The sequence below is a fragment of the Rhizobium sp. USDA 3886 genome (assembly GCF_056279785.1).
On sequence record NZ_JBWCDC010000003.1, the window covers coordinates 1,077,368 to 1,131,934 of the forward strand.

At 58.6% G+C, this 54,567-nt stretch carries 56 protein-coding genes and 7 pseudogenes (1 of these 63 running past the window's edge); 36 read left to right on the top strand and 27 right to left on the bottom strand.

The genetic code is table 11. From position 1 onward, the window contains the following. From ACZ9BX_RS27980 to ACZ9BX_RS27995, 4 genes and pseudogenes are all read left to right on the top strand, one after another. Positions 1–77, top strand: partial view of a transposase gene (locus ACZ9BX_RS27980; protein ID WP_280173993.1) — the 3' end only. 274 nt of this gene lie to the left of the window's left edge; 77 of the gene's 351 nt are visible here — the last part of the coding sequence; its start codon lies off the left edge, out of view; the stop codon is at positions 75–77. After that, positions 74–418, top strand: a complete 345-nt coding sequence (tnpB, locus tag ACZ9BX_RS27985; RefSeq protein ID WP_018329060.1) for an IS66 family insertion sequence element accessory protein TnpB — start codon at positions 74–76, stop codon at positions 416–418. Before ACZ9BX_RS27980 ends, tnpB begins: the two co-directional genes overlap by 4 nt. 73 nt (positions 419–491) lie before the next feature. Beyond that, the gene (gene tnpC / locus ACZ9BX_RS27990; protein WP_476221429.1) at positions 492–2,084 is read left to right on the top strand and encodes an IS66 family transposase; all 1,593 of its coding nucleotides are present in this window, start codon (positions 492–494) and stop codon (positions 2,082–2,084) included. Between the two features lie 83 nt (positions 2,085–2,167). After that, positions 2,168–2,572 (top strand): annotated as a pseudogene (locus ACZ9BX_RS27995) (type IV secretory system conjugative DNA transfer family protein); the annotation flags it as partial. A 233-nt stretch (positions 2,573–2,805) separates the two neighbouring features. Here the strand turns inward: ACZ9BX_RS27995 and ACZ9BX_RS28000 are convergent. Both ACZ9BX_RS28000 and pobA read right to left on the bottom strand, forming a co-directional pair. Continuing rightward, positions 2,806–3,249, bottom strand: coding sequence for a GNAT family N-acetyltransferase (locus tag ACZ9BX_RS28000; RefSeq protein WP_476221430.1), 444 nt, complete (start codon positions 3,247–3,249; stop codon positions 2,806–2,808). A gap of 50 nt (positions 3,250–3,299) precedes the next feature. Next, positions 3,300–4,472: a 4-hydroxybenzoate 3-monooxygenase gene (pobA, locus tag ACZ9BX_RS28005; protein ID WP_476221432.1), complete on the bottom strand. Its 1,173-nt coding sequence runs from the start codon at positions 4,470–4,472 to the stop codon at positions 3,300–3,302. Between the two features lie 111 nt (positions 4,473–4,583). Here pobA and ACZ9BX_RS28010 point away from each other — a divergent pair, with 111 nt between their 5' ends. After that, entirely contained in the window at positions 4,584–5,465 is an 882-nt protein-coding gene (locus ACZ9BX_RS28010) for a helix-turn-helix domain-containing protein (RefSeq protein ID WP_476221433.1), read from the top strand. 37 nt (positions 5,466–5,502) lie between these two features. Here ACZ9BX_RS28010 and ACZ9BX_RS28015 read toward each other — a convergent pair whose 3' ends face one another. Beyond that, positions 5,503–6,258, bottom strand: coding sequence for an IclR family transcriptional regulator (locus tag ACZ9BX_RS28015; protein WP_476221434.1), 756 nt, complete (start codon positions 6,256–6,258; stop codon positions 5,503–5,505). Between the two features lie 154 nt (positions 6,259–6,412). On the opposite strand from ACZ9BX_RS28015, the gene ACZ9BX_RS28020 reads away from it, so the two are divergent. The 6 genes from ACZ9BX_RS28020 to ACZ9BX_RS28045 all read left to right on the top strand — a co-directional run bounded on the left by ACZ9BX_RS28020 (position 6,413) and on the right by ACZ9BX_RS28045 (position 13,251). After that, on the top strand, positions 6,413–7,120 hold the full coding sequence (locus ACZ9BX_RS28020) for a 3-oxoacid CoA-transferase subunit A (RefSeq protein WP_027511187.1): 708 nt from the start codon (positions 6,413–6,415) through the stop codon (positions 7,118–7,120). Then, complete coding sequence (locus tag ACZ9BX_RS28025; RefSeq protein WP_476221436.1) at positions 7,117–7,821, top strand: 3-oxoacid CoA-transferase subunit B; 705 nt, start codon at positions 7,117–7,119, stop codon at positions 7,819–7,821. The genes ACZ9BX_RS28020 and ACZ9BX_RS28025 overlap by 4 nt, the downstream gene beginning before the upstream one ends. A 10-nt stretch (positions 7,822–7,831) precedes the next feature. Next, positions 7,832–9,037 carry a 3-oxoadipyl-CoA thiolase gene (pcaF, locus tag ACZ9BX_RS28030; RefSeq protein WP_476221438.1) on the top strand — a complete coding sequence of 402 codons (1,206 nt, stop codon included), beginning with the start codon at positions 7,832–7,834 and terminating at the stop codon, positions 9,035–9,037. A gap of 122 nt (positions 9,038–9,159) precedes the next feature. Continuing rightward, positions 9,160–9,954 (top strand): SDR family NAD(P)-dependent oxidoreductase, encoded by a 795-nt coding sequence (locus tag ACZ9BX_RS28035; protein WP_027511190.1) that lies wholly within the window; start codon positions 9,160–9,162, stop codon positions 9,952–9,954. Between the two features lie 77 nt (positions 9,955–10,031). After that, a complete protein-coding gene (glgX, locus tag ACZ9BX_RS28040; protein WP_476221441.1) occupies positions 10,032–12,185 on the top strand; it encodes a glycogen debranching protein GlgX in 2,154 nt (717 codons plus the stop codon). Positions 12,186–12,201: 16 nt separating this feature from the next. After that, the gene (locus ACZ9BX_RS28045; protein WP_476221443.1) at positions 12,202–13,251 is read left to right on the top strand and encodes a DNA topoisomerase IB; all 1,050 of its coding nucleotides are present in this window, start codon (positions 12,202–12,204) and stop codon (positions 13,249–13,251) included. A 49-nt stretch (positions 13,252–13,300) separates the two neighbouring features. Here the strand turns inward: ACZ9BX_RS28045 and ACZ9BX_RS28050 are convergent, their stop codons facing one another. Then, complete coding sequence (locus tag ACZ9BX_RS28050; RefSeq protein WP_476223067.1) at positions 13,301–13,861, bottom strand: DJ-1/PfpI/YhbO family deglycase/protease; 561 nt, start codon at positions 13,859–13,861, stop codon at positions 13,301–13,303. Positions 13,862–13,997: 136 nt separating this feature from the next. Here ACZ9BX_RS28050 and ACZ9BX_RS28055 point away from each other — a divergent pair, with 136 nt between their 5' ends. Then, positions 13,998–14,489: a cupin gene (locus ACZ9BX_RS28055; protein ID WP_476221444.1), complete on the top strand. Its 492-nt coding sequence runs from the start codon at positions 13,998–14,000 to the stop codon at positions 14,487–14,489. A gap of 97 nt (positions 14,490–14,586) precedes the next feature. On the opposite strand, the gene ACZ9BX_RS28060 is transcribed toward ACZ9BX_RS28055, so the two are convergent. Beyond that, on the bottom strand, positions 14,587–14,727 hold the full coding sequence (locus tag ACZ9BX_RS28060; protein WP_476221445.1) for a hypothetical protein: 141 nt from the start codon (positions 14,725–14,727) through the stop codon (positions 14,587–14,589). A 356-nt stretch (positions 14,728–15,083) separates the two neighbouring features. Further along, on the bottom strand, positions 15,084–16,163 hold the full coding sequence (locus tag ACZ9BX_RS28065) for a nucleotidyltransferase family protein (protein ID WP_476223068.1): 1,080 nt from the start codon (positions 16,161–16,163) through the stop codon (positions 15,084–15,086). A 394-nt stretch (positions 16,164–16,557) separates the two neighbouring features. Between ACZ9BX_RS28065 and ACZ9BX_RS28070 the strand changes: the two genes are divergently transcribed. Further along, positions 16,558–16,974, top strand: coding sequence for a UPF0158 family protein (locus ACZ9BX_RS28070; protein WP_476221446.1), 417 nt, complete (start codon positions 16,558–16,560; stop codon positions 16,972–16,974). Between the two features lie 91 nt (positions 16,975–17,065). Here ACZ9BX_RS28070 and ACZ9BX_RS28075 read toward each other — a convergent pair whose 3' ends face one another. From ACZ9BX_RS28075 to ACZ9BX_RS28090, 4 genes are all read right to left on the bottom strand, one after another. Next, positions 17,066–17,647, bottom strand: a complete 582-nt coding sequence (locus ACZ9BX_RS28075) for an SDR family NAD(P)-dependent oxidoreductase (RefSeq protein ID WP_476221447.1) — start codon at positions 17,645–17,647, stop codon at positions 17,066–17,068. A gap of 170 nt (positions 17,648–17,817) precedes the next feature. Next, a complete protein-coding gene (locus ACZ9BX_RS28080; RefSeq protein ID WP_476221448.1) occupies positions 17,818–18,108 on the bottom strand; it encodes a DUF1236 domain-containing protein in 291 nt (96 codons plus the stop codon). 474 nt (positions 18,109–18,582) lie between these two features. Further along, entirely contained in the window at positions 18,583–18,762 is a 180-nt protein-coding gene (locus tag ACZ9BX_RS28085; RefSeq protein ID WP_476221450.1) for a hypothetical protein, read from the bottom strand. Positions 18,763–18,911: 149 nt separating this feature from the next. Beyond that, positions 18,912–19,355, bottom strand: coding sequence for a hypothetical protein (locus tag ACZ9BX_RS28090; RefSeq protein ID WP_476221452.1), 444 nt, complete (start codon positions 19,353–19,355; stop codon positions 18,912–18,914). Between the two features lie 271 nt (positions 19,356–19,626). Between ACZ9BX_RS28090 and ACZ9BX_RS28095 the strand changes: the two are divergent. The 3 genes and pseudogenes from ACZ9BX_RS28095 to ligD all read left to right on the top strand — a co-directional run. Further along, positions 19,627–20,445 (top strand): annotated as a pseudogene (locus tag ACZ9BX_RS28095) (hypothetical protein); the annotation flags it as partial. An 89-nt stretch (positions 20,446–20,534) separates the two neighbouring features. Further along, a complete protein-coding gene (locus tag ACZ9BX_RS28100) occupies positions 20,535–20,846 on the top strand; it encodes a DUF982 domain-containing protein (RefSeq protein ID WP_476221453.1) in 312 nt (103 codons plus the stop codon). Between the two features lie 146 nt (positions 20,847–20,992). Further along, positions 20,993–23,635, top strand: a complete 2,643-nt coding sequence (ligD, locus tag ACZ9BX_RS28105; RefSeq protein ID WP_476221454.1) for a DNA ligase D — start codon at positions 20,993–20,995, stop codon at positions 23,633–23,635. A gap of 348 nt (positions 23,636–23,983) precedes the next feature. Here the strand turns inward: ligD and ACZ9BX_RS28110 are convergent, their stop codons facing one another. The 3 genes from ACZ9BX_RS28110 to ACZ9BX_RS28120 all read right to left on the bottom strand — a co-directional run bounded on the left by ACZ9BX_RS28110 (position 23,984) and on the right by ACZ9BX_RS28120 (position 25,373). Beyond that, a complete protein-coding gene (locus tag ACZ9BX_RS28110) occupies positions 23,984–24,205 on the bottom strand; it encodes a hypothetical protein (protein ID WP_027513926.1) in 222 nt (73 codons plus the stop codon). A gap of 92 nt (positions 24,206–24,297) precedes the next feature. Further along, a complete protein-coding gene (locus tag ACZ9BX_RS28115) occupies positions 24,298–24,807 on the bottom strand; it encodes an Hsp20/alpha crystallin family protein (RefSeq protein WP_476221456.1) in 510 nt (169 codons plus the stop codon). A gap of 83 nt (positions 24,808–24,890) precedes the next feature. Next, entirely contained in the window at positions 24,891–25,373 is a 483-nt protein-coding gene (locus tag ACZ9BX_RS28120) for an Hsp20 family protein (protein ID WP_476221457.1), read from the bottom strand. A 326-nt stretch (positions 25,374–25,699) separates the two neighbouring features. On the opposite strand from ACZ9BX_RS28120, the gene htpG reads away from it, so the two are divergent. Beyond that, positions 25,700–27,592, top strand: coding sequence for a molecular chaperone HtpG (htpG, locus tag ACZ9BX_RS28125; protein ID WP_476221458.1), 1,893 nt, complete (start codon positions 25,700–25,702; stop codon positions 27,590–27,592). 658 nt (positions 27,593–28,250) lie between these two features. Here htpG and ACZ9BX_RS28130 read toward each other — a convergent pair. Next, positions 28,251–28,484, bottom strand: coding sequence for a hypothetical protein (locus ACZ9BX_RS28130; RefSeq protein WP_476221459.1), 234 nt, complete (start codon positions 28,482–28,484; stop codon positions 28,251–28,253). A 332-nt stretch (positions 28,485–28,816) separates the two neighbouring features. Here ACZ9BX_RS28130 and ACZ9BX_RS28135 point away from each other — a divergent pair. From ACZ9BX_RS28135 to ACZ9BX_RS28145, 3 genes and pseudogenes are all read left to right on the top strand, one after another. Next, positions 28,817–29,014, top strand: a pseudogene (locus ACZ9BX_RS28135) (hypothetical protein); the annotation flags it as partial. A gap of 187 nt (positions 29,015–29,201) precedes the next feature. Then, on the top strand, positions 29,202–29,492 hold the full coding sequence (locus ACZ9BX_RS28140; RefSeq protein ID WP_476221460.1) for a type II toxin-antitoxin system TacA family antitoxin: 291 nt from the start codon (positions 29,202–29,204) through the stop codon (positions 29,490–29,492). Next, positions 29,489–29,981, top strand: a pseudogene (locus ACZ9BX_RS28145) (GNAT family N-acetyltransferase). Before ACZ9BX_RS28140 ends, ACZ9BX_RS28145 begins: the two are co-directional and overlap by 4 nt. Positions 29,982–30,622: 641 nt before the next feature. Here the strand turns inward: ACZ9BX_RS28145 and ACZ9BX_RS28150 are convergent. The 3 genes and pseudogenes from ACZ9BX_RS28150 to ACZ9BX_RS28160 all read right to left on the bottom strand — a co-directional run. Further along, positions 30,623–31,352: pseudogene (locus tag ACZ9BX_RS28150) on the bottom strand (c-type cytochrome); the annotation flags it as partial. A gap of 508 nt (positions 31,353–31,860) precedes the next feature. Further along, positions 31,861–32,103 (bottom strand): hypothetical protein, encoded by a 243-nt coding sequence (locus tag ACZ9BX_RS28155; RefSeq protein WP_476221462.1) that lies wholly within the window; start codon positions 32,101–32,103, stop codon positions 31,861–31,863. A gap of 305 nt (positions 32,104–32,408) precedes the next feature. Continuing rightward, complete coding sequence (locus ACZ9BX_RS28160; RefSeq protein ID WP_476221463.1) at positions 32,409–32,768, bottom strand: hypothetical protein; 360 nt, start codon at positions 32,766–32,768, stop codon at positions 32,409–32,411. Positions 32,769–33,171: 403 nt separating this feature from the next. Here ACZ9BX_RS28160 and ACZ9BX_RS28165 point away from each other — a divergent pair, with 403 nt between their 5' ends. The 6 genes from ACZ9BX_RS28165 (at position 33,172) to ACZ9BX_RS28190 (ending at position 38,341) form a co-directional block, all read left to right on the top strand. Further along, positions 33,172–33,402: a hypothetical protein gene (locus tag ACZ9BX_RS28165; protein ID WP_476221464.1), complete on the top strand. Its 231-nt coding sequence runs from the start codon at positions 33,172–33,174 to the stop codon at positions 33,400–33,402. Between the two features lie 145 nt (positions 33,403–33,547). After that, positions 33,548–33,700 carry a Thivi_2564 family membrane protein gene (locus tag ACZ9BX_RS28170; RefSeq protein ID WP_476221466.1) on the top strand — a complete coding sequence of 51 codons (153 nt, stop codon included), beginning with the start codon at positions 33,548–33,550 and terminating at the stop codon, positions 33,698–33,700. 241 nt (positions 33,701–33,941) lie between these two features. Next, a complete protein-coding gene (locus ACZ9BX_RS28175) occupies positions 33,942–34,373 on the top strand; it encodes a hypothetical protein (protein WP_476221468.1) in 432 nt (143 codons plus the stop codon). 606 nt (positions 34,374–34,979) lie between these two features. Beyond that, positions 34,980–35,420 carry an HD domain-containing protein gene (locus tag ACZ9BX_RS28180; RefSeq protein WP_476221470.1) on the top strand — a complete coding sequence of 147 codons (441 nt, stop codon included), beginning with the start codon at positions 34,980–34,982 and terminating at the stop codon, positions 35,418–35,420. 268 nt (positions 35,421–35,688) lie between these two features. Further along, positions 35,689–36,792, top strand: coding sequence for a flavodoxin family protein (locus ACZ9BX_RS28185; protein WP_476221471.1), 1,104 nt, complete (start codon positions 35,689–35,691; stop codon positions 36,790–36,792). Between the two features lie 1,291 nt (positions 36,793–38,083). Then, positions 38,084–38,341, top strand: coding sequence for a hypothetical protein (locus tag ACZ9BX_RS28190; protein WP_476221472.1), 258 nt, complete (start codon positions 38,084–38,086; stop codon positions 38,339–38,341). A gap of 116 nt (positions 38,342–38,457) precedes the next feature. Here ACZ9BX_RS28190 and ACZ9BX_RS28195 read toward each other — a convergent pair whose 3' ends face one another. After that, on the bottom strand, positions 38,458–38,751 hold the full coding sequence (locus tag ACZ9BX_RS28195; protein ID WP_087006277.1) for a hypothetical protein: 294 nt from the start codon (positions 38,749–38,751) through the stop codon (positions 38,458–38,460). A 199-nt stretch (positions 38,752–38,950) separates the two neighbouring features. Continuing rightward, positions 38,951–39,580, bottom strand: a complete 630-nt coding sequence (locus ACZ9BX_RS28200) for a hypothetical protein (protein WP_476221474.1) — start codon at positions 39,578–39,580, stop codon at positions 38,951–38,953. A gap of 616 nt (positions 39,581–40,196) precedes the next feature. Between ACZ9BX_RS28200 and ACZ9BX_RS28205 the strand changes: the two genes are divergently transcribed. Continuing rightward, on the top strand, positions 40,197–40,772 hold the full coding sequence (locus ACZ9BX_RS28205; protein ID WP_476221476.1) for a cysteine hydrolase family protein: 576 nt from the start codon (positions 40,197–40,199) through the stop codon (positions 40,770–40,772). Positions 40,773–41,044: 272 nt separating this feature from the next. Here ACZ9BX_RS28205 and ACZ9BX_RS28210 read toward each other — a convergent pair whose 3' ends face one another. Beyond that, a complete protein-coding gene (locus tag ACZ9BX_RS28210) occupies positions 41,045–41,416 on the bottom strand; it encodes a SpoIIAA family protein (protein ID WP_476221478.1) in 372 nt (123 codons plus the stop codon). 125 nt (positions 41,417–41,541) lie between these two features. Next, positions 41,542–42,396 carry a glucose 1-dehydrogenase gene (locus ACZ9BX_RS28215; RefSeq protein WP_476221480.1) on the bottom strand — a complete coding sequence of 285 codons (855 nt, stop codon included), beginning with the start codon at positions 42,394–42,396 and terminating at the stop codon, positions 41,542–41,544. Between the two features lie 304 nt (positions 42,397–42,700). On the opposite strand from ACZ9BX_RS28215, the pseudogene ACZ9BX_RS28220 reads away from it, so the two are divergent. From ACZ9BX_RS28220 to ACZ9BX_RS28230, 3 genes and pseudogenes are all read left to right on the top strand, one after another. Then, positions 42,701–42,937 (top strand): annotated as a pseudogene (locus ACZ9BX_RS28220) (alcohol dehydrogenase catalytic domain-containing protein); the annotation flags it as partial. A gap of 95 nt (positions 42,938–43,032) precedes the next feature. Then, positions 43,033–43,587: an NADP-dependent oxidoreductase gene (locus tag ACZ9BX_RS28225; RefSeq protein WP_476221482.1), complete on the top strand. Its 555-nt coding sequence runs from the start codon at positions 43,033–43,035 to the stop codon at positions 43,585–43,587. A 184-nt stretch (positions 43,588–43,771) separates the two neighbouring features. After that, on the top strand, positions 43,772–44,614 hold the full coding sequence (locus tag ACZ9BX_RS28230) for a cytochrome P450 family protein (RefSeq protein WP_476221484.1): 843 nt from the start codon (positions 43,772–43,774) through the stop codon (positions 44,612–44,614). A 303-nt stretch (positions 44,615–44,917) separates the two neighbouring features. On the opposite strand, the gene ACZ9BX_RS28235 is transcribed toward ACZ9BX_RS28230, so the two are convergent. Further along, the gene (locus tag ACZ9BX_RS28235; RefSeq protein WP_476221486.1) at positions 44,918–45,088 is read right to left on the bottom strand and encodes a hypothetical protein; all 171 of its coding nucleotides are present in this window, start codon (positions 45,086–45,088) and stop codon (positions 44,918–44,920) included. 34 nt (positions 45,089–45,122) lie between these two features. Between ACZ9BX_RS28235 and ACZ9BX_RS28240 the strand changes: the two genes are divergently transcribed. Both ACZ9BX_RS28240 and ACZ9BX_RS28245 read left to right on the top strand, forming a co-directional pair. Beyond that, positions 45,123–45,470, top strand: coding sequence for a hypothetical protein (locus ACZ9BX_RS28240; protein ID WP_476221487.1), 348 nt, complete (start codon positions 45,123–45,125; stop codon positions 45,468–45,470). A 385-nt stretch (positions 45,471–45,855) separates the two neighbouring features. Then, on the top strand, positions 45,856–46,599 hold the full coding sequence (locus tag ACZ9BX_RS28245) for a Crp/Fnr family transcriptional regulator (RefSeq protein WP_476221488.1): 744 nt from the start codon (positions 45,856–45,858) through the stop codon (positions 46,597–46,599). Here ACZ9BX_RS28245 and ACZ9BX_RS28250 read toward each other — a convergent pair. After that, positions 46,583–46,822: a DUF6894 family protein gene (locus ACZ9BX_RS28250; RefSeq protein WP_476221489.1), complete on the bottom strand. Its 240-nt coding sequence runs from the start codon at positions 46,820–46,822 to the stop codon at positions 46,583–46,585. The two genes, ACZ9BX_RS28245 and ACZ9BX_RS28250, sit on opposite strands and share 17 nt — an antisense overlap. Positions 46,823–47,223: 401 nt before the next feature. Between ACZ9BX_RS28250 and ACZ9BX_RS28255 the strand changes: the two genes are divergently transcribed. After that, positions 47,224–47,769 carry a sigma-70 family RNA polymerase sigma factor gene (locus tag ACZ9BX_RS28255; protein WP_476221490.1) on the top strand — a complete coding sequence of 182 codons (546 nt, stop codon included), beginning with the start codon at positions 47,224–47,226 and terminating at the stop codon, positions 47,767–47,769. 56 nt (positions 47,770–47,825) lie between these two features. Here the strand turns inward: ACZ9BX_RS28255 and ACZ9BX_RS28260 are convergent, their stop codons facing one another. The 4 genes and pseudogenes from ACZ9BX_RS28260 to ACZ9BX_RS28275 form a co-directional block, all read right to left on the bottom strand. Continuing rightward, the gene (locus tag ACZ9BX_RS28260) at positions 47,826–48,497 is read right to left on the bottom strand and encodes a dienelactone hydrolase family protein (RefSeq protein ID WP_476221491.1); all 672 of its coding nucleotides are present in this window, start codon (positions 48,495–48,497) and stop codon (positions 47,826–47,828) included. Between the two features lie 541 nt (positions 48,498–49,038). Beyond that, positions 49,039–49,761, bottom strand: a complete 723-nt coding sequence (locus ACZ9BX_RS28265; protein ID WP_476221493.1) for a metallophosphoesterase family protein — start codon at positions 49,759–49,761, stop codon at positions 49,039–49,041. Positions 49,762–49,774: 13 nt separating this feature from the next. Next, positions 49,775–50,581, bottom strand: coding sequence for a nucleotidyltransferase family protein (locus ACZ9BX_RS28270; RefSeq protein WP_476221494.1), 807 nt, complete (start codon positions 50,579–50,581; stop codon positions 49,775–49,777). Between the two features lie 186 nt (positions 50,582–50,767). Beyond that, positions 50,768–51,025 (bottom strand): annotated as a pseudogene (locus ACZ9BX_RS28275) (DUF1236 domain-containing protein); the annotation flags it as partial. Between the two features lie 134 nt (positions 51,026–51,159). Here ACZ9BX_RS28275 and ACZ9BX_RS28280 point away from each other — a divergent pair. From ACZ9BX_RS28280 to ACZ9BX_RS28290, 3 genes are all read left to right on the top strand, one after another. Continuing rightward, a complete protein-coding gene (locus ACZ9BX_RS28280; RefSeq protein WP_476221495.1) occupies positions 51,160–51,708 on the top strand; it encodes an SDR family oxidoreductase in 549 nt (182 codons plus the stop codon). Positions 51,709–51,846: 138 nt separating this feature from the next. Continuing rightward, on the top strand, positions 51,847–53,484 hold the full coding sequence (locus ACZ9BX_RS28285; RefSeq protein ID WP_476221497.1) for an alpha-amylase family protein: 1,638 nt from the start codon (positions 51,847–51,849) through the stop codon (positions 53,482–53,484). Beyond that, on the top strand, positions 53,484–54,446 hold the full coding sequence (locus ACZ9BX_RS28290) for a TIGR03885 family FMN-dependent LLM class oxidoreductase (protein WP_476223069.1): 963 nt from the start codon (positions 53,484–53,486) through the stop codon (positions 54,444–54,446). The genes ACZ9BX_RS28285 and ACZ9BX_RS28290 overlap by 1 nt, the downstream gene beginning before the upstream one ends. Positions 54,447–54,567 lie beyond the last annotated feature (121 nt).

Sequence of the window (54,567 nt, forward strand, 5' to 3'; positions counted from 1 at the left end):
ATATCGTTGTCCGAGCTGGCGCTGATATCGATGAAGCACACCTGCGGCGAGTGATCCGGGCGGTGCGATCGGCATGATCCCGTCGGGCGTGAAGGTCTTTCTTGCGAGCCATCCCATCGACTTCCGCAAGGGGCCGGACAGTTTGCTGTCGCTGGTGCGCGATGCCGGCAGTGACCCGTTCAACGGGGCGCTCTATGTCTTCCGGGCAAAGCGCGCGGACCGGATCAAGATCGTGTGGTGGGATGGTTCCGGGGTTTGCCTCTATGCCAAGCGGTTGGAGAAAGCGCAGTTCTGTTGGCCACGTATCGGCCACAGCCGGGTCCAACTCAACCATGCGCAGCTTCTGGCTTTGGTCGATGGAATGGACTGGAAGCGGGTTCGCTTCACGCCAGTCAAACCTCCCGAAATTGTTGGGTAAACCGCTGCGGCGAAGTAAATCAGGTGGCTGAAACCACGGGCGGATTGCAGCAAAATATGCTCTGATCAGACCCATGACGCCACCCGATCTTGAGCTTCCGGATGATGTAGAGGCACTGAAAGCCATGGTTCTTGCCATGGCCGCAAAGGCAGCCCGCGTCGAGGCTTTGGAGAAGCAGGTCGATGACCTCCAGGCCCGGAACGCTGACGCCGATGAGCGCATCGAGCGGCTGACGCAAATCTTGAAAGCATTCGATCGAGCTCGCTTTGGACGGCGTTCGGAAAAGCTTGCAGCATCCACGGTCGACGACGAGCAGCATGCCTTTGTCTTCGAAGAAATCGAGACTGGCATTGCGGCAATCAGGGCTCAGATCACAAAAGGCCGCGGGAATGCGGATGCCAAACGTGCTCCGCGGCCACGCAAGGGCTTCGCGCCGCATCTTGAGCGCGTCGAGGTCGTGATCGAGCCGGAAGAGTTGCCGGAACACGCGGGTAAGCAGAAGATCCTAATCGGAGAAGACGTCTCCGAACGGCTGGACGTCGTCGCAGCGAAGTTCCGGGTCATCGTCACCCGCCGGCCGAAATATGCCTTTAAGAACGAAGACGGCGTCATCCAGGCTGCGGCTCCGGCACACATCATCGAAGGCGGCATTCCAACAGAAGCGCTTCTGGCCCAGATCGCCGTCTCCAAATATGCCGACGGCCTGCCACTTTATCGCCAGGAAGCCATCTACGCCCGTGACAAGGTCGAACTTGACCGCAAGCTGATGGCCCAATGGATGGGCAAGCTGGGGTTCGAGCTCAACATCCTCGCGGACTACATCCTGAACGAGATCAAGAAGGCCGAACGAATTTTTGCCGATGAAACGACCTTGCCGACACTTGCGCCTGGTTCCGGATCAGCAAAGACGGCGTGGCTCTGGGCATATGCAAGGGATGACCGCCCCTTCGGAGGCAGTGGCCCGCCGATGGTGGCCTATCGCTTCGAGGACAGTCGCGCGACCGAGTGCGTTGCACGGCACCTGAGCGGCTATCGGGGGATTTTGCAAGTCGACGGATACGGTGCTTACAATAAGCTTGTCCGCAAGGATGGTGGCAATGACGGGGTCACCCTGGCTGGCTGCTGGTCGCACAGTCGGAGAAAGTTCTATGAGTTGCATGTCGCAAAAACCTCAAAGGTTGCCACAGAGACGGTCGAACGTATGGCGAAGCTCTGGGAGATTGAGGAAACCATCCGGGGTCAAAACCCTGAGGCTCGTGCTGCAGCACGTCAGGAAGTCTCTGCCGCGATCGTCAAAGACCTCTTCACCTTCTGGCAGGCGACCCTGCCACGGGTCTCCGGCAAATCCAAACTCGCGGAAGCCCTCCGCTATGCCATCTCGCGTCGCGACATCTTCGAACGCTTCCTAACCGACGGTCGCGTCGAGATCGACTCCAACATCGTCGAGCGGGCGATCAGACCTCAGGCGATCACAAGGAAGAATAGCCTATTCGCCGGAAGCGACGGTGGCGGCAAGACCTGGGCGACCATCGCAACGCTCCTGCAAACGGCAAAGATGAATGCCGTCGATCCGCTAGCCTGGCTTACCCAGGCACTTGAGCGCCTCGCAAATGGATGGCCCAGCAGCGAAATCGACGCCCTCATGCCGTGGAACTACACGGCCTGAACGGCCCCAGCTTGTCGCTTACGGCCAGCCTTGACCAATGCGGGGTCAATGTTTGGGAGAGCCAGTCGAGGGGATCGACGCCGTTCATGCTCGATGAGGTCGAGCTGCTCGGCTGCATGCGCATGCTGGAAGAGGCGCGCGGCCGCGGCCGCAAACACGGGATCACGCTGATGCTCATGTGCCAGTCGGTCGGACAGTTGGAACGGCATTTCGGCAAGGACGGAGCGACCTCATGGATCGACGGCCGCGCCTTTGCCTCCTATGCCGCAGTCAAGGCACTCGACACGGCTCGCAGTGTCTCGGCCCAATGCGGGGAAATGACCGTCGAGGTAAAGGGCAGGTCGCGCAATGTCGGCTGGAGCCGTTCTGCCATGGGGTCGCGCCAATCGGAGAGCGTGAATTTTCAGCGAAGGCCGCTGATCATGCCGCACGAGATCACGCAGTCGATGCGAAAGGATGAACAGATCGTTATCGGATATGGCGCGTCTATCTCCGCCGCGACTTGCCGAATATCGGCGTTTCCGGAGACTCTATCGCCGGATCCAGCCGCGTCATGTAGGCCGCAAACGGCTCCAGGACTGCCAGCCGTCCAGCCCAGGTGAAGGGGTGACTGGTGCGCGACCGGTCCTTTGCCGCTGACAATTAGCCTGGCTGCCTTGCGGCGCGCGTGCTCCTGTCTGCACGAAGATGATCAGGACACCCAAACACCGCTCGGGTCAATTCAAGCGAAGCGCTTCTTCAGGAAGTAGCGCGCAATCGCTCCCGGCCCGCTTTCCAGTTGCCCGAAGACTTCGTAACCGAGTTTCTCGTAGAACGGCCTTGCCTGAAATTCGAATGTATCGAGCCAGACGCCGATACATCCGCGCTCCCGGGCGATGGTTTCCGCCTCGACCATCAAGCGTGTGCCGATGCCTGTGCCGCGGTAGGCTGCAGGAATCGCGAGATACTTAATGAAAGCCCAGCCGTAGCCGTCGACCGCATAGAGCCCGCCGAGAACATCCCGGGTGTGCGGATCGCGATCGAGAATCGCAAAATCGGGCTTGTCCTGGATGTCCCCGACGTTGGCATCATTGTATTCACGCAGCGTCCTGGTGATGGCGGCGCAATGTTCACTGCTGGGATGATCGGTGATGATCTCGAGGATCGGAATATCGACAGGTTCCATGGGCGCGATGCTCGCACAACGGCCATTCGATTGAAAGCGAAACGGTTTGGCTAGTAGGGAAGCCCCACATAGTTCTCCGCAAGCCCAGTCGCAGCTGCCCGGGAATGCGTCAGATAGTCGAGTTCAGCCTCCTGGATCTTCTGGTCGAAATCGCTGGTATCGGGGAACCGGTGCATCATCATCGTCATCCACCAGGAGAAGCGGACGGCTTTCCAGACTCGTGAGAGCGCGCGGTCGGAATAGGCATCGATGCCATTGTTCGAGCGATCCTGATAGTGCTCGATAAGGCCGCTGAAAAGGTAGTGCACGTCGCTGGCGGCGAGGTTGAGGCCCTTGGCGCCCGTCGGGGGCACGATATGGGCGGCGTCGCCGACGAGGAAGAGACGGCCGAAACGCATAGGCTCGGCAACGAAGGAGCGGAGAGGCGCGATCGATTTCTCGAAAGACGGCGCGGTGATCATCTTTTCGGCATGATGAGCTGGGAGGCGGCGGCGCAGCTCGTCCCAGAAACGGTCATCGCTCCAGTCCTCGATCTTCTCGTCAAAGGGACACTGGATGTAATAGCGGCTGCGGGTCTGCGAGCGCATCGAACAGAGCGCGAAGCCGCGCGGATGGTTGGCATAGATCAGCTCATGGCTGACGGGTGCAACATCGGCAAGGATGCCGAGCCAACCGAAGGGATAAACCTTCTCGAAAGTGCGGATTGATCTTTCCGGCACCGCCTTGCGGCATGCACCGTGGAAGCCGTCACAGCCGGCGATGAAATCGCAATCGATGCGATGCGTGATGCCGCCCTTGTCATAGGTGACGTAAGGCAACTGGCCGTCGAATTCATGCGGCTGGACGTCGGCCGCATCGTAGATCGTCAAGGCGCCGCTTTTTTCGCGATGATCCATCAGGTCATGCGTGAGTTCCGTCTGGCCGTAGACCATGACACGCTTGCCTCCGGTAAGCCCAAAGAGATCGATGCGGTGATCGCGGCCGTCGAAAGCAAGCGAGAAGCCGTCATGCGGCAACCCCTCGGCATGCATTCGAGCGCCGGATTTCGCCTGGTCCATAAGGCCAACCGTGCCTTCCTCTAAGACGCCGGCCCGGACGCGTCCAAGAATGTACTCCTTCCCGACACGATCCAAGATGACGTTTTCAACGCCGGCCTCTGTCAAAAGCTGGCCGAGCAGGAGCCCGGCTGGCCCGGAACCGACGATCGCGACCTGCGTGCGCATGTTTCCTCCCCGCACTGTCTTTCGCCAAATTCTCCTCTTCGCGCGCGGCCGCGGCAATGGACATTTCACGCGAGAAATTGAACAAATCGAACATAGAGGGATTTGCGCGCGATGACGAAATTCGTTCCAACCTATGAGCTTTATGGCGAGAGTACCGGCAAAAAGCCGGATTTCTGGCTGCATTGCGAGACAATTCCATCGCGCAGTAGCCTCCATCACTGGGAAATCCGGCTACATCGGCATGAAAACTTCCTTCAGATCTTGTACATCGATGCCGGATCGGGAGATGCGATCTTCGGCCAGGAGCAGCATGCAATCCATCCGCGCACCGTGATCACCGTACCGCCGGGCCTGAAGCACGGCTTCCGCTTTTCGAAAGATATCGACGGCTTTGTTATCACGGTGCTCGCCTCTCATCTGAAAGCCACACCTGGCGATCGCAGTCGTCTCGGGGAATGGCTGGCCGAACCGCACCTGACTGAGCTCGATATGCAAAACGAGGATGCCGCTTACGTGGCGCAGACGCTGACGCGGTTGGGAGAAGAATTTTCATGCCGGCGAAGCGGCCGGAACGATCTGCTGGATGCCTATGTGACTTCGGCACTGCAACTGACGGCTCGGATTTCAGAAGGTGCCGAAAGTGAAGCGGCCGATGAGAATAGCCGGCGCATGGAGGTCCTAAGGGGCCTGATTCAGCAGCACCTAAGGGGACATAGGCCGGCCGCCTTCTACGCTCGCGAGCTCGGCATCTCGCCGACGCATCTGAACCGCATCGTCAAGGCTTCAACGGGACATAGCATGCACGAACTCATCGCCCGCAAGCTGACGGACGAGGCAAAGCGCGAACTGGTCTTCACGTGCGGCAGCGTACAGGAGATCGGCTACCGGTTGGGTTTTGGCGACCCAGCCTACTTCTCGCGCTTTTTTCTGAAGCAAACGGGCGAGACGCCGCGCGCATGGCGCATGGCCGAGCGAACAAGGCTCGGCGTATGATTCCGCTTGTGCTTGCGGGGGAGGGATCGCCGCACCGCTATCGCAAAACCAGCCGCAAGGCCCTTTGCGTCTCCCGCAAAAGCGGCAGATAGCACTCGGCCATTTCCGATGCAGGGGCGTGGGCTGCCGGCGCCCCGATGTTGATGGCTGCAACCGTCTGGCCTCGATCGTTTTCGACCGGAACGGCGATGGAGCAAAGGCCGATTTCAAGCTCCTGATCGATAATGGCATAGCCTTGCGAGCGGACGCGGCGGAATTCCGCAATCAGTTCTTCCGGTTCCGTCTTGGTGTTCGGCGTGTTCTGCCTCAACGCCGTCCGGCCAAGGATAGCACGGGCTTCGCTTTCCGGTAGCGCCGCGAGCAGCACGCGGCCCATCGAGGCGCAATAGGCGGGCAGGCGGCTGCCGGGCATCAGATTGATCGACATGACGCGGCGCTGCGAGGCGCGGGCGATATAGACGATCTCGGTGCCGTCGAGAACCGAGGCAGAGGCGCTCTGCCCGGCCTTGTCGGACAATTGGTCGAGATGCGGCTGGATCTGCACGGGCAGCGGTGTTGCCGAGAGATAGGCATGGCCGAGGCGCAGGATCTTCGGCGTCAATGTGAAGAACTTGCCGTCGTAATCCGCATAGCCGAGTTCTGCGAGCGTCAGCAGCGAGCGGCGGACAGTGGCGCGGTCAAGACCGGCGAGCTTTGAAACCTCTGCGATCGACAGGCGCTGGTGCATCTCGCCGAAGACCTCGATGACTTTCAAGCCGCGGGCAAAGCCGCTGACGAAATCCGTTTCCCGCATTCTGACCTCCAATCAAAGTGCCACACTGTGCGCTATACGAACAAATGTCAAATATCGCACAAAATGCCTTGCCGCCGATTTTGTCTCGCCCTATTCGTGTTCATGGAGGCGTGGAGGAACGTACCCCACCACATCCGGCAAGGAGAGATCCCGCATGGACAAGGCAATCAGGAACGCGGCGGAAGCTGTCTCCGAAATCAGTCACGGCGCCACCGTCATGATCGGCGGTTTCGGCGGATCAGGTGCGCCGATCGAGCTTATCCACGCCTTGATCGACAAGGGGCCGAAGGACCTTACCGTCATCAACAATAACGCCGGCAACGGCCGGATCGGCATCGCTGCGATGATCGACGCCGGCATGGTGCGGAAGATGATCTGCTCTTTTCCGCGTTCCTCGGATCCGCGCGCCTTCACGGAAAGATATCTTGCCGGGGAGATCGAGCTGGAACTCGTGCCGCAGGGAACACTTGCCGAACGCATCCGCGCTGGCGGCGCCGGTATTCCTGCTTTCTACACGCCGACGGGCTATGGCACCGAGCTTGGCGAAGGCAAGGTGATCGCCGAGTTCGATGGCAGGCACTATGTTCAGGAGCGCTGGCTGAAGGCCGATTTCGCGATCGTGAAGGCGCATGTCGGCGACGCGCACGGCAACCTCACCTATAACAAGGCCGGCCGCAACTTTAACCCGCTGATGTGCATGGCGGCTGCAAAGACGATCGTGCAGGTCTCGAAGATCGTGCCGGCGGGCGGCATCGATCCCGAACATGTCGTTACGCCTGGCATCTTCATCGACCGCGTCGTCGAAATATCCAATCCGCAGCAGGAAGAAGAGCTCGTTCGAGCCGGAGTGGCCTACGCATGACCATCGATACCCGCCCCCTCGACACGCGCGAAGATGTTAAGCTTTCCAATGCCCAGATCGCCTGGCGCGCGGCTCAGGACATCGCCGACGGCGCCTATGTGAACCTCGGCATCGGCTTTCCCGAAATGGTCGCCCGCTACCAGCCGCCGGGCCGGCAGGCGATCTTCCATACGGAAAACGGCATCCTGAACTTCGGCGAGGCGCCGCCGGCCGGCGAAGAGGACTGGGACCTGATCAACGCCGGCAAGAGGCCTGTGACGCTGAAGCCCGGCGCTTCCTTCTTCCACCACGCCGACAGTTTTGCCATGGTGCGCGGCGGCCATCTCGACGTCGCCATCCTCGGCGCTTACCAGGTTGCGCAGAACGGCGATCTGGCCAACTGGCGCGTGGGCAGCAAGGGTGTGCCGGCGGTCGGCGGCGCCATGGATCTCGTACACGGCGCCAAGCAGGTCTTTGTCATTACCGAACACGTCACCAAGAACGGTGAGCCGAAACTGGTCGAAAGATGCACTTTCCCGCTGACCGGCGTCGGTTGCATCACGCGCGTCTATACGAGCCATGCCGTCGTTGACATTGTGAAGAGCCGTTTCGTGCTGCGCGAGAAGCTGACGGCTATCTCAATGGCGGAACTGCAGGCCATGACCGGCGCGCCGCTCGATACGGACGGCCCTGTTGCCGACCTTCTCGTGCCGGAGCTTTGAGGAAGAGACCATGACCGAAGCCTATATCTGCGACTACATCCGCACACCGATCGGGCGCTTCGGCGGCTCGTTGTCGTCGGTGCGCGTGGACGATCTCGGAACGGTACCTCTGAAAGCACTGATGGAGCGCAACGCTTCGGTCGATTGGGAAGCCGTCGACGACGTCATCTTCGGCTGTGCCAACCAGGCGGGCGAGGACAACCGCAATGTGGCACGCATGTCGCTACTGCTTGCCGGTCTGCCGGTGTCAGTCCCGGGTACGACGATCAACCGGCTTTGCGGCTCAGGCATGGATGCGGTGATCACCGCCGCGCGCGCCATTCGCGCCGGCGAGGCGGAACTGATGATCGCCGGCGGCGTGGAGAGCATGTCGCGTGCGCCCTTCGTGATGCCGAAGGCGGACACAGCCTTTTCGCGCAATGCCGAAATCTACGATACGACGATCGGGTGGCGCTTCATCAATCCCGTGATGAAGAAGCAATACGGCGTCGACTCCATGCCGGAGACCGGCGAGAACGTTGCGGAAGATTACACGGTCAACCGCGAGGACCAGGATGCCTTCGCGCTGCGCTCGCAGGTGAGGGCCGCTGCCGCTCAGGCAAACGGCCGGCTGGCAAAGGAAATTATCCCAGTCGTGATCCCGCAGCGCAAGGGCGATCCCGTGGTGGTCGAGAAGGACGAGCATCCGCGCGCAACGACGATGGAAGCGCTGGCGAAGCTCGGAACGCCCTTCAAGAAGGAAGGCGGTACGGTCACAGCCGGCAATGCCTCAGGCGTCAACGATGGCGCTGCGGCACTGATCATTGCTTCGGAGGCGGCGGCGAGGAAATATAGTCTGAGGCCGATCGCCCGTATCCTGGGCGGTGCGGCCGCCGGCGTGCCGCCGCGCGTCATGGGTATCGGACCAGTTCCGGCGTCGCGCAAGCTGATGGCACGGCTCGGCATGACCAAGGATCAATTCGATGTCATCGAACTGAACGAAGCTTTCGCTTCGCAGGGGCTGGCAGTGCTGCGGGAACTCGCGATTGCTGATGACGATCCGCGCGTCAACCGCAATGGCGGCGCCATCGCGCTTGGCCATCCGCTTGGCATGTCGGGCGCGCGCATTACCGGAACGGCTGCGCTGGAACTTATCGAAACGGGCGGGCGCTATTCGCTCTCGATGATGTGCATCGGCGTCGGCCAGGGGGTTGCAATAGCCCTCGCAAGAGTCTGACGGCGCCAGGCACCCGCCGGCTCTCTCTTTCGTGCATTGTCCATTCTAGATTCCGCCTGATAAGACTCTCGTCAAATCCATTTCACTATCTATTTCATTGGTTTTCGGAGGCTGTTTTCGCCATGACGGATCTTGCTCAATCACTCGCGTCCATCAAAATACCTGACCTGAACGGCAAGGCGGTGCTGATTACCGGCGCATCGACCGGCATCGGTGCGGCTCTGGCGCGTGCATTCGCAGCGCAGGGCATGAAAGTTGGCGTCCACTATAATGCGAGCCGCGAGCCGGCCGAATTGCTCGCCGATGAGATCAAGGCGACCGGTGCCACCGTGCATCTGGTGCAGGGCGATGTCTCACGGGAAGGCGAGACTGAACGCGTTGTCGAGGAAACCGCTAAGACCTTCGGCCATCTCGACGGCCTGATCAACAATGCCGGCGGCATGCTTGGCCGCAGACCGACCGCTGAATATACTGACGAGCATTATGCCAAGGTTATGGACCTGAACGCGCGCTCAGTCCTCGCTGCAACACGTGCCGCGCATCCGTGGCTGAAGAAGCAGGGCGGCTTCATCATCAATACGACCTCGATCGCCGCGCGAAACGGCGGCGGCAACGGTGCGATCCTTTATGCCGCCTCCAAGGGCTTCGTCTCGACTATCACGCGGGGCCATGCCAAGGAGTTCGTGGCCGACCGTATCCGCGTCAATGCCGTGGCGCCGGGCGTCATCGCGACGCCGTTTCACGAGCGCTACACCAATGACGAACAGATGGAGATGCAGCGCAGGACCATTCCGATGGGTTTCGTCGGCACACCGGAAGACTGCGTCGGGGCCTATCTGTTCCTCGCTTCGCCGACGCTTTCAGGCTACATCACCGGCCAGATCATCGAGGTGAACGGCGGCCAGTTGATGCCGTAGCACCCTTAGAGCCGATCCAGGGAACTTTCGCACTGCGGTAACGTTTCCCGCTTGGCCATCCACCAAGCGGAGACACTATGAGTTTTTCCTTTTCCGAACTCGATTTCATGAAGCCGGAACTCGGCGCTGAATATACCGGGACTGGTACGCATTTCGCTGTCTATTCCGCTCACGCCGAGCAGGTCGACCTATGTCTCTTTTCCGACGACGGCAGGACGGAAATGGCACGCATGCCGTTGCCTAAGCGCGAGGGCGATATCTGGTCAGGCTATATTGGCGGGCTGAAGCCGGGCGCCGTCTACGGCTATCGCGCAAGCGGGCCCTATGATCCAAAAAACGGGCATCGTTTCAATCCCAACAAGCTTCTACTCGATCCCTATGCCAAGCAGGTTGTTGGCGATCTCAAATGGAACGATGCGCTCTACGGCTACACGATTGGCAAGGACGATCTCTCCTTCGACGAGCGTGACAGCGCGCCTTTCATGGTGAAAGGCATGGTGCAGGATCCGGATTTCGACTGGGACGGCGATGAGGCGATCCGCCGCCCGTGGACGGAAACGGTCATCTATGAGACGCATGTGCGCGGCATGACGATGACGCATCCGAAGGTGCCAAATAAATTACGCGGCACGTTTCTCGGCATGTGCAGCGATCCGATTATCGACCATCTGACGAAGCTTGGCATTTCGGCCGTCGAATTGCTGCCGATCCAGTATTTTCCGAACGACCGGTATCTGGAGGAAAAGCGCCTCACCAATTACTGGGGCTACCAGACGCTCGGCTTCTTCGCACCGCAATCGCGCTATATGTCGACCGACAAGATCACCGAATTCAAGACCATGGTGAAGAAGTTCCATGCCTCCGGCATCGAGGTGATCATGGATGTGGTCTATAACCACACGGCTGAAGGCAGCGAAAAGGGTCCGACGCTTTCCTTTCGTGGCCTCGACAATGCGAGCTACTACATCCTCTCGCCGGACGATCCTCGTCACACCTTCGACACGACAGGTACCGGCAACACGCTGAATGTCGCCAATCCAATGGTCATGCGTATGGTGCTGGACAGCCTGCGCTACTGGGTCGGCGCGATGCATATCGACGGCTTCCGCTTCGATCTCGCGAGCACGCTCGGCCGTCAGGATATGGAATTCGACCGCCAGGGTATCTTTTTCAGCGCGATCCGGCAGGATCCGATGCTTGCTGGTGTGAAACTGATCGCCGAGCCGTGGGATGTCGGCGAAGGCGGTTATCAAGTCGGCGGATTTCCGCACCCCTTTCGTGAATGGAACGACAAGTTCCGTGACGATGTTCGCCGCTTTTGGAAAGGCGATGGCGGACTGGTGTCGGAGATGGCGGAGCGCGTCACCGGCTCGGCGCGGCAGTTCAACCATTCTGACCGCGGCTCGACATCATCCATTAATCTTCTTGCGGCTCATGACGGCTTCACATTGATGGACACGGTCTCCTTTGACGGCAAGCACAATGAAGCGAACGGCGAGGACAATCGGGACGGCCACTCCGACAATCACTCGGACAATATGGGTGCGGAGGGCGCAACCGACGACGCCGGTATCAATGACGCGCGCCGTAGACGGCGGCGCAACATGATGGCCACGCTGCTGCTCAGCCAGGGCGTGCCTATGATCCTTGCAGGCGACGAGGTGGGCAACAGCCAGGGCGGCAACAACAATGCCTATTGCCAGGACAACGAGATTGGCTGGATCGACTGGAACGGGCTCGACGATCCGTTTCTAACCTTCTGCCAGACGATGATCGCTTTCCGCAAGGCGCAGCCGGAGCTTCGGCAGGAGCGCTTCCTGACAGGCGAAACCGCAGAGGACGGACGGATTGAAGTCGCCTGGTACAAGCCGGATGGCCATTTCATGGACGACGGCGCGTGGAATGACAACGAATTGCGGGTGCTCAGTGTTTACGTGTCCCGGAGTGTTCACACATCGGACGCGGAAAAGATGGACGGCCTCTTCATGGTGTTCAATGCTGGTGGGGATTGTGAGGTGACGCTTCCGGGGGTGAACGGCATCAAGTCCTGGCAACGGGTCGTCGAGACTGGAGCCGACGATCCCTTTACGGCATTCGATCCGGAAAACCCTGTGATGGTCTACCGCGAAAGTATTGCCGTTTTTGCGCCGAAAGGTGCCACAGAACCGCCAAAGAAGGCCACGAAGACCGAAGGTCCGCGATGGTTCCACTTCGGTCGCAAGAACAGATAACAATCGAAACAAAGCGATGAATGCGGAAGACCTACGTGAAGTTGGCCTGGTCTATGTAAGCGATACCGAACCCGGTATCCGCAGGCAGAAAAAGGGCAGGGGCTTCTGTTACCGGCTGCCAGACGGTTCGCTGGTCAGGGAGCCGCAGCAGAAGCACCGTATCGCCGCACTTGGATTGCCTCCCGCATACGAAAACGTCTGGATATGTCTGAACGAAAACGGCCACCTGCAGGCGACAGGTTTTGACGCGCGCGGACGAAAGCAATATCGCTATCACAATGATTGGCAGTCCTTTCGCAGCATCGCAAAATTCGATCAGCTGATCGGTTTCGCCCAGGCTTTGCCTAGGATACGGCGGCAGGTGCAGCGCGATCTTGAGACCGGCACGGAAGATGTCCGTGGCGTTCTTGCGGCTCTGACGACATTGCTCGACCAAGCACATCTTCGCGTCGGTAACCAAGCCTATCTTAAGGAAAATGGCACTTATGGCGCAACGACGCTTTTGAAGCGGCACATCACGCTAACGGAGGGCCGGATCGAGCTGAAGTTTCGTTCCAAGGGCGGAAAGCGTGTTCGGCGCTGCCTCCGGCATCCCCGGCTGCAAAAGATGCTGGAAGAGATCGCCGACCTCCCCGGCCGCCAGCTTTTCGTTTGGAAGGATGAGACCGGTACGTTGAAGCTGATCGAATCCGGACGATTGAACAGTTATCTGGCGGAAATTTCCGGTACTGCGATCACCGCGAAAACCTTTCGGACGTGGGCCGGTTCGCTCGCGGCCTTCGCCGTTGCGCGGAGCGCATTCGAAGGCGGAAAGCGCCCGACCGTGAAGGATATGGCGGAGGCGTCAGCCGCAGTGTTGCATAACACGCCCGCCATCTCGCGCTCAAGCTATATTCACCCCTCGATCATTGCTCTTGCCGACAAGGACCGTGTCTGTCCGGAAGGCGAGGGCACGTTCCCGCTGGTTGTGCCGCTGTGGGGGTTGCGGGCGGAAGAAAACCGGCTGCTTGATTTCCTTTCCCGCGATCGGCGGGCAGCAGAGGCGGCTGTACGTAAAGCCTCATAAAAAACGCCCGCACAGGGGGCGCGCGGGCTCAAGATAACAGGAGGTCCTATCAAGCGGCTCGCTTCTCGTGGCGGCCTTCCTCGATCTCTTCGACGACCTTCGTGACGAATGCGTCCAGATCGTCCGGCGAACGGGAGGTAATGATGCCCTGGTCGGTTACTACCTTTTCATCTTTCCAGGTGGCGCCGGCGTTCTTTACGTCAGTCTTGATTGAGTGGTACGAGGTTGCCTGTCGGCCGCGCAACGCATCGGCTTCGATAAGCAGCCATGGTGCATGGCATATGGCGGCCACAACCTTGCCGGATTTCACGAACTCGCGAACGACGCGCATGGCGTTCTCGTCGGCGCGCAGCTTGTCAGGATTGATCTGGCCGCCGGGCAGGACGATGGCATCGAAATCGTCGACCTTCACGTCCTTCGCCTGCAGGTCGACGCCGATGCTGTCGCCCCAATCGCCCTTGTGCCAGCTCTTAATGCTTCCCTCCTTGATGGAGGCAATCTTGACCGTGGCCCCGCGCTTTTTTAGCTCCTCGTGCGGTACCCGCAGCTCAGAGCGCTCGTAGCCGTCGGTCGCTAGGATAAGAATTTTCGCAGAGTTGATGGAAGGCATGGACATGTCCTTTCCTTCTTCTGTTGAACTCGGGATCCCTAGGCAGAACTACGCCAAGCGCCGTGGTTCCGAGATAGCAAGCGGAACCGCTAAAGGCCGAAGCGGTTATCGTTGTAGCGGATGAGGAGGCGAACAGATGGAACCCGAAGCAATCCGGCTTGAGCCTAGCGAATTCGTTCCGAACAATCCGGCGTTTCCGCTGTTGTTTTATCGAGGCGTGCTGAAGGATGGGAATCTCGCGGAGGGTTTTGAAGGCCTGTTCAGACGAAACGGCTGGGGCAATATGTGGCGGAACGGCGTCTATCCGTTTCATCACTATCATTCGAAAACCCATGAGGCCCTGGGTTTTGCCGCTGGCAGCGCGACGTTGATGCTTGGTGGACCGACAGGCCTTGAGATCGAAGTTCATGCTGGCGATGCTGCGATATTGCCCGCGGGAACCGGCCATTGTCGCCTTTCCGCAAGCAGCGATTTCCTGGTGATCGGCGCCTATCCGCCCGGGAGCGACTACGATCTCTGTCGTGAAGCGGCAACGCCGGAACAATTGAGGCGTATCCGAGACCTCTCCGCGCCACGAACCGATCCGGTTACCGGCGGAAATGGCGGACTTATTGCACTTTGGCGCTGAAATACTGGAACTTTTCAGGTCGGCCGCCGAGACTGTGATTAAAAGACCGAGGGTGATGCATATAAATTGCAAATAGGATCTGTGCTAAAGCTATGCGTCACCCAGCACGGGAAAGGTCCCGGAAGGGCTGTGGCAGCGCTTCATCGTGCGGAACCGATGGATTCTGGTTTACTCCCTCAGCCTCGTAGACTTCGGGCCGCTTGGTGACGGAAAGCTGGAACAGACGGCTCGTGGTCATGACCTGAGTGGCCCAGGACGGCGAACCGACAGGAGAAACTATCTACACGACCGAACCCCGATCCTTCGTTATTTGCGGCCGCCTTAACGAGTTCGAGACCGAACACGGCGGGAATGAGCGCAAATTCGGATGTTTGGAACGTTTTCGAAGGAAACTTGCTCCGACCGGGAGATCGTCACCTTTGATGACCTTTACGAGCGCGCGCGATTGATTGTCGAGACGGGAGAGGGCAGCTTAGCACACACAATCAAGACATGCCTTTCGGGGCCTTTTGATTGCCCGTTTCACGACTGCACGGGAATCCTAGTCAATCAGAGGCTCGCGAGCGGGGAAGTCCATCGGCACGATTACCGTCGTCATGTCGCCTTTCCCTGCCCCAATTCTTCGGCCGGAATGCCCATGGCTGCCGCCAGTGCCGCCTTGCCTTTGTCAGGCATGGCTGCCAGCCCCGCGATAACGCCCTCCTGCCACGATTTCCCACGATCCCATGCCTCCACATAGGCATCGGCAAGAAGATCGCTCTGTCGCGTCTCCACGAGCGCCTGCGAGAGCAGCGACGCTTGCAGGAGGTCCTTGTCCCGCTTTGCCCGCCCGAGCGCGTCTGTGAGCCGTCTTGAAGCCACGATGAGCTTATGGACGGCATACCGTTCGGGAGCCGGGATAGTTACGCTCACGCCTTCCCGATGCAACAGGACTGTCCTCACAGGCTCGTAGATCAGGTAATCGAGGAACCGCAGGTTTTCCGCCGACGCACCGCCGAGGGCGGGCATTGGCGACGGTTTGCCCGTATGTTCGTCCGATCCCCGGTTGCCCGTCAGGAATTCCACTCGGTATCCCTTGCCATTCACGAATGCGGCGACCTTCGCCTTGTCCGCCTGGTGTGGGACCGCACGGAATGACGGATCGACCGACTGGAGGACGTCCAGCACCGGAGGCAGGCTGTCTCCGACCTCCGAGCTGATCGCGAAATCCTGTGCGAAATCCGCATCGCCCGTCTGCATCGCAGTCGATGGCAGACGAACACCGAGCAGTCCAGCGTAGCAGCTGAAAGCCACCGATCCGATCAGAACCGCCCGCAGCCGAAACAAGCCAGCTTCGGCAAGAGCTTTCGTGATATCGCCCGCGAAGGCATCTGGTCCATCCAGTCCGCCGCTGCGCTTGAGGACGCCGACGAGGCGGCGTCGCTCGCGGAGGTCGTCCTTGATCTCCTTGTGGGCGTTCACCCGCGCCGTGATCTCCCTGTCGCTATGCGGGCCGACATAGCGCCGCTTGTCGCCTTCGGGAGTAGGGAGATCGAAATACCAGTAGTTCTTGCCCTTAACCGGAACCGTGACGAAACGGCCTTCAAGGGGGAAGTCCGCCTGAAACTGCGCATCGAGCGAGCGCTGCGCCAGCTCTGCGAACATCGTGCGGTATGTGATGTCGATCTGCTTCATGCCTTGTTGTTCCCTCGCAGCTGCCGCGGCCTCTTGCTCGGCCTTGAGATCGGCCATTGCCTTATCGAATCTAGACTGCCTTCTTTCGAAGAAATCGTTTTTTGCTCGAGGGCATCCATCCGTTATAATGTTCTGACAAAAACATTATAACTCTCCTGCCCTTCGGTCAATCGATCGCCAATTATAATGTTCCGGCAGAAACATTATAACGGCCTGCTCTATGTCAGCTTACCTCCCGATTTCAATTGAAGCTCTAACCTGAAATTGCGTCGCTCGTTTTCGACCTAACGGCGCAAGCAGTCTCCTTTGTAAGTGCAGGAGGCTCCCACATTTGCGCCCGATTTGGGATCGAGTTAAATACCGCGACGACAGGCTCGTGAGCGGGAGGACGGGAATGGCGGTGGACTTCAGCGAGCTTCTGAATGCATTCGAATTCGTGAGCTCCATGGGAGCCGGCGAAAACACGGCTTATCTGTGCAAGGAGACGGGCAAGATCTACTTGCATTCGGACTGGGCGGACGATGTCGAAGAACTGCCTGACGTCGAGGACGGCGAGAAGTACGTCCCCATTCCGGAGAAGAGAGAACTCGATCTCGGCAAGCGGCTGGTGCTGAAGTTCGCGCGGCACCACTTGCCCGACGATTACGATAAGGTTCGGGAGATCTTCAGCCGGGCGGGTGCCTATGCCCGCTTCAAGGACCTGTTGGAGCACAGGCACGCCATCGATCGGTGGTACGCCTTCGAGCAAGAAGCCACGGAAGACGCTTTAAGGACCTGGTGCGAGGATAACGACATCGAAGTCAGCGGCTGACGTTGAAGTATCAAGTGTCTGGCGTCAGGATCGTTCTGGTGACGGGCTCCCAAGGAACAGTAGCCTCAGCAACCTTTTTGATATCAGATGCTCAGGCATCGAGCCCAACTTCGACATCGACCACGAAGTGATCGCTGGCCCAGACGCCGTCAATCGGCTTGTTGAACGCAAGCGCTGCGGATTGAATGACGGCATGTGCTTTAGGATGAGCATCCCAAGAGCCTACGAAAACGTAGTCAATGCGGCGCCGGTAACCAGGCTGCCTGATGATCTGCTCAGCGCCGGCAAGCGCATTTGGGTTGTCGACCGTCCAAGTGTCGCCCGAACCTTCGCCAGCCACGGCCCAGGCATCGTGGTAAACGACGCTACGACCGCCCAGCGAATGCCGGCCCGTCAGATAGCGTATGCTCGCGGCATCCGGCGCAGCGTTGAAGTCGCCGGCGATGATGGTCGGCAAGTCTCTGCGATGCAGAATGCGGTGAGCGGCCGTCTCGTCCCTCACATCTGCGGCGATTGTCGAAACGCCCAGCCGCCTTCGGACGGTCTCGAGCACATGGGATTGCCGCGCCACCACCGTGACTCTGGCCTCCTGATCCACAAGCGCCTCGACGAGGCCGAGGCCGAGGCCACGACTTCCACCAGTAACGACGATATTCTTATCCTTGAGGCTCATTCGTTTTGCTCCTTCACGACGATATAGCAAAGACGATCGAGACCCTGGAAAAGAGTCAGCCCGCGAGACGCCTTTCAACAGCGGCAGGACGTGGTCTGTGACCTTGCGCGAAGGTGAAGTGATAGGCGAGGAATTGCGGGCCTGCATTGCAGGCCCGCGGTGCTTTCAAGTTATTGGACGACCTCGATCACCGCGCGGGTCTGCGGATTGACGAGCACGCGCTTTTTGTTGACGACGACGTAGCCGTAATCGGGCTGATCGGGGATCGTTTGGATCTCGACCGTGTCAGGAAGCACCGTGCCGACCGCAACATCACCTTCAAACGTGACCGATGGTGATTGCTGCTGCTCAAGAACATAGGTTCTGACCTCGCCGGGAACGATGACCGTTGCTGTCTGCGCGACGGCCGCTCCGCCGACCGACAGGAACAGCGACACGGCGGAGATGACCAGTTTTTTCATGTTATCCTCCAGGAATTTCGGTGTCTGGTAAACGCTGCCGGCTGGGATACGGTTCCTCCGCCGCGCGGAATGGGGCTGCTATGGCATGAGGGGAGTAGGGGGAACGGCGGCCGCAATAGCGTCGTTTCCGCGGGGATTTTCGTTGCCGTTTTACTGCCATTCCCGATTATCTTTCACTCCCGTCTGGCCGCGCGCCCTCCATATCCAAACTTGCAGATTCGATCTGCGTCCCAATCGGTGGACAATGTAAAGCCGTTTCAAATGCGAGTGGGTCCTGGCGTAGAAAAGCGTGCACATAGGCGGGTCTGCTTTGCGGCCACAATCAGTCGGGTGGCACGCGCGGCTCTGGCGATTCCCAATTGGCGGTCGTTCGTCAGCTGCTGGTGATGACAGCTGCGGTGAAGGGTTTCGGATCGTCCGCTCATCGGATGCGGTGGTAATGTCAAGCGAAGGGAGGAACTGCCCCCTATTGCCTCACCGAAGAATGTTACCAAACGATTTGGCGGGTGGAAGAGCCGGCGTGATCACCATCCAGTCGCCATTGAGGATCTCAAGGGCCGACTCCTGACGCCAGGCTTTCACCGCCATCTGCACCGTCCGCAGGCTTTTGTTCGTGAACCGTGTCTGATCGACGTTCATCAGCCGCTGCAGCACGACGGCTGCTGGGCGCCAGATTTTTGGGCGCCTTCTGGAAATTTCTATGGTGATTTCAAATCCTTAAGTGCTGCTGAAACAATCGAGAGGGAACAGCGGTCCCGCTCTCCGGACACCTACGGCATTCGCATCAGTGCATGGCCTCGATATCAGTGCATGGCCTCGATAAAGGCGCGGCGATAGAATGCGGCAAGGTCGATCCGTTCTGCAGCGACCGCCGGAAGCTTCTTTTGGAGACGGCGCTCGCATTCTCGTGATTGTGCTGCCGGCGGCCTACCATGTGGCGTTGTGGGCTTTAGCCTGATCCGTGGGCCGAGGTTGTCGCAATATTGGGCAAGCGTCATTCCGGCTTTGATCAGAAGAGTCCTGATATGCGGACGGTGCTCGGCGGCAATGACGAGGACAAACGACTTGATCAGAACAGGCTTCGGGACTGGCAGCTCGATTTCGTCGACTAAGTCGTTACCTACTTGTTCTTCCTCCGAGAACGCGAGGTACTGGTCCACCAGATTATGAGCGGCCTCGAGAATCTCGGTGTCCGGGCTGTACCGGCACCAGGTTTCAGCAAAAGTACTCAGCGATCCGTATGACATCGAGAGCTCCTTCGCCCCTCTAAAGGAACGCGTGAACTGGCCGGTTGTTCACAAGGAAGTACATTGTGGCTCGGCGAGGCACTGCGTTATGCGGGCTGTGGGCGCCGCTTCCGTTGCCCGATCCTGGCGCGGCTCTTTCTGTACGCAAGCACGTCAGCACTTTTGAAATGCAGCTAGTTCACTTTGGCACGCGCGATGGGGCTGTGCACTCTCCTCAGGATGGTCTCCGGAAGCCTAGGAAACCGATGCCGCCACCTCACGTTTTACATCGATGAGCAAGCACCAGGACCACCCGAGCAACGAGCCGAGACCTCCGTCCGAAGAATGCGCCGCCAAGCCCGGCGCGGAGATCACCTTTCCCCTACGATCGGATGATCGTAGACGAGTTCCGCAGGCGGTTCCCGCGAGCGCGCTGGAGCGATGCCCGCAAGGCGTGGTTCGTCCCCGGCAGGACTGCAGCCCGCCGCATTGGGCGGTGGCTGGCCGAGAACGAAGCTGAGGCCGACGCGCATGCGGATGCCAAGGGCCGTGACGCCTTCGACTTCGATCCTATCGACAGCCCTTACCTCGAGCTCGGCAAGGCCGCTTTCCGTATACACACGCCCTATTCGAAGGCCGTGGTCGACGAGTTTCAAGAGGTTCCCTACGCTCGATGGGACGGCGACCTCCGGATATGGCACGTCCCGTACCGCTCATACGAAGAACCCCGGCGCCGGTGGCCAGACATTGAAGCCGCCGCTCGCAGGAACGAGCCGGAGGAGAGGCGCCGCCGCGCCGAGGAGCGCAATGGAACCGAGGAGGAGAGGCGCAGCAAGCTGCGGTCGGCCGAGGGAAGCGCCGCCGCTATCCGCTTACATACAATGACCTGTCGCCGCTGGGGCGCCGGGTCGGTACCTCCTATGGGATTGTCGTCTTCACGGAAACAACTGGCCAACTCGTCGATCGAGAAACCTTGGAGGAACTGGTTCGCGCCTGGCCGATGAAAGAGGCTAAGGCGGAAGGCCGCGAATGGTGGCTTCCGATGATCGAGGCGTTGAGGCTGGCCAGACGAGCAGCGAGATCGCGTGAAGCGCGAAAGGGTGCGACGACGATTTCCGCTGGGTGGCTGATCTTGAACAGTTGGCGACCGCCCACAATATCATCCGTCAGGATCATTGGCGGCATGGAAAGGAGGACGAGATGCCGCTGAACGATGTTCCATGGACAAGGCCGGTGAGGATCCGGCTGCAGTGCGGATTGGACCGTACTTTCACAGGTGTCTACGACGCCCCGGATTTTCTCGAAAACGAATGGCCGCTGCGTCACGGTGAGCGCCATCAACGAGCAGTGAAGACGTGCCGCGGCGCTCTCAGCGGGACCATTCCCGCCGTGATCGCGCGCGAGGCATTCGTCGCGGCTTGTCTCGAAGCCGGCATGCCTGCCGTCATGGCGCCGTGCAGGAGAAAGCCCACCTTCCATCCGCGCCGGCCAGCACGCGTAGCTGTCATCTAGCTGTGCATCAACGACGGTCTCGCCTCCAAGGAGGCGAGACTTGCATGAGCTTTCGTTGTTTCCGAAGGGCGCGTGGAGGAGCGCCATCGTGGAACTTCCAGCTGCCAGCCAGCATTCCGATATGGATGCTACTTCCGGGAACGACCATGGCCAGTGACAAACTATCGACCTATCGATCGAAGCGCGATTTCCGAAAAACGGCTGAGCCGGCCGGTGAAAGGCCCATTGCGCACAGCAATCGCCATCGTTTCGTCATCCAAAAACATGACGCGACACGGCTTCACTACGATCTGCGGCTCGAGCTCGATGGCGTTTTCAAATCCTGGGCTGTCACGAAGGGCCCATCCCTCGACCCGCATGACAAGCGGTTGGCGGTCGAGGTGGAGGACCATCCGTTGGATTATGGCGATTTCGAAGGGACGATCCCGAAGGGTCAGTATGGCGGCGGTACCGTGATGCTATGGGACCGCGGCTATTGGAAACCGGAAGGACAAAAGAACCCGAAGCAAGCTCTGGCAAAGGGCGATTTCAAGTTCACCCTGGAAGGCAAACGGCTGAACGGCGGTTTCGTGCTGGTGCGCATGGGCGATGATCGCGAACGTGGCAAGCGAAACAACTGGCTGCTGATCAAGCACCATGACGCGTTTTCGGTCGAGGAGGACGGCGCGGCGATCCTGGAGGAGAATGACACATCGGTCGCCTCCGGCCGAACAATGGAGATGATCGCCGCTGGCAAAGGGCGCAAGCCCAAACCATTCATCGTCGTGGGAGGCAATGTACAGGCTGACGCGGTCTGGGACAGCCATCAAGGGCTGGCCGCCGAAGAGCGAAAATCCGATGTGCGAGCCGGCAAGACGTCGGTCACTCCTGTCGACCTGCCTGACTTCATCGTGCCGCAGCTCTGCCAGACCCTGGAGCGTCCTCCGGCAGGCGCTGGTTGGATTCACGAGATAAAGTTCGATGGCTATCGGATCCAGATGCGAGTGCTGGATGGCGACGCGACACTTAAGACCCGCAAGGGCCTCGACTGGACAGCGAGATATCGCGAAATCGCCGAGGCGGCATCTGCGCTGCCGGACTCGATTATCGATGGTGAGATCTGCGCCCTCGGCGAAAATGGTGCGCCCGATTTTGCTGCCCTGCAGGCGGCGCTGTCGGAGGGCAAGACCGGCAATCTCGTCTACTTCGCATTCGATCTTCTTTACGATGGCGGCAATGATTTGCGATCCCTGCCACTCGTCGATCGCAAGGTGCGGCTCCAGAACCTCTTGTCCGATGCCGGCAACGATCCGCGCATCCGTTTCGTCGAGTACTTCGAGACCGGAGGCGACGCGGTCCTTCGATCCGCCTGCAAGCTGTCGCTGGAAGGCATCATCTCGAAGCAGGTGGACGCGCCGTACCAATCCGGCCGAAGGGCAACATGGGCCAAATCCAAATGCCGGGTCGGCCACGAGGTGGTGATCGGCGCTTATGCCAAGACCAATGGCAGGTTCAGGTCCCTGTTGGTCGGTGTCTACCACGACGACCACTTTGTCTATGTCGGTCGCGTCGGCACCGGGTTTGGGGCGAAGAAGGTGGAAACGCTGCTTCCGAGGTTGAAGGCGCTCGAGAGGACGAAATCGCCCTTCGCCGGCATCGGCGCGCCGAAGAAGGAGGCGGAGGTCACGTGGCTGAAGCCCGAGCTCGTGGCGGAAATCGAATTCGCAGGCTGGACCGCCGACGGCCTTGTGCGGCAGGCCGCCTTCAAGGGACTGCGGGCGGACAAGCCAGCTAGGGAGGTCGAGGCCGAACGGCCGGCGAAGCCCTCGGAGGCAGACGTTCCTGAGCCAGCGCCGACAACTACGGCGGAGAGGACAGCGCGGCGGAAGGGTGTTAAACCGCACGTGATGGGGGTGCTGATCTCCAACCCGGACAAGCCGCTTTGGCCGGATGCCAATGACGGGGAACCCGTCACCAAGGAAAAGCTTGCCCGCTACTACGAAGCCGTCGGGTCCTGGATGATAGAGCATATCAGGGGACGGCCCTGCTCTATTATCCGCGCACCCGACGGGATCGGTGGCGAGCAGTTCTTCCAGCGCCACGCGATGCCCGGCACGTCGAACCTTCTCGAACTGGTGAAGGTGTTCGGCGATAAGAAGCCCTATCTGCAGATCGACCGCGTCGAGGGCCTCGCAGCCGTCGCGCAGGCCGGCGCGGTCGAGCTGCATCCCTGGAACTGCGAAGCGGATCACCCGGAAGTGCCGGGACGGCTCGTCTTCGACCTCGATCCTGGTCCGGACGTAGCCTTCTCCGCAGTCGTTGCAGCGGCCCGCGAGATGCGGGACAGGCTTGCGGAATTCGGCCTAATCAGTTTCTGCAAGACCACTGGCGGCAAGGGACTGCACGTTGTCACTCCGCTGGCGGTCAGCAAGCGCAAGCCGCTCTCCTGGGCGGAGGCGAAAAGGTTTGCGCAAGCCGTCTGCCAGCAGATGGCCTCCGACAATCCCGAGCTCTATCTGATCAAGATGACGAAGAGCCTGAGGGACGGCCGCATCTTCCTCGATTATTTGCGCAATGACCGCATGGCGACGGCGGTCGCACCCTTGTCACCGCGTGCCCGGCCGGGTGCCACCGTCTCGATGCCGCTGACATGGACGCAGGTCAAATCCGGCCTCGACGCGAAGCGCTTCACCATCCGCACCGTGCCGGCGCTACTGTCGAAGTCTTCCGCCTGGGAAGACTACTGCAATGGCCAGCGGCCGCTGGAGCAGGCGATCAAACGTCTCGGCAAGGCAAGGGTTGCCGCATGAGGGCGAAGAACCATGGACGCCGAATTGGCAGTTGGCGGTTCGCGTCGCCACCCATCCCAAGATGGCGCGATTTACCTGCAGGTCCTTGCGCCACTGCGCGACATGACGGAGCAGCGAACGCGGAATAACCGACTTTCCCGAGTACCAGATCTATTATTTCGGAAGCGGCAACGGCATGTCAGGAAAAGATAGCCGAGAGACCTTACCGTCCTTGCTGCCAAGCCGACTGCGCTTTGCCGGAGCTCGCTTCCACCTATGCCTCTGGCCAAGTAAGCCCGCGCACGTCGTTCGATGGGTGTTGCATGTCGTTGCCGCCGGCCAGTACGGGACAGAAATGATGGACGGGCTTCACAGGTCATTCTCTTGGCGGGGATCAAGCAGGTCAATGAGCCGCGCAATCCGTCCCGTCGGCAATGGGCGGCCTTCATTCGTCAGCGCTTCGTCGGCGTTGACCCAAGCCCAGGCTTCGGCAAGCTCTTTTGCCGAAGCACCTGTCGCCAAGATGTCTGCAAGCATGACCTCATCGACCGGGCCGACGATCGCCCTTATTTCTCCTGAAGATAGCGTCATATCAACGACCTCTCACTTTTGGAACTTCATGGAGTTGACGGCAGCGCGGCAATACACTCGCTGCTGCTGCGCACAAGCGCGACGATTCATCCCTAGCTCGTGATCGTGATGCGCTTGGCACGCGATTGCGCCGTTTCGGAGCGTGGCAGGGTGATCGCCAGGACGCCGTTCTTGAAGGACGCGTCGATCTTGTCTTCCTGCACCTCGCTGTTGAGTGAAAGGCGCCGCTCGAAGCGGCCATAGAACCGCTCGGAGAACTGCCGGTCCTTATCCTCGTTGTCGGCGCGCTTTTCGCCGCGGATCGTCAGGATGCCGTTGTCGATCAGAAGTTCGATATCCTTCTCGTCCAATCCCGGGATTTCGGCGAGGATCCGGATGTCCTTATCCGTCTCCGCGACTTCGATCTTCGGCCAGGCGGTTTCGAACATGAAACCGGATCCGACTGTCGGAAAGCGGCCCTCGAAGCCGCGGAAGACGTCGTCGAACAGCCTGTTCATCTCGCGGTGAAGCGCAAGGAACGGATGCTGGTCTCTGCCTGCATAGCCTGTCGGGACCGGACTGTTGCTGCGGCCCCACGGAATAAGATCACGGACTACACTCATCTCAACCTCCATACCGGCCGCGCCGGAGTAAGGCCGGCGCCGGCCGTCATCTTGTTTGATCACGTTGGCTGATCAAGGGTTGATCAAGCCACCTGCTTTTCGCCTTCGATCTGAAGTGATGCAATCTGCTCTTCAACCTGCTGGCTCTCGCCTGTACCGATCGCGATGCGCCGCGGCTTCATCTCTTCGGGGATCTCGCGTTTCAGTTCGACCGACAGAAGGCCGTTCTTCAGGCTCGCACCAAGTACCTTGACGTGGTCGGCAAGCTCGAAGCGCCGTTCGAACGATCGGCCGGCGATACCGTGATGCAGATATTGCGCGTCCTCCTTCTCGGCCTTCGTGCCGGCAATGACCAGTACGTTTCGCTCGTGCGTGACCGACAGATCGTCCTCGCCGAAACCTGCGACAGCCATGGTGATGCGGTAGTCGTCCTCGCCTGCCTTGACGATATCGTAGGGCGGCCAGGTATCGACGGCCTGGAACCGCTGCGCATTAAGGAGATTGAAGACGCGGTCGAAGCCGATGCTGGACCGGTAAAGGGGAGCGAAGTCGAAGTCGTTTCTCATAGCCATATCCTCCGTAAAGCAACATGGAGTGGAGACGCCTTGGAAACTCGCGTCTCCAACACTCAGCCCCGTATTGGCGGCTGACAAAACTGATTTGGTTGCGGAAATTCGAGGTTCAAGGGCGCAAAGACAAAAAATTGGCACTCCAGGTATGAGAGTGCTAAAAATGTAGTGGTCGATGTGCTCGATAGAGGAGGAGACGTCAAGATCTTGACCGCTGCATGAGGGCCGACGGCCTGCTATAAAGACCGACTCACATCTTGAATTCAATCGAAGTCCTTGCCACCTGAGCGATGGTTTTCCCATCATGACGGAGATGATGACACATGACGACTACCGCCACGCAAAACCCTGCCGAAAACCACGTCTTCGAGGCCGATGTGGCGCGCCTTCTACATATGATGGTGCATTCGGTCTATTCGGATAGGGATGTTTTTCTGCGTGAACTGATCTCGAACGCCGCCGATGCCTGCGAAAAACTGCGGTTCGAGGCGATTGCCACACCGACATTGCTTGCAGACGACAAGGACAGCCGTATCACGCTGTCGCTCGACGAGGAAAAGAGCCAGTTGGTCGTCGAGGACAACGGGATTGGCATGAGCCGTGACGAATTGATCGAGGGGCTCGGCACCATTGCCCGCTCGGGAACCCGTGCCTTCATGGAGCGCATTGAGGCCAACAAGGCCGGCGACGGCGCACAACTGATCGGACAGTTCGGCGTCGGCTTCTATTCCTGCTTCATGGTCGCCGAACGCGTCGACGTGGCTTCGAGGCGTGCGGGCGCCGATGAGGTCTGGTTGTGGTCGTCGGATGGAAAGGGCAGCTACAGCGTCGGCCCCGCGGATATGGCGGATGCCCCGGCGCGCGGCACGCGCATCACTGTGCATTTGATGGAGGACGCCAAGCCCTATACGTCGCGGTGGTCGGTTGAGCGCATCGTCAAGGAACAATCCGGCCACGTTCCCGTGCCGATCACGATGGTTGAAAAGCGGGACGCCGAACCGATCCAGCTGACCGACGGCACGGCGCTTTGGACGCGTTCGAAAAATGACATTTCGACCGAAGACTACACGGATTTCTATCGCGGCATTTCCGGACAATATGACGAGCCTGCCCTGACTGTTCATTTCAAGGCCGAAGGTCGGCATGAATATACGGCCCTCGCCTTTGTTCCCGGATCACAGCCATTCGACATGTTCGATCCTGACCGCAAGGGCCGGATGAAGCTTTATGTACGGCGTGTCTTCATCACCGGCGACACCGAACTCATGCCGCGGTATCTCCGCTTTGTAAGGGGCCTCGTCGATACCCCAGACCTTCCCCTCAACGTTTCGCGCGAGATGATCCAGGCGAGCCCGGTTCTGTCGGCGATCAGGAAAGGCATCACCACCAGGATCATCACAGCAATCGAAAAACTCGCCGAGAGCGATCAGGACGCGTTCATCAAATTTTGGGAGAATTTCGGTCCGGTCGTCAAGGAAGGCATCTATGAGGATTTTGAGCGGCGCTCGCAGCTGATGGCTCTGTCGCGTTTCAGAACCACGGTTTCGAATGATGGTTACCGCTCGCTTTCCGATTACGTCAAGGATGCCAAACCGGATCAAAGCGCAATCTACTACTTAGCTGGCAACAGCCTGGATCAGCTCAAGGCGTCGCCGCAGCTGGAAGGATTTCGCGCTCGTGGCATCGAGGTGCTGCTGTTGACGGATTCCATCGACAGCTTCTGGGTGATGCACGCGCCCGAATTCGATGGAAAGACGTTCAAATCGATCACGCAAGGGGCAGCCGACCTGGCACAGTTTGCCAAGCCTGATGAAGAAGCAGGCATGAAAAGCGAAACATCGGCCGATGTCCAGCGCTTCATCGCCTTTGCCCGCGACACGCTTGCAGACCAGGTCTCGGATGTCCGCGCCTCCGATCGGCTGACGGAAAGCGCAGTCTGCCTCGTCGCACCGGAAGAGGGCTACGACCGCCAGATGGAAAAGATATTGCAGAGCGCCGGGCGGCTGCAATCGGGGGCAAAGCCGATCCTCGAGGTCAATTTCGAGCATCCGCTGGTGAAGGGAATTGCTGCCCAAGAGGATAGCTCGTCACTAAGGGAAGACGCAGCATTGCTCCTTCTCGACCAAGCACGGATCCTTGATGGCGACAAGCCCGCAGATCCGCGTGCCTTTGCCGAGAGATTGACTCGGGTGTTCCAAAGAGCGTTAGAATCTTGATCGAGACTTGGCGGCGGCCTCGCTCGGACTCTTCAGCGGCTCGAAGAGCCAGAGATTATGGCCCCAAGGAATCGGCAACAATTTGTTGCGCGATTATCTCGTCGGGAAAGGCCTCAGCGGAGGCATGAGTGTAATTGAGGTATTGAGGAGCAAGACCGCAGGGAATTGGATTGGTCCGCTCTCGGACCCTTCACGCTATTCGGTTGCTTCAGGAAGGCTGCCGGAATTGTCGAAGTTGGCATTTGCGTAATGATGGCCTCTCCTATGACGTGCCGCAAAACTTGTCAAAAGCTCTATCAGGTCATCCCGTGGCGGCGGACGGCATTGCCTACCATGGCCGCCACGACGATACCGAGCTCTGCTTTGCCCTGCTTGAACCGGCAGGACCGCCGTGTCTACGGCGGAGCGCCGCACCGATCTCGGTGCGAACTGGTTTTGGCAGGTGGCCGGACGTTATCAGGTCGGGTTGGCTCCCTGACCGGACGCGTCCAGTCATCCGGACGTTCTGTGAGGTCCCGTCGCTGGTCACCGTCAAACACCGGCTGGGCCAATTTGGTAGGCTCGGCACGCAGTAGATGTTGGGGCGGTGGACGAAATCGGGCAGAAGAAGCGTGAGCCATGACTACTAACCGCAGTCGCCCTTTCCACCAGTCGATGCTTACTCGGCGGCCTGCGATAGAGGAATAATACCCGCCTCCGGCAACGCAACCCGGACCAGAAACTCGTAGTCGTCCACCATGTCGTGGACATCTGATCCGATTCTGGCGATGGTCCAATAGTCGCGGCAGGCGCCGAATACCGTCGAAATCTGCACTACCTCCCAGGCGCCCCCGGTTTCCCTACGTCTTGCCCAGTAGAAGCATTCGGGCTCCAAGGCCAACAACTCCAGCATCCGCGAACTCCTACATTGCCCACTCGTATGCCACGCGATTGAAACCGAGCATCGGACCGAGTCCCACCTGATGCCGGTATCCACCCGGCGGCAACCATACATGAGGATCCTTCAGGTGTCATCGGGGAATGCCATGACATCTGCCTGCCTGGATCGTTTTCACCACTTGTTTGCGGCGTCTCATCGCGGGCGGCATGTTAGCCTGTTCTCTGAATGCCCAATTGTTTTGGCCTCTTGACTCATTTCTGAATGAGAACATACGCGCCGCGATCGAACGGCATTTCACGAAGCTCAAAATTTGGGGAACCGTGCGCTGCGCGGTGAGAAAGTACGTGCGCCCATTAGTAACCGAAGCCACTCAGCCGGACGGCACCGATCTGGATTGGGAGGTGCAGGCGATGGTCGCGTCTCATGACGATGACGCCAAGGCAGCAATCACGACCTTGCTACTCGACTGCAAGCATCTGCGGCGTCAACTGGCCTTGGCGGAGAGCGTGCCAAGCGGCGGCATCACGCGCGGGTGGTCGCCCCACATACGATCGAGAGGTAGGCAAATGAGCGACTACACGCGCAATCGCAGGCTCAGTGGGGTTATTTGGCTAGAAGCAAGCCCAGCGCGACCTAGGGTACCGGCGTAACGACAGTATCATTACGGAAACTCTGTAAAGATGATGTCGTTACGTTATGGTAGGTGGAGATACGAGTTTTCTCGTTCCCATGTCGCACACCAATAAAAGCCCGGACGCCAGCGTGGCGCTGAATATGCGCATCAAGCCGGCGACCCGCAACTTGATCGACCGCGTCGCCGAGCTGCTTGGCAAGACGCGCACGGATTTCATGCTGGAGGCGTCCGAGCGCCGCGCCGAGGAAGTGCTTCTCGACCGCACGATATTCACGGTCAGGCCCGAAATCTATGCCGAGTACCTTGCCCGGCTCGATGCGCCCGCACAGCCAAATGAGCGTCTGAGACGTACCATGTTGACAAAAGCGCCGTGGGATGAGGCGTGACCCTCAGTGCACCGGCACCACTGGCCGATCATCACGAACCGGCCGAATTCAATTCCGGCGTTCCCGAATTGGATGACTGGCTGCATCGGCGCGCCCGCGCCAATCAGGCAGGTGGTGCATCACGTACCTTCGTCGTGTGCGAGGGCAGCCACGTCATCGCCTATTATGCGCTCGCCTCCGGTGCCGTGAAGCAGCCGGAAGCTCCTGGCCGTTTCCGGCGTAACATCCCCATCCGATTCTGGTTGCCGTGCTCGCCGCCTCGCCATCGACCGGACCTATCAGGGGCGCGGTATCGGCAGGGCATTAGTGCGCGACGCAGGTCTGCGCTTGCTCAATGCCGCTGAAATCCTCGGTATCCGCGGCGTGCTGGTGCATGCGATTTCCGATGACGCGCAAGCCTTCTATGAGGCGGTCGGCTTCCGTCCTTCACCGTCCGACCCTATGATCCTGATGGTCGGGCTGCATGATCTGAACAGCGCGATGAATTGATCGAGGCCGAAATGCCTGAGAGCATTGACGAGAGCCTGTGCATCCCGGTGTGGCGAGGCACGGTGCGACGTCTTCGCCCAAGCGACAACGCTTTTTATGCTCGATTCTCGTAATGCCGCGGGCATGTCCGAATAATCACATCCGCTCCTTCATTACAAAGAGCCCCGACGAAATCGGGGCTAGTTGTTGACTAGAGGAACGTCGAGACACGTTCGAAAGATGAACGTGTCATATGGATCATGGTTTCCGTACGCAAACGTACCAATGCGCGAAGAATTGAGGCGGACCGCACAGCCACGTGCAAGGGGAAGAGCACGGTTACAGGAGAGCTGGCCGCACGATCCATTTCTCCGAACTTTTGAGAAGGTCAAATGTTCCTAGTCTGTCAGCCATGTCTCGATTTCATCCGCAGTATCGAGCAGCAGTGGCCGGCCAATCGCGCCGCTGGCAAGTCGTCCCTCTCGCAGCACGATTATTGCCCTGTGGCGATCAATTGAGCATGCCGCCTTCGGCGTTTCCTCACTGCAATGGCAGTCAAAGCTCGAAGGCACGCCCGATACCGTGCATGCCGGCCGATTTTACATCAGCACACGGCGGCAGCCCGACGGCGTTCATTCCGTGAGCCCGTGCTTGTGTAAAAACAGAAAAACGGAAAGCGCGTGCTTGGACCAGTGGCCGATCTTGCTCGGAGTGATGTTCGGAGCAAAACCTGTACCCTCAGGATCAGAACCTCCAGCGAAGCGTGTCGATGCTCTGATTGCTCCCAGGACATCGCGGGTCGAATGGCAGTCAGCACAATTTCCAAGCGTTTCCACGAGATAGGCGCCTCGATCATGGACGGGATCGCCATTCAGGCGCGCCTCGGTTCGACCTTCATTGAAAAAACAGCTTCCAGAAGCCAAGAAGGCGGCGGATGCGGAACAGCAGAGCAAGGTCGTGCGGTGGCGGGCGTCCGGAAATGGCCGGCAACGTTTCCAAATACGCATAGAGATCCTTGATGTCCTCGATGCGCATGCCAGTATAACTGGGGTAGGGGAAGGCGGGATAGTAATGCTCGCCAGCCGGCGAGACACCGGAGATCAACGCATTTGCCAGATCAGCGGTTGACCACGATCCGATTCCGTCGACGGGGTCCTGTGAGATATTGGGAACGCGGAATGTTCCGAAAGGAGATGCCGACGCAAGGCCCCCACCCAAATTGAGCGGATCGGGACTGGCCTGGAGTTGCATGACAAGAAGCGCAATGGCCGCGGCGAAGACGAACCGCCCGCGGCCCGCATCGCCTCCCGTCATTGTCCGATCTTCGGCCTCAAAACGGGGGTTCGGCGCCGTGATGAACCAGAGCGCAGCAAACAATACCGCGATGACAATGGCGAGTGGCCATAACCAGTGTCGTTTGCGTCCTCCGTTGCCGCTCGCTAGCCACAAGCGAACTGGCTGGCGGTGGATTGGGTCATGCTGCCCTCCGCCGCGAAGCACTTTCCGGCGCTCGCACTTCCTTCAAAAACTCCTCGCGAGGACTGTCGGAGAGCCTCCGGCGCGCGTGTCTAGCGGTTTCTTCGTAAGATTCAACCGATCGACCGCTGCCATTGGTCAGCCGACCGGAAGCCTGGCCGGTCGGTGGCTTCTTCGGCCTGTCGGTCAGCCGCGGGACTATCTCTTGTTGCTCATGTCAGCCTCCATTGCGCATCCAACATTGAAGTGACCGATTTGTGCCAATGAAGAAGCGATTTTTGAAAGTCCTATAGTCAGTGGGTATTGCGGGAAGGGCTCTTTGGAAGATTTTCGGGCTGAGAGTTCACCGGCGCAGCAACGCTGGGGGTGCGATGTTCTCGTCGAAAGCAGATGAAACGCCTTCGTAGCCGGTCAGCGTGGACATTTACTCGCCAGTAAGATGAGAAGGAGGCTCAGCGGGAGGCGGCGCGCAATTCTCGTCGAGCCTTGCAACCAATTCATCCACGCACTTAACGCCGCAGCTCACAAGTCCGATGGCGCGCTTCACCGCATCCTCGCCGCGCTCGCTGTGGACATCGATGTGATTTTTCTGCGACCACCGGCGGAGGCCGGAGGTGATGAGATCGACCTCTTCGTCCGTAAAGGAGAGGAGTTCAAAAACAACCATGACATCCTCCCGTGAAGCAAGTGCTCGACCCGATAGAAACCTCGCGGACGCCGGCAAACACTATGGCAGAAGGCGCGGATGGCAAAAAGGTATTGTACGTTTTCGGACATATCTCATCGACTAAGCGCTCGGCTTGCATCTCATCACAGAACTTGAAGACGCTGGTCTTCCCACTGCCGACCGACCTCGGCTTTGCGCGCAGGATCGTCTTCGTGGAGACAAAGTTAGCCCAATGTTCTGAAAATTGCGGGCCGGGACGATGACAGTGGTAAAAGCCCGTGGGCACGGACATCGCGTTCGCCGCTTTAGCGTCTTTGCCACGAAAGGCAACTAGGCTCGCACCCCCAATCCAGATTGGTGCATTTCGGCGGATTGACTTCGGTCGCGATGATGGCGGCGCGTGCGTCTGCGGCGCACAGTCCTAGGCGTTGAGTTTCATGGAATACCGCTGAATCGCGGCTGTTTTCATCATCGGCAGAGCCAAGATTGCCTTCGACATGCTGGACGGCATCGATCATCAAAACAACAAGCAAGAGTGCGCCGACGATGATCATCACAGCAATCAGAATGATCAAAAGCGCACGACCGCTTTCTTTTCTGCGCTTTCCATCGATCTCTGCAATGTAGTCCCCTGGCGCGGTTTTCTTGTTGTCGTCATCTGTCATGGGAGGGCTTAAGGCGCTCGGCAATTTCGATCTTCGAACGACGATCGCGGGGCGAAGTTCCCACGCTCAATTCAGAACTGGATTTTAGACGGTGGCTGGTTATCCAGAGGATGCGCGCGGCAAAAGCGTTGCGGCGACCAACGCCCCTTGCAGACCACTCGAGGTCGGCTAAGCCGAATGGAGATCTGACCGGAACGGTCGCCGCACCTATCATCTCTACTTCATCGACTGCGCTGCGGCATGCCCTCACGCTTCTCTGTCTGCCGTCGATTCATGACGGTGTAGGCGAGGCGCCTGATAGCCCGGCTCGAGAGCTTGGCGGGGAGCATAGGCGTTGCTGATTGGGTCGTTTTGCCAAGTTGCGCGTTATCATTGGAGAAACCGAACCATGTGGGAGATTGATATGACCAAGACCTTTGACCTTTCCGAATTCTCGGATGAAGACTTGGCCTCCCTCATCGAAGAGGCAAGGACTCTGCAAGACACCAGACGCGCAAGCCGCAATCATGCGCAAGCAGCAGGTGTGGGCGGATCGAAGGGGCAGGATCTGAAAAATCTGGACCATGGCGCAATCCCCACACCAACGCCGCGTGAAGTTAAGGACGAAGGTCCGGCACACGGTGTGCCGGAATAAACTCTACTCATTTTGACCGTGGCAGTCGTCGATCGGGCGCATCGCAGCTTGATTCTCATCGGACTCAAGACCGAAGAAGATGGGAAAAAATGGAAGGGCCATGACGAACAAAAACCAGGAATACGATACCAGGAGTGGACGATAAATGGGCGCTTCGGTGACAATTGGAATTCTAATCACATTTCTCGCAATCATTCTCGTCTTGTACTTGGTTCAGCGGCTGCCGATCGATGCCCGCATGCGGCAGATCGTGCAGATCGTTGTCATAATCATCGGAATTGTTTCGCTGCTGAAGTAGCTAGCCGTTTGGTAGTGCCGGTAAGGACCTGTCTTGGCCGACGACAAAAAAAAGACGCGGGGAGCCCCAACCTCAGCTGAAGGCAATCTCACGCTGCACACCGCCCCTTGCTGGTAGCGGGTGCGCGGACCTTCCATGGTGTTAGCGATGAAGCATTTGAGGGGTTGCGAACCACCGGACAGATGCATCTTTTTAAAGAAATACGCGTTGTGCTGTGATCGCAATGTAAGGAGAAAACATCATGACGCGGCGCGACATAGAACATTCGAAGGGCCTCGATACCGACGCCGGCCTGCAGGCTCATCTCGCCGAATTCGAGGCCGAAGCCCCGGCCGAGGAAGTACTCACACCTCCCGCAGATGACGCTCTGTCGAAAGCACCTCTGCAGCGGATCAAAGACGACCTCGACCACGTGCGCAATGAGATCGAGATCCTTGGTGCAAGGCTCTCGCTCGTCAAGCAGCAGACGGTTGCCGTCGCCAGATCCAAGGCCGAATGGGCCGACGCCAGCGCTCATGCCCAGCTTGGCGCGTACCCGTGGGCGAAACTTGCCGCTGCAATGGCCGCGACCGCGGTCGGCGCGCGGGTGCTGAGACGGCTCCCACTGGGTGCGGTTGCGGCTGCCATCATACCTTTGCTCATCGCTCGGTTCGAAGCGAAATCCCGCCCTTAAGAGCGACAGATGCAACAGTAGGTCCGGCATAGTTGAAGCTGGCCGAGGGTCACGCGGATTGCCGGAGCGGGAGGCTTCTTCTAGGCCATCACCGCCGCCGCTGATGCGACGACTAACAGGCACATCGGAGCGTCAGTTGTCAGTGAAGATTGCAAACGCTGGAGCTTCATCCCCAGATCGCTTTCCGGTTGACGCGGCGGCCCATGTTTTCCGCGGCTTCGGGAAGCTCTCGGCAAGCTTCACTTTAAAGCGAAGCATCGCTGGCTCCCCGGCGGCAAAAAATGGAACAATGAATGGCGTGCAAAGTTCAAGCGACATGGCGCGATGCGATTTGCGCTGCCATCCAGTCGGCTCTTCCTCCCAAGCGCTCGACATCAGAGGCCCGGCGCATCCTTGCGCCGGGCCTCTGATGAGCGATGAGTAACCCTGGCGAAATCAACGCTATGGCTTTTTGCAACGCCATTGCGCAGGATCCCATTCCAATCTCGGTCGACACACAAGAGTAGCGACGTCCGTCAGCCCTGACCAACGCGGGCTGCATGTCTGCTGCGGGAACTAGTGCGCTTCGTGATCGTTCAATGGAGGACGAAAGGAGCGGCGACGAAAATGCAGGCCTCACTTCATCTCGACCATGCTGCCCAGATTGCAGCCGAGGCGCACGCTGGCCAGACAGACAAGACTGGCGCGCCATATTTCGAGCACTGCCGTCGCGTCGCCTTGGCGGTTATCGGTGACGAGGAGAAGATCGTCGCTTACCTTCATGACGTGGCGGAGAAAGGGACGGGCTGGACGGTTGACCGTCTGAAGGAAGAAGGATTTCCTCCGGCGGTGGTTTCCGCTGTCGATGCCCTTACTAGAAGACAGAATGAAGACGATGAGCCTTTTATCCGCCGCGCGATTTCGAACGACATCGCGCGGCGCGTAAAGCGGGCCGACCTTGAGGACAATCGATCGCAGGCGCAGCAAATCGGCGCCGACACATCCAAGTACGATCGAGGGTTGACGATCATTTCTGAGACAAGGCGGCATCATGAACGAGAAGAATAAGTGGATCGGCGGCTGTTCGTCGGGCGACCAGAGATGCCGGTCCAAGCGCGCGCCCACATTACGTCGGCTGCGCCACTGAAGCATGCGCTGCCGGGCGACAAGCAGGCCCTTGCTGTCCTGGTTCGGCTTGCGTCGGGAAGTCGAATGGACGACATCCGCAGACCATTATGGCGCCGACAGAAGAAACCATAGCCAGTTGTAGAGCTGGCATTTCAGAAGAGACGACCGAGAGCAGGTTTGCCTGCGGTTTTTCATCCTTGGAGATATCATGCCCGCAGAACCGGTCTTCCCCCCGCACGATCTCGAACCTCGGAAGGGCAGTCCCAGTCCGCGCCTCAGGGAAGCCGAATTCAAGAAGCGGTTCCTGAACCAGTTCCAGGATAAGGCCTACGGGCCGCTTGGCCGTGAACTTAACAGCATCGCGAGCGCGGCCTGGGACGCCTATCTTAATTCTCGAAAGAGCCCGAATACGCGGAAAGCAGGACCGGAGTTCAGCGATCCGGACTACGATCTGTCGGTCGACTGGCTCAATGCCCGAGACGCCATTCGTGCCGCGCGGGTTCGGCATGATAACGAAAATGGGCCGCTGCGCATCCTCCTGATCAACGGCTCGTCACGCAGCGAGCATACCTGTCCCGGCGAGGTTTCGAAGAGCTTCAGGATGGTCGAGATTGCCAAGGAGATATTCGCCGGCCGGCCTGAAATCGACGTGAAGTTCCTCGATCTCAGCCGCCTCTGCTCCGAATACGGCCGACAGATACATCCGTGCAAAGCCTGCTTCTCGACGTCGGCTGCGCTCTGTCACTGGCCCTGCTCCTGCTACCCGAACTATTCGCTCGGCCAAATCCATGACTGGATGAATGACATCTACCCGATGTGGGTTGAGGCACATGGCATCATGATCGTGACGCCGGTGAATTGGTACCATACCTCGTCACCGTTGAAACTCATGATGGACCGGCTCGTCTGCGCTGACGGCGGCAATCCCGATCCGACGACAACACATGGCAAGCACGCTAAGGAAGCGAAAGAACTGGAGATGAAAGGTTGGAACTATCCCCGCCATCTCGCAGACCGCCTTTTCGCTGTTGTCGCCCATGGCGATACGGAAGGTGCCGAGGATGCCAGACGCGGCGTTTCCGAGTGGCTCAAGTCCATGGACCTCATCCCAGCCGGAACGATGGCAGAAGTAAGCCGCTACATCGGCTATTGGGAACCCTACGCCACGAGCCATGAGGCGCTCGACAAGGACACAGCGATGCAGGAGGAGGTGCGCAACGCAGCGCGGACCCTGCTTGGAGCCATCCTTGCGAAGCGCACGGGCAAGAAGGTTACTGCTGACGAAGATCTTCGCCAACCGCGCGAAAAGTGAACCGGTTACGCTCATCATGCTCGATGGGCGCTTGCATTTACAACTCGCCTTCGCTGTAGATCTGGCCGATACAACGCAAGCTGCGCTTCATGGCCCCGACGGTGTTCGGCATCGTTTTGCGAATGCGCCCAAAAAGGCTACGGTCCATATTCGCCCGTTCATCTCGAATTCGCAGGCAAACTTATACATCTCGTGGCCTGTGCTGTCGTGCTTTATCAGATTTGCATCCGGCGGGGTCTTTTTCGCAAGCCTCGGGCTTGTCGCAACCTGGTTCCTTTGAGGCCGCGGGGAAATCGCGGGCGAGCACTGTGTCCTGTCGGAGAGCGGTGGTGGAGCAGATCGCATTGCTTCGGCACTCGGCACATGTGCTTTCGCGCCTCGACGTCTGCGTCGCGCAGTATTATGGCTGGGTTGTAATGGGCATCTGGAGTGCTATGACGACAGGACCTGTTCTGGCTCGGAACGCGCCAAATGTCACGCGCTCACGCTTAAAGTCCGCAACCTTGGCTCGTCCGTGCGGCAGCACTAGCAAAGGGACCGCGGTCGCCCGTGGAGGATGGGAGAACGGCCGCGCGACCCATATCGAACAACGGCAATGGAAGATGTTCCCGTCGAGATACAAAAAGCGCCGCCCTTGTGTGAGAAATTTGAGGCAATTGCCATATCTCTTCGTCGGGTCAAGAACAAACGGCCACAGCCCCGCTCGAAGGCACTGATCGGGTGCGGCCGCTTCCGCAGCGGAGTCCGGTCCTCAAGGCAATCGGTAAGCGGAACCATCGCAGGTGGTCACAGGATTTGCTGCTTGTTTGCCCCTTCGGCGGAACTGCCACCTGCTGGAAATTACTTGCCGCAAGACATTCCCGGGTGCACGACATCAAGCGGCCAGATTTCAATGGAACCATCGCAACGGTTGGAGTGTTAGATATCGGATCCGCGTAGCGGGGGCTGCCAACTCCAGTTCACACCGCCATCTGCTAGAGCGATCGTCCGAGTGCCGCAGGATTACGGTCCCCTCTACGCTGCGGCACGTGATGCGACAGGCCTCGCCTTTCTTCTCAGCCTGGCGGCGCTTGCCGCATCTGTATACGCCCAGCTGATGCTTCCGACATGAATCTCCATCCAATCGGACGGCCATGCGATCAATCAGTGACGTCGTAAAGGGACTAGGTGGATGGCCCCGCCAGGAAAGGGCAGCCGTCTAAGAGACTATCCGCATGCAGGGCTGCGTGCGGCGCTATTGTTTCCCTCTCTGAGACAGGGGCATCAGCATGAGAGCGAAGGAGAAAGGATAATGCACCGAGCCGCAAGAATTCCTGATGTCATTTCACACGACGAACATATCGTCACCGCCAAGGAGGCGTTGGAGGGTCTCTATCTGAAGCTCGAGCAGGAGTTGGAAGTGCGTTTAGTCGCGGCCGCGTTGCGCGCCGGTTGGCAGGCTGACGAAGCCATGGAGGCGATCGCTCAGCTTCGCAACGAGGACTTGGAGAACTTTGAAGCACGCAGCCGGCCGCGAGCGGAGGAAAACAACCGCCACCATCGGATTTGATGCCGTTGGCTCAGGTTCACAGTTTGAGGTCGCGGCCCGTTGTCAAGAAAATGCCCCGACCGGCTGGGCATCTCCGCCGGAAGGGTAACGGTCGAGTTTTCGCCACCCAAGCATGCTTATTCCGAAACCTCGCTTTGCTTACCGATCAAGCGCGCATAGTCTGCAAATTCCGGGTTTTCACCTCTTTCCGCGGCCTCGTTGGCCAGAAGCAGAAGCCGGATCGGGAAAACCACACTTTTTCGGTTGGAATCGGACAGCTGAGGCAAGTTACCCGCGCTGACACCTGCTTCCGCCTCAGTCAGCGCGGCGCAAACATCTGAGTGGCTGATGATGCCCTTTTCGACCATCATTTTATTCATTGCTACCAGGGCCATGTAGAGCCCCTCTAACTGCAGATTGGCGGTATTCAAATCGGTCCCTTTCAGTCAGAGTTGAACTTATACCATAGGTTTCCTGGTCCGACGTACCCGGCGAGATTTGCAGGGATTTTCACCCTGGCTTCGCATCAGAAGAACCGACCAAGCCGATGTCTGTTCCGCCAGAACGGCCGCAGACTTTGGTCTGCAACGCCGCTTGTCCCAGATTTCACTCATTGAAGGACAGCCATCTTTACAGCGATACGAATGCAGGCGATCGCGTGCATTGGTCTACAGCTGTGATTGACGGTGATCGGATGTGCTCGGAAAAAGTGCCGTCATTCTCTGCTCTGCGGTTATCCAGGCTCGAACGTGGTAACGCCGCATAAGGAAGACGTTTCGCGCGAAAATTGCCATTCCCAGGAGAACTGGAAACGGTCACAGTCAAGCCGGCGATCGCCTTCACGACCACGCCAGCAAAGATGCCAGCGATGACGCTCACCGCGCCGGCCGTGCTCATGAACGACTGCCAGCGCGACTGCTTTACGGCCCTGTCGCTCAGTACAGCCTTATCGTCGTCATGGGTCGAATGGACCAGATATTTTTCCATCAGAGGCGCGACCTCAATATAATAGTGGCGGATCCGTGCGATCCCGCGCGCATGCCCCATGTCTGTGACCTGCGCAACGAAAGCGAGAGCGATTGTCGCGCTCGATACCGATGTCAGGAACAAGTTGGCGCGTTGGTTGGCTTCCTGGATCGTGGCAGCCCGGGCAGTCTGCAATACGAAATGTTCGGTGGTCATGAATTGCAGGACCCGCCGCCGCGTCTTGCTTTCGTCCGCCTCCGAGCTAACAGCCATTTTCACGCGGCGATCCGTCATCGCTCCCTCGCAATCTCGGCTCGAGGTTCTGCGGCGTAGAACGCCCGGCAGGAAAGCCTCGAGATTGCCGAATTCATTAATGTGCTGCTGCTGCCGAACCGGCGTGACATTTGGACACGGCGAATGGTGATGCGGTGACGGCCCTCGGGAGGTTCGTCAGCTTGAGTCTTTTCCAAGTGGCGCCGCAACGGCCACAAAACTGGCCCCAGCGGCGGCAGGATGCCGCCGTCATTCGCGGTTCCTGCCATTGCTTGATGCTGCAACATCGCCTTCACATTTTTTCCCGGTGATGCCGGCGCCACACGATGGCGGACCAAAAGGTTCCACAATCAGAGGCGGGCCGTCGACCTGGAATGGAGAACGGCTAGCATCAGCGCGAGTTCCGTTGCTGAAAGAAAAGTCAGGATGAATGCTGGAACTGGCCAGAAACGTCGGTCCTATCTGGGACGTTCAAAGCATCACCCTTCAAGCTCGCCAGCGAAACACGCTGTTCTGTCGAGGCCGTCCCGATCTGACTAATGTCCCGCAAAGGAACGTGCTTGAAAGGGCCAAACTGAAGGCTATCTGACGACGATATGGCTCGCCACGCGGCAATCCAGGAATAAAAGGAATAAACGTGACAGGCGGATGGATTCATCTTTGCATCGATATGCAGCGGATGTTCTCGGAGGATACGCCCTGGCATGTAGCGTGGATGCGCGAGGTATCGCCAGAAATTGTGGAACTCGCGCGTTCCCATCCAGATCGGACCGTCTTTACACGTTTCATACCGCCAGACCGGCCTGAAGACCTCCCTGGCATGTGGCGAACCTATTATGAAAAGTGGCGGATGATGACGATGGAGCATCTCGACCCGCAGATGATTGACCTTGTTCCTGCCCTGAAGGCTCTGGTTCCTCCCGCGCGCGTCTTTGACAAAATGACATACTCGCCCTGGGTCTGCGGACGGCTTCACAGGATGCTGTCGGAAGAGGGGGTCGGGACTGTCGTGCTGACTGGAGGCGAGACGGATGTCTGCGTCCTGGCGGCCGCGCTTGGTGCGATCGATCTCGGATACCGAGCCATCCTTCTGAGCGATGCCGTCTGCAGCGGGGCCGACGAGACGCATGATGCTTCGCTTGAACTCCTCGGCGGCAGGTTTTCGGTTCAGCTCGATGTCACGACCACGGAGAAATTCCTGAGGGAGGTTTGACCCGCTCGCCGGAGACGCTCCGTGGCCATTTGGAACGGAGATAGCCTTCATCTTATGCCCGCGTTGGGTTCGTTTTCCAGACACCTCTTGCCGACTTTCAGGCGGATAGTTCCGGCGGTAGTGCCCCCAGGCTACAGATTGGGCGCTTCTGCCCGTCGGTCATCACAAGTGATCGACGCGCCACTTGCCTTGTCGCTGCATGGTTTTCTCGACCTCACGGGTGCTGCTCATGACCCTTCGGAGTTTTGGTAAACAAACGCTGGTCGCTACAATTATTGAATATCAGACACCCAACTCATGGCTTGGGCTTTCTGCTCCTGCGGGAAGACCCGGGCGTCGATCTGCGGGAAAATCATTCCCGTCATACCCGTGGCCGCTTTAATCCATTGCTTATCGGAGATCACGGCAGCGCGTTTAAACCGGTGGAATTCGCTGAGCTTGCTTAAGCCGTATTGCAAATCGCGTTTCAGAGCATCGGCCGTCATGTCCTCGAAATCCGTGAGGTCCGCCAGGACACCAATGTCTTCATGATCACCCAGCTTCTCCTCGATGGCAGGTATGACTTTTTCGTAGTCGTCCGCCGTGAGGGTACCGGCAACACGAAACGCCGCGACGTTGTCCGGAGCGATTATGAGCTCGATCATTATTTCCTCCGTTCAATGGGCCTCATGCACTGCAACCAAAACCTATCGTGGAAGGATGTTCCACAGGCGCAAACATCGTGGCGCGCCGGGATCTCGCTTCTTCCACAGCAACCCTGAAGCCCGTCTCAGATCAGCGGCTTACCGCCCGTCACAGCGACGGTGGCCCCCGAGACGTAGCTTGAGAGCGGATCGGCAAGCATTACATAGGTCGTCGCGAGTTCGGCAGGTTGACCGGCACGTTTCATTGGCACCTGCTGGCCGAACGTCTCAACGGCTTCCGGCGACATCGTCGATGGAATAAGAGGTGTCCAAATCGGTCCAGGAGCAACGGCGTTGACCCGGATGCCTTTTTCCGCCAGCAGTTGGGCTAGCCCTGCGGTAAAATTCTGTATGGCGCCTTTCGTCGTCGCATAGGGCAGCAGCGAGGGGTTAGGCATGTCTGCATTGACTGACGCGGTATTGATAATCGCGCCGCCGGGTTTCATGTGCGCCACAGCCGCTTTGGTCAGGTAAAACATTGCGTGAATATTGACCTTAAAGGTCAGGTCCCATTCGTCGTCGGAAATCTCGGCAATGTCGGAGAATGTCGCCTGATGCGCCGCATTGTTCACCAAGATGTCGATGCCGCCAAATTCGCTGGCAGCGCGCTCGATGATCATGCGGCAGTGCTTCGAGGACTGAATATCGCCGGGAACGATGACGGCTTTGCGGCCCGCTTTTTCGACCCAGCGCTGCGTTTCTCGCGCGTCCTCGTCCTCGTTCAGATATGAGATCAGGACATCTGCGCCTTCGCGCGCAAAGGCGATCGCAACAGCCCTGCCGATCCCGCTGTCCGCGCCCGTAATGATCGCTTTTTTTTCGAGTAGACGGCCAGAACCCCTGTAGGACTGTTCGCCATGATCCGGGGCCGGATACATGGGTCGCGTTAGGCCTGGCATCGGCTGCTGCTGTGGCGGGAACGACGTAGGGTAGCTTGGCATCTGATTTTCCTCTTTGTCCGATGCAGCTCGAACATTTGCAACGCCTAAAAGTTCCGAAATGAGCGGATGTGAAGTGAACGGCAGACCCGGCAGCCCAGTCTGTCCCCAGGTCAAGGTCGCCGCTTGGGACTGCCCGACGAGTGGATCTTTGAAGGGAACCTTTGGCTTCCCCGAAAGTTCGCCGGGCGAAGAGACTTGTATGCCCAAAGGCCGTTAGAGGCAGCCGGCGATGATGCTGAAAACCGTTTGAAAGGACGCTCCCATGCAAGCCGTTCGAATTCACCGCTTCGGCGGGCCGGAGGTGATGAAAGTCGAAACCATCGATGAACCATTTCCGGCGGGCAACGAAGTCGTGATCAAAGTTCTCGCCACGAGCGTGAATCCCGTCGACGTGAAGGTGAGGGAAGGCAAATATCCTCCCGTAATGGAGAGGGAGCTGCCCTGTGTCCTTGGCCGGGACGTCTGCGGTGAAATCGCCGATCTTGGCGATGAGGTGTCAAGCTTCCTCATGGGCGACGAGGTCTTTGCCTTCCTGTCTCCTGGCCATGGCGGATATGAGGAATTCACGGTCGCAAAGTCCAGTGAAGTTGCCATGAAACCCAAGTCGCTCGATCCTATCACTGCGGGGCCGTGCCATTGGCGGGGACCACAGCCTGGCAAGGGCTCTTCGATCTTGGCAATCTCAGCACGGGCCAGCGCGTCCTCATTCATGGCGGCGCAGGCGGCGTTGGGCATTTCGCGATACAATTCGCCAAGGCGAAGGGCGCATGGGTGGCAACGACTGTGTCCGCCGCCGACAAGGACTTTGCAAAGCAGCTTGGGGCCGATCAGGTCGTCGATTACAGAAACGAGCGCTTCGAGGACATGGTGGAACCTGTCGATGTCGTCTTCGATCTGGTTGGTGGCGAAACACAGGAGCGCAGCTTCAGCGTCGTAAAATCCGGTGGCGCCCTGATTTCCACGCTGTCGGAGCCTGACGCCGAACGGGCCAAAAAGCAGAACATCCGTGCCGGCCGCTACACCGCGCAGCCCAACGGCGCTCAATTGCAAGAGATTGCCACGTTGATTGATCAGGGCAAGGTGAAGGTCGTGATTGATCGGATCTACGATCTCCATCAGGCAGCGGAGGCACATCAAGCGCTGAAGGAACCGCAGGTTCGAGGCAAAATCGTTCTCAGGGTGCTCGGCTGATCCATATCTAAATTCGGGCACTGTTCAGGCCAGCAAGTGTTGTCAGGCGCGCGAAGAGGTAAGGAAGGAACGTCAATAGGTGGAAAGCGCAGACACACCAAACAGCGGCGGACGGCATTCCGCATGTTGCCCTAGAGAGCTCCGTTTCCTTTCTTCGCGACGGCTATACGTGCATCTCGCGCATTTGCGACGCACACAGGTCGACGCCTTCAGCACGCGCATCATGCTGACGCCGGTCATCTGCATGCGCGCTGCGGAGGCAGCAGAGATATTTTACGGCGGTGGTCGCCTGTCTCGCAAGAACGCCATGCCGAAGTCCGTTCTCCATCTCCTTCAGGACGAAGGCAGCATGCACGCGCTGGAAGGCGAGCCTCATCGGGTCCGAAAGCGGATGTTCATGAGGATGATGAGCGACGTTCCGCTACGAAGAGCAGTCGAGCTGTTCCGCCATCAGTTTCTGGCGGGAATCGATACCTGGAGCACTCTCCCCGAGATCCGCTTCCACGACGAGATCCGCAAAGTACTGACGCGGACGGCGCTTGCTTGGGCAGGCGTGCCGCTCGACGACGACGAGACCGATGATCGCGTGGAAGAGCTGGGCGCGATGGTCGACGACGTAGGCAGTTTCGGACCAGCGAATTGGCGTGCGCGCCATCTTCGCAATCGAAGTGAAGCCTGGGCGCGTTCGATTGTCGAGCGTGCGAGAGAAGGGAAACTGCCGTTGGACGACGGCGACGCGCTTTCTATCATCGCCCACCATCGAGACGTGGATGGCGAAGAGCTTGGTCCCGCTGTCGCTGCCGTGGAGCTATTGAATGTGCTGAGACCAATGGTCGCTATCGATCGGTTCATCGTCTTTACGGCTCCCGGTGAGTGGCTGACGATTGCAATCCTGAAGGAGGCGGCGAGGTTACTGTGCGGCAGAATACAGTATGAGATCCCGCTTCAGGATCTCAGCATCGATCTGGCCCAGATACCGGCGCTGCCGAAGAGCGGCTTCTTCATCCGCGGGGTCCGGGCTACCTGATCGGCCAGGGAGGCATCCACATCGGCGGTGGACGGCAGGCGCAGTGCAAGCAGCGCAAACTGTACGTTTCCGAACGGGAACATAAAATCCTTTTCAGTGTTCAACCGTCGGATACGCGGCTGACCTTCCCTCTTCGTGGTTCGCGTTATCCGCCTGAGCCCTGGAGGGGATAAGCCTCCTGTGGCACGAAATGCGACAGGAACCGCTCTTGCCGCCCTTGGGCGTGTTTCCTGTCGCATTTTCCATGTTTCGGCGAATGGCCCGCCTGCTTTGGGGCCGACATCAGAAATCGGGAACATTTCCTTATTCCTCATGTTTGAAGACAACGAACGCGACGCCGAAGAGCTCCGTTACTGCCAAGGCATTTCGCCGCGACATCGAGAGCCTTGCGATTGCGTCAAGGCGGATGGCCGCGATCTCTGTCAATCCGCTCTCGGCGCACATGAAGCCAGCCTCTCCTGATTTCGTTGCCATCCAGGGCGCCGCGCAATCGATGAGGAGGTTTGCGATGAGGGAAGAAAAGAAAGCAACCGCCCCGCAGGTCCGTGGCGATATTCAGAAAGGATTAACCGGGGATATAAAGCCTGGCTTCGATCCGGCACTTGCACCTATGGAGACCGATGGTGAAGCTGCCGGCACACCGATGACAGCCAAAGAAATCGAGATTGCCCGGCGAACACAGCGGGCAGATCCGGTCGATGGACAGGAGGATTACGACGTGTCCATGCGCGAGCCTAGGACGAACCGCACCACGCCGGAAACCGTTGCGACCGGATGGCTACGCGTCTTTATCGTCGTAATGGCGTCGATCGCCGTCGGGATTGCGCTTCTTACGTGGCTTTATCCAAGTCTATAGCGTCTTCGCGTTCTCCTGCAAGCCCCGCCGCCGACAGCGATTAAGCTTCCCAAGCCGCAAGAAAGAGCGCATGGTTTCAATCAGACCCGCGCAACAGCCTCTTGGCCTTCCAGGAAACCGCGATGGCCTTGAACGCGGTGGCAGGCCTATGGACGACGCCGCCGGAAGAGATGCGGCAGTTTCCTGGCGTCTGAAAACCACAGACGAACGCGGCGCTACCCTCCCGGGCTATTTCGGCCACGTCGACCGATTTCGGAGAAATGTCAAAACCGTACAGAGGCTCCAGGCATTCTGGAATCGCGCAAAGCTTTGACGCATAAACGAGCAGATTCCTTGATCGTGGCGCTCCGGTATGGGCCGAGGTTGCCCGCCGATTGGAGAGACAATGTCGCCATTTAACCAATCGACGGTGAGAAACAGGCTCCTTCGCGTTTTATCACTTGAGTCCTTCGAGGCCCTTCGACCCGCTATGGAGGCTGTCGATCTTCCGCTAAGGTATGTTCTTACGGAGGCCAATGAGCCGAGCAGCTACGTCTACTTCATCGAGGACGGATTGGCCTCGATCGTGGCGACTAGTGTGGATGACGAGAAGGTCGAAGTCGGCCATGTCGGACGTGAAGGCCTGGGCGGTTACCATGTTTTGCTCATGGCCGAAAGCACTCCGCACCGCACTTTCATGCAGGTTGCTGGATCAGGGATTGCCGTTCCTGTTGACCTCTTGCTGCAGGTGGTCGATAGGGACAAGCCGACACGCGACCTCCTCTTACGCTACGTTCATTCGGCCGAGGTGCAGCTTGCGCACTCCGCTTTGGCGAATGGCCGGTATAGTATACAGGAGCGACTTGCCCGCTGGCTGTTGATGTCGCATGATCGCCTTGGCCGGGCCGATTTGCCGCTCACCCACGAGTTCTTGGCGTTGATGCTTGGTGTCCGGCGTTCGGGTGTCACCAACGAATTGCATATCCTTGAAGGTATCCACGCTATCACGGCGACCCGCGGCAACGTCCGTGTTCTCAGCCGGGAAAAGCTCGAAGAAATCGCTGGCGGGTGCTATGGCCTGCCTGAAGCAGAGTACGAACGTTTGATCGGAATTCCAATCAAGGCTGGCCCCTTCATTCGCACCGCCTGATCGCGTCTCCAAAAGCGACGATAGCCAGCAGCGTTCCCGCATCGTCGCATATGTGAATTTGCTGGTCGGAAATGTCACGGCCGCGCAGCACAGCCTCGCTCATGAGCGTGCGTGCATCAAAAATCGCCTCCGACCTCGCTTCGTCGAGGGTTGCAAGCTCTGTGCCCTCAGGATCGACGACGACGCCCGAGCCCGTGACAAGATTAAAGTAGAATCGCGGCACTGCCGGCTCCTTTTCGCATTGAGCGAAGTGAGAGTTTGACTCATGACGCTGTCTCAAAAAAGCGGTGCGTGCTGCTTTTTCTCGCCGGCCGAGATCGGGCTGCGCGCTTGTCCAATCCGCCTTAACAGGCACTTGCGTTCGCACGGACGCGTTTTCCGTGTTTCTACGGAATCTTCGTTCCTCGTATCGCCTGCTTTTGTCAAAGCAGAGGAGGAGCGCTGGAGCTGAGTGATTTAATCCAGCGCCAAATGGAGATGGTTTTGCGCCGCGTCTAAGACGGGCGACGGAATGCATAATAATCAGAATTTCAGGGCAAGTGTGCGCTTTCGCACAAACTCCGTGTCGATCGGAACACATTTTTTCATCGATCATTTTCCAATTACCAAATGGAGAATGAAACCGTGAATTCAGAACCCATTCGGCCCACGCCACAAGAGCAAATTGTTTCCCTTGTTCCTGCACTTCGAGCCTTCGCTCGCCAATTTGTTCACAATGGGAGTGACATTGATGATCTCGTGCAGGAGGCTGTCGCCAAAGCACTGGCGCACGTAGACCGATTCGAGCCTCGCGGCCCCGACGCGATGAAATCGTGGCTGTTTACCATCATGCGCAACACTTTCCTCACGCAGTGCAAATCTCGGAAGCGTTCGCCTATCGGCTCGGTCGATGATCTGGCCAGCTTAGACGTGCCCGTTCACTCGAATCAGGAAATGGCGCTGTTTGCGAACGACGTCCGGGCGGCCCTGAAGAACCTCCCTGTGAAACACCGAAAGGCTCTTATCTACGTTGCTTGGGGGCTAAGTTACGAGGAAACAGCCGGTCTCTGCGGCTGTGAGATCGGTACGATAAAAAGCCGTGTCAATCGCGCACGCGGTCATCTCGCTGCCCGCCTCAACGGCGCAAATGTCTCTCCAGATACGCGAGGATCACCGATAAGAAAGTCTTAAGTTTCCTTTGGCGCAACGGCTGGGGCATTGGTTTCTTCAGCGCCAATCCAAAAATGTCATCCTTGTTGCGGCGGCGTTGGCGGGCGAAGATGCGCATTGAACCAATCCGTAGCGTGCCGGACCACTTCATCTAGGGTACCGGGTTCTTCAAAAAGATGGCTCGCGCCTGGGATGATAAAAAGCTGTTTCTCGGTTTTCAGCGCATCATACGCCAGTTGATTCATTTCGATCACCGGCCCGTCGAGACTGCCGACCAGAAGCAGAGTGGGTGCGCGCACATCTGGCAAGACATTAATAGCCAGATCGGGCCGGCCGCCGCGCGAGACGACTGCCGCAATGCTCGAACCCAAATGTGAGGCGGCCGTCAAAGCCGCAGCCGCGCCGGTACTCGCGCCGAAATAGCCGGGCACGAGACCGGAAGTTCGCGGGTTGTCTCCGATCCAGCCTGTTGCCAATGTCAGCCGCGATGCAAGAAGATCGATATCGAAGACGTTGCGTCTGTCGCGTTCTTCGTTCTGCGTCAACAAGTCAAGTAAAAAAGTGCCTAGTCCGGCCCTTCGAAGCGCCGCAGCAACGTGGTTGTTGCGCGGGCTGAGTCGGCCGCTCCCGCTCCCGTGAGCAAATATAACGATCCCCGTTGCCCCGTCAGGTATGCCCAAAAGACCGTCGAGGCCTTTCGGTTCGATCCGCACCTCCTCGTTGCGCTCTGGAAAAGGCATTTCGGCCATGTGTCTATCCCGTTGTGTCCTTGCGTTCCTATAAGAGCACAACTGAAATCGGCCGCGATGGTTTCCATGAATGGAAGAAATCCTGCCGGCGAGGCGCAGTTCGATCGGTATTGGCCTCGTAATGCCTCTCTGTGGTCAGTTTGTGAGCCGGGGCGCCGATAGGTCTATGTATGCAGGAACCTGGCGACGCAGGAGGAGTTCGCACAGGAAGTCACTTCGAAAGGACGACATGCACGAGAGGAACATCGCGACTGTTCTTATCACCGGCTCCAGCGGTTTACTCGGCCCAGGCAATTGCGAGAGGTCTTCAGGATCGCTATCGCGTTATCGGTCTCCACGTAGTGCAGCCGCGGAAACCGCTGGGCGGTATGGATACGACCTGGTACCTCACCGGCCAATAACGGAAGCGAAGCCGTCGTGATCATGGGGGGAGGATCGGCCTGTCGGAGAACCCAGCTCAGTCGAGGCGGAAGACTGATGTCGCCGGCTTCACTTGTCGATGTGGCGCTCGCGGACGTCGCCAGGGGGTACTGTCCGTCGCCTAGACCTGCAGCAGGGCGTAAGGCTTACCCGTCGGCTTTTCGACATCGGCCGCGACATTGAAAACCGGCGCTCCGCCAGGTGTGCGGCCTTCATAGGTGCCGCGGTGGGCATGGCCATGGACGACTGCATCGACATGAAAGCGATCTATTGTTTCTGCAAGGCGTGAAGAGCCGAGGAACGGGTAGATTTCCGGAGGCTCACCGATCACCGTTTCGGCGATCGGCGCATAGTGCAGAACAACCAGAGCTCGCTGGGCCCGCACCTGACGCATCGCGTTTTCAAGACGCATGGCCTCGTCGACACTCTCGGCAACCATGGCCTTGATCGCCGCTTCTCCGAACGAACTGAGCATATATCTGCCAAAGCCGCCTGCGAAACCCTTGGCTCCGACGAAACCGACGCCGTCGATTTCCGTTGCCTGCCCATTGAGAAGGTGGACGCCCGCTTCCAGCAATATGGAACACACATCGTCCGCAAAGCCGCTTTCATGGTCGTGGTTGCCGAGGACTGCGACAACAGGTACCGCGCAACTCCTGAGATCGGCTGCTAATAACTCCGCTTCCTTTGGTTTGCCGAGATCCGTCAGATCGCCGGCGATCACGAGCACATCGGCCGCACCTGAAATCTCAGAGAAAAGATCGCGATAGGAGCTGGCTGTGTCTTCCTTTACATGGAGGTCTGCGACGGCCGCGACCGTTAGTTTTCCATTGGTTTTGTTCATCGGGCTGCTCCGGTCATTCGCTGCGCGCCTCTCCGTCACCACCAACGTCGGCAAACCCCCATTCCTTGACGTCGATTTCGAAATCACTATGCGAGTACATGCGACCGCGGCAGATCTTTGTCCGTGGCAGCGGGAGTTCGCGCTGTGCGGCAAGCCGGTCAAGGAGTTCGTCGAGAAGCCATAAGGGCACCTTGTCCCGCTCGGCAGGGTATATCCAGCGAAAGTTCAGGAGATGTATGAGAAGGACCTCCCAGTGCACCTCCAAATATCCGAGCAGCTTGTGCCAGTCGATCTGGTCGTGCGCTTTGAGGATAACGTGTGCGACGTCGGCGCCGTCATAGCGATCCCGCTGCTGTACGAAGCACTTCGACCAGATCAGTTCCGTTGGTGCGATGATTGAGACATGGCTCCCGTTCAACTCGATCCGCCGTGCCTTTTCGAACCACTGATCGCTAACCGGCATGGTCCCATTGGATGATGCGAAAATGACATCGAAGAAATGCCGGCCTTTGAAGACCTTTCCTAACCATCGATCGTCCTCAATCTCCACAGCATAGCCTTGCGCCTTGAAGTGCGCCAGAATGCGCGCGTAGTCGCCGGCCTTGCAAAAAATGTCGAGATCCTTGGTGGAGCGTGAAATGCCGGTATAGGCGCTGACGGCATAGGTTCCCGCCACCAAAAAAGGAATTCCTGATGCGACAAGCTCTGTCACGGCTTGCGCGATGAACACCTCCGCATCACGATCAGCCAGCTGCGGCACGGCTTTTGCCTGCATTCGAGAGGAGGCGGCACGGCGCGCGCCTTGGGTGCAGGAAGTCATTCGGACGCCTTCCAAAAGTCATTGATGATACCGGGAACACGCAGCCTGTTACTAAGTTCCATCTTCGGCTGACGATGAAAAAGGCCACAGGTGACGAAGAAGGCGGCATAGCCGATCGGCGATGCCGCCTTCTATTGCAAACAGGCTAAGACCTACCGGGAGCAAGCTGACCGGAATGCCGAAGCTTTATGCCGTCAGGATATAGACGATCGTGTAGTCGTCCGGATCGACAATGACGATGCGTCTGTCCGCAAGCACGGAGAAACGGTAGTCCTTGTATTGCGGCACGATTTCGACGATCCGAGGCGCCAGTGGCTCAAGCCTTACCGTGCGTGGAATGCTTGTTCCGACGGAGACGTTGAAGTCGGTCTCCCGGACGGGTTCAACCTGCACTTCCTTTATCACCTGCCGCACTTCAGTCTGCTGCTCGACGGTGACTGGAACGAGCGGCATCGGCCTGGCCGGGGCAAAGCGTATCGTTGCCGAAGGTGGTGAGGTGGGTGTTACCGGCATTCGTGCTGACCGTCTGAGAGAGGTGGCAGCATCTCTACCGCCTGAGACTTTCGTTCTTCGCAACGATGCCGCCGACCGAGGTGCCGGCGCAGGAATTGGCCGAACATGTCAAAGGAAAGGTGGGAGCCCTCGATGGGCTGTGGCTTAAAGCCGGGTTCGCCGCGGTCGCGCCCATTGAGGAGATTGATGCCGATTTCTTTGATCGCATGATGAACGCAAACGTGCGCGGCCCCGTGCTTCAGCTCGCTAGCCTGTCGCCTCTTCTCAATCCAGGGGCCTCGGTGGTCGTGACATCGTCGACATCGACTTTCGAAGGGGCCGGCTTCGCGAGCGTCTACGCTGCGACCAAAGGCCCCGTTCTTTCGAGCGCGCGGTGCTGGGCCTCAGCCTTGGCGGAACGGAATATACGCGTCAACGTCCTCGTGCCCGGTCGAATCGACATGCCCGCGGACTTCCGAGCCCAATTCGAAGCCGATGTGGTGGGGCATATCCCGCTTCGACGCATCGGTTCGCCGGAGGAGGCAGCGGCTGTCGCGCTTTTTCTGCTCTCAGACGACTCGTCCTATGTGACGGGGAGCCAATACGCAGTCGACGGCGGACTTGTCATGCAGTGAGGCGCGGCTGACGGAATCAGAACTCTCGGAACATTTTCCGATGACGTTTGTTGCAAGGCATGTGCGGTGACGAGGAAAGGCGATGAGAGCTCCGGCATGGCGTGGCAGGGAGGCCTGTGAGTTCGGAAAGGAACCTGAATGCCCGAGCTAAAAATTCCATGGTACATCGACGCGGTCATCTACGGCATCGATGTCGAGAAATTTGCGGATGGAAATGGCGACGGCATCGGCGATTTCATCGGGCTGACGCAACGGCTATCATATCTCAACGACCTCGGCGTGACCTGCATTTGGCTGTTGCCTTTCTACGGCAGCCCTGATCGGGACAACGGCTACGACGTCAGTGATTTTTACGCCATCAATCCGAAAGTCGGCACGCGGACCGACTTCCTCAATTTTCTCCACGGGGCCGGCGAGCACGGCATCAGGGTGATCATCGATCTCGTCGTCAATCACACTTCAAACGAGCATCCGTGGTTCGAAGCGGCGCGGCGCGATGACAAGACGCGCTTTCGTGACTACTATGTCTGGAGTCGCGATCCACCGCCGGTTGAGGCTGGAGCGACTTCGATTTTTCCCGGCGAGGAAACCAGCGTCTGGAGCTACGACGAAGTCGCCAGGGCCTACTATTTCCACAAGTTCTATCACTTCCAGCCCGAACTCAATATCGCAAACCCCCAGGTTCGCCAGGAGATCGAGCGCGTGGTCGACTACTGGCTGGCCTTCGGCGTCAGCGGCTTTCGCCTGGACGCTGCCCCTCTGATCATAGGCGACAACGGTTTGGAGCGAGCCAATCCGCGTGATCCGCACGGTGTTCTGCGGGATATCGGAAGCTATCTGCAAAAGCGGCGGCCTGGCGGCGTCCTGCTGGGTGAAGTCAACCTCGAACCAGAGGGAATGGGACGGTTTTTCGGGGAGGGCGAACAGCTCGGCTTGCTGTTCAACTTCATGCTGGCCTGCTACATCTTCGCAGCCATGGCGAAGGAGGATGCCGGTCCGATCCACGAAGCATTGAGCCTTCTGCCCGAGCCGCCGCCTTTTTGCGGATGGGCGAACTTCCTCAGAAACCTTGATGACTTTGATTTTTCGCGCGTGCCGGCAGAATTGAAGGAGCAGGTCTTCAAGGTCTTCGCGCCTGAGGAGCGTATGCAGGTCTTTGGTCGTGGCATCCGCCGGCGGCTCGCACCTATGCTGAAGGGCGACCAACGGCGGATAGAGCTTGCATTCAGCCTCATCATGTCTATGCGGGGACCGCCGCTTTTCGTCTACGGCGACGAAATAGGACTTGGTGAGGACTTATCGCAACCAGGCCGGAATTCAGTTCGCGTTCCGATGCAGTGGTCTGCTGAAAAGAACGCAGGATTTTCAAAGGCGAATGTGGGAGATCTCGTTCAGCGTCCGGTTTCCAGCGGCCCGTTTTCCTACGAGCACGTCAATGTGGCAGACCAGCAAAAGAACCCTCGATCCCTATACAGTCACATCAAACGCCTGATCGCTTTGCGGCGCAAACGTCCGATCTTCAGCAGCGGGCGTTTCGTCAGGCTGAATGCCAGCGACCCGGCGGTATCAATTCACGGCTTTGAAGATGCCGGTTCTCTTCTTCTCGTCGCCCACAACCTCTCGAGCCGGGAAGTCACAGCTGAAGCAGAACTCGACGCAGTGTGTTGCAAGAGGCTTACTGATCTGATTGGCAGGGCAGAATATGACGCCTCGATGAAACTTCGCCTGAAGATGGCCCCTTACGGGTATCTTTGGCTGAGTTCGGAAGAGAGCTGATGGTTCACGTCGGATACCATGCATCTCAAGAGCAATTTACCCCGCGCGAACTGATCGATTATGTCCGTCTTGCCGAGCAGGCAGGTTTTAACAGCATCATGTCGTCCGACCACCTTGCGCCGTGGAGTGAACGGCAAGGCCAATCCGCGTTTGTCTGGACATGGCTTGGTGCAGCGATGCAACTTACGAAGCTGCCTTTTGGTCTGATCACAGTCCCGTCAGGCTGGCGATACCATCCGGTGATAACAGCCCAGGCGGCAGCCACGCTGGCGCAACTTTTTCCGAACCGGTTTCCGTGGATGGCCGTTGGAAGCGGCCAGGCGTTGAACGAACATGTCGTAGGCGATCGCTGGCCTTCCAAAGCCGAAAGAAACGCGCGGCTAATCGCTGGCGTAGAGATCATTCGAGCTCTCTGGTCTGGCGAGACAGTCAGCAGCACTGAACCGGTAAAGGTCGACGAAGCGAAGCTTTATGCGCTGCCCGATCGGCCGCCGCTGATCATCGCCGGCGCACTCTCAACCGAGACTGCCGAGTGGGCAGGAGGATGGGCCGACGGTTTGATCACGATCAATCAGCCACGCGAAAAAATCGTCGAAATCATCGATGCCTTCCGCCGCGGCGGTGGCGAGGGAAAGCCGCTCTATCTGCAGGCTCATATTTCCTACGCGCCGACGGAGGAAAATGCCTTGCTGAATGCCTTCGATCAGTGGCGCAGCAATGCGGTTACTGCGGCCATGGCCGAAACACTGCGTTCGCCTAAAGAGTTCGACGAAGCGTGCGTAAATGTTCGGCCGGAAGACATGCACCGGTATGTGAGGATCGCCTCCGATATCGGACAGCACAGGGCATGGATTGAGGAAGACGCGGCGATCGGCTTTGAAAAGATATACGTTCACAACGTCGGCAGAAATCAGCGCGAATTCATAAAGGCGTTTGCTCAGCTGCTATCTGCACTGTCTTGAGGATTTCATCTGGACACGCCTTCTAACGCAAGGCTGTGTCCGCGCCTGCGGTCTGGCCTGCTATCCCGGCGCGGCTCAGCTGCTTCAGATCTACGTCTGGTTCCCGGAGATCGACTACGCC

What these genes read in the sequence shown, in the direction of transcription:
- ACZ9BX_RS28200 (WP_476221474.1), bottom strand. Translation starts at nt 39,580, where the DNA reads ATGACGGATCGCCGCGTGAAAATGGCTGTTAGCTCGGAGGCGGACGAA.
- pobA (WP_476221432.1), bottom strand. Translation starts at nt 4,472, where the DNA reads ATGCGCACGCAGGTCGCGATCGTCGGTTCCGGGCCAGCCGGGCTCCTG.
- ACZ9BX_RS28170 (WP_476221466.1), top strand. Translation starts at nt 33,548, where the DNA reads ATGGGCGCTTCGGTGACAATTGGAATTCTAATCACATTTCTCGCAATC.
- ACZ9BX_RS28160 (WP_476221463.1), bottom strand. Translation starts at nt 32,768, where the DNA reads ATGACAGATGACGACAACAAGAAAACCGCGCCAGGGGACTACATTGCA.
- ACZ9BX_RS28215 (WP_476221480.1), bottom strand. Translation starts at nt 42,396, where the DNA reads ATGCCAAGCTACCCTACGTCGTTCCCGCCACAGCAGCAGCCGATGCCA.
- ACZ9BX_RS28180 (WP_476221470.1), top strand. Translation starts at nt 34,980, where the DNA reads ATGCAGGCCTCACTTCATCTCGACCATGCTGCCCAGATTGCAGCCGAG.
- ACZ9BX_RS28265 (WP_476221493.1), bottom strand. Translation starts at nt 49,761, where the DNA reads ATGAACAAAACCAATGGAAAACTAACGGTCGCGGCCGTCGCAGACCTC.
- ACZ9BX_RS28050 (WP_476223067.1), bottom strand. Translation starts at nt 13,861, where the DNA reads ATGCCTTCCATCAACTCTGCGAAAATTCTTATCCTAGCGACCGACGGC.
- ACZ9BX_RS28075 (WP_476221447.1), bottom strand. Translation starts at nt 17,647, where the DNA reads ATGAGCCTCAAGGATAAGAATATCGTCGTTACTGGTGGAAGTCGTGGC.
- ACZ9BX_RS28240 (WP_476221487.1), top strand. Translation starts at nt 45,123, where the DNA reads ATGAGGGAAGAAAAGAAAGCAACCGCCCCGCAGGTCCGTGGCGATATT.
- ACZ9BX_RS28055 (WP_476221444.1), top strand. Translation starts at nt 13,998, where the DNA reads ATGGAACCCGAAGCAATCCGGCTTGAGCCTAGCGAATTCGTTCCGAAC.
- ACZ9BX_RS28285 (WP_476221497.1), top strand. Translation starts at nt 51,847, where the DNA reads ATGCCCGAGCTAAAAATTCCATGGTACATCGACGCGGTCATCTACGGC.
- ACZ9BX_RS28115 (WP_476221456.1), bottom strand. Translation starts at nt 24,807, where the DNA reads ATGAGTGTAGTCCGTGATCTTATTCCGTGGGGCCGCAGCAACAGTCCG.
- tnpB (WP_018329060.1), top strand. Translation starts at nt 74, where the DNA reads ATGATCCCGTCGGGCGTGAAGGTCTTTCTTGCGAGCCATCCCATCGAC.
- ACZ9BX_RS28270 (WP_476221494.1), bottom strand. Translation starts at nt 50,581, where the DNA reads ATGACTTCCTGCACCCAAGGCGCGCGCCGTGCCGCCTCCTCTCGAATG.
- ACZ9BX_RS28065 (WP_476223068.1), bottom strand. Translation starts at nt 16,163, where the DNA reads ATGAAGCAGATCGACATCACATACCGCACGATGTTCGCAGAGCTGGCG.
- ACZ9BX_RS28120 (WP_476221457.1), bottom strand. Translation starts at nt 25,373, where the DNA reads ATGAGAAACGACTTCGACTTCGCTCCCCTTTACCGGTCCAGCATCGGC.
- ACZ9BX_RS28025 (WP_476221436.1), top strand. Translation starts at nt 7,117, where the DNA reads ATGACCATCGATACCCGCCCCCTCGACACGCGCGAAGATGTTAAGCTT.
- ACZ9BX_RS28155 (WP_476221462.1), bottom strand. Translation starts at nt 32,103, where the DNA reads ATGGTTGTTTTTGAACTCCTCTCCTTTACGGACGAAGAGGTCGATCTC.
- ACZ9BX_RS28235 (WP_476221486.1), bottom strand. Translation starts at nt 45,088, where the DNA reads ATGGCAACGAAATCAGGAGAGGCTGGCTTCATGTGCGCCGAGAGCGGA.
- ACZ9BX_RS28280 (WP_476221495.1), top strand. Translation starts at nt 51,160, where the DNA reads ATGCCGCCGACCGAGGTGCCGGCGCAGGAATTGGCCGAACATGTCAAA.
- ACZ9BX_RS28070 (WP_476221446.1), top strand. Translation starts at nt 16,558, where the DNA reads ATGGCGGTGGACTTCAGCGAGCTTCTGAATGCATTCGAATTCGTGAGC.
- ACZ9BX_RS28090 (WP_476221452.1), bottom strand. Translation starts at nt 19,355, where the DNA reads ATGTCATACGGATCGCTGAGTACTTTTGCTGAAACCTGGTGCCGGTAC.
- glgX (WP_476221441.1), top strand. Translation starts at nt 10,032, where the DNA reads ATGAGTTTTTCCTTTTCCGAACTCGATTTCATGAAGCCGGAACTCGGC.
- ACZ9BX_RS28060 (WP_476221445.1), bottom strand. Translation starts at nt 14,727, where the DNA reads ATGACCACGAGCCGTCTGTTCCAGCTTTCCGTCACCAAGCGGCCCGAA.
- ACZ9BX_RS28260 (WP_476221491.1), bottom strand. Translation starts at nt 48,497, where the DNA reads ATGGCCGAAATGCCTTTTCCAGAGCGCAACGAGGAGGTGCGGATCGAA.
- ACZ9BX_RS28185 (WP_476221471.1), top strand. Translation starts at nt 35,689, where the DNA reads ATGCCCGCAGAACCGGTCTTCCCCCCGCACGATCTCGAACCTCGGAAG.
- ACZ9BX_RS28165 (WP_476221464.1), top strand. Translation starts at nt 33,172, where the DNA reads ATGACCAAGACCTTTGACCTTTCCGAATTCTCGGATGAAGACTTGGCC.
- ACZ9BX_RS28100 (WP_476221453.1), top strand. Translation starts at nt 20,535, where the DNA reads ATGCCGCTGAACGATGTTCCATGGACAAGGCCGGTGAGGATCCGGCTG.
- htpG (WP_476221458.1), top strand. Translation starts at nt 25,700, where the DNA reads ATGACGACTACCGCCACGCAAAACCCTGCCGAAAACCACGTCTTCGAG.
- ACZ9BX_RS28140 (WP_476221460.1), top strand. Translation starts at nt 29,202, where the DNA reads ATGTCGCACACCAATAAAAGCCCGGACGCCAGCGTGGCGCTGAATATG.
- ACZ9BX_RS28245 (WP_476221488.1), top strand. Translation starts at nt 45,856, where the DNA reads ATGTCGCCATTTAACCAATCGACGGTGAGAAACAGGCTCCTTCGCGTT.
- ACZ9BX_RS28000 (WP_476221430.1), bottom strand. Translation starts at nt 3,249, where the DNA reads ATGGAACCTGTCGATATTCCGATCCTCGAGATCATCACCGATCATCCC.
- ACZ9BX_RS28010 (WP_476221433.1), top strand. Translation starts at nt 4,584, where the DNA reads ATGACGAAATTCGTTCCAACCTATGAGCTTTATGGCGAGAGTACCGGC.
- ACZ9BX_RS28020 (WP_027511187.1), top strand. Translation starts at nt 6,413, where the DNA reads ATGGACAAGGCAATCAGGAACGCGGCGGAAGCTGTCTCCGAAATCAGT.
- ACZ9BX_RS28290 (WP_476223069.1), top strand. Translation starts at nt 53,484, where the DNA reads ATGGTTCACGTCGGATACCATGCATCTCAAGAGCAATTTACCCCGCGC.
- pcaF (WP_476221438.1), top strand. Translation starts at nt 7,832, where the DNA reads ATGACCGAAGCCTATATCTGCGACTACATCCGCACACCGATCGGGCGC.
- ligD (WP_476221454.1), top strand. Translation starts at nt 20,993, where the DNA reads ATGGCCAGTGACAAACTATCGACCTATCGATCGAAGCGCGATTTCCGA.
- ACZ9BX_RS28210 (WP_476221478.1), bottom strand. Translation starts at nt 41,416, where the DNA reads ATGATCGAGCTCATAATCGCTCCGGACAACGTCGCGGCGTTTCGTGTT.
- ACZ9BX_RS28130 (WP_476221459.1), bottom strand. Translation starts at nt 28,484, where the DNA reads ATGCTGGAGTTGTTGGCCTTGGAGCCCGAATGCTTCTACTGGGCAAGA.
- ACZ9BX_RS28080 (WP_476221448.1), bottom strand. Translation starts at nt 18,108, where the DNA reads ATGAAAAAACTGGTCATCTCCGCCGTGTCGCTGTTCCTGTCGGTCGGC.
- ACZ9BX_RS28175 (WP_476221468.1), top strand. Translation starts at nt 33,942, where the DNA reads ATGACGCGGCGCGACATAGAACATTCGAAGGGCCTCGATACCGACGCC.
- ACZ9BX_RS28110 (WP_027513926.1), bottom strand. Translation starts at nt 24,205, where the DNA reads ATGACGCTATCTTCAGGAGAAATAAGGGCGATCGTCGGCCCGGTCGAT.
- ACZ9BX_RS28190 (WP_476221472.1), top strand. Translation starts at nt 38,084, where the DNA reads ATGCACCGAGCCGCAAGAATTCCTGATGTCATTTCACACGACGAACAT.
- ACZ9BX_RS28045 (WP_476221443.1), top strand. Translation starts at nt 12,202, where the DNA reads ATGAATGCGGAAGACCTACGTGAAGTTGGCCTGGTCTATGTAAGCGAT.
- ACZ9BX_RS28015 (WP_476221434.1), bottom strand. Translation starts at nt 6,258, where the DNA reads ATGCGGGAAACGGATTTCGTCAGCGGCTTTGCCCGCGGCTTGAAAGTC.
- tnpC (WP_476221429.1), top strand. Translation starts at nt 492, where the DNA reads ATGACGCCACCCGATCTTGAGCTTCCGGATGATGTAGAGGCACTGAAA.
- ACZ9BX_RS28035 (WP_027511190.1), top strand. Translation starts at nt 9,160, where the DNA reads ATGACGGATCTTGCTCAATCACTCGCGTCCATCAAAATACCTGACCTG.